Consider the following 51,973-nt stretch of genomic DNA (forward strand, 5'->3'; position numbering starts at 1 on the left):
TATGGAGGTGCCACAGGTCGGCACGGTCGCCATATGCGCCCGCATCTGCTCGATGGACTTGCTGTGGAAATAGGGGTCGCTGTGGGGCTGGATGTTCTCCTCCCCGCAGATGCCCGCATAGGCCATGATGGAGGTACCGCTGCCCGGCTCCCAGGCCTGCTCTGGCGTCCGGTTGTCGCCGCCACAGCTGTTGGTGGTGCCGTTGAAGGTGTGATCGGCGCCGAACTGGTGGCCGATCTCGTGGGCCACATAGTCGATAAAGAAGGCATCCCCCACCGGGGTGGCGGAACCTGTCATGCCGGCCGACTTGTCAGCCATACAGAGCACGCCGAGGCCGGCCAGACCACCGCCTCCGGTATTGACCACATGGCCAATGTCAAACGGTCCCAGCGGCGTGCTGGGCAGGGTCTGGGCATTGGCCTGCACCACGCTGTTGATATCGACGTCGGCGTCACTATTGGTGAAGGGATCGCTGGCCGGATCGGTAAAGATGATGTTGTCGTTGCCACTGGCCAACTGGAATTCGGCCCCCACGTCGCGCTGGTACACCTCGTTGACCCGGTTGAGCAGGGTGGCGATGGCCGCGGTGGCCAGCACCTTGGAGCCGCCGTGGAACTGGGTGTACTCCCCCGCCGCCGAGATGGCGATGACGTAGCGCTTGCGCACGTTGCCATCCACCTGCACCTTGTGCGCCAACGCCTTGCTGGTATCGCTGCCGATAACCTTGTCCGCTTCCTCCGCCAACCTGCTGTAGGCGTCTTGCTGGTAATAGACGGCATACCCTTCGGCATTGCTGAGGGGATCGACGAACACCGTCTTGCCCTGATGGCTGAACATGGCGTGGAAACCCAGCGGCCCCAGATCAAAGCGCCCCGTCTCTACCGGCGCCGCCGGATTGTGACCCTTGAAGGTCTTGATTTCGGGGAATTTGGCCGCCTGATCGGCCGGCAGCAGGTCATAGGCCTGCAGGGTGAAGGTCACCTCTCCCCCGTCGGGCAGAGGCAGGGTCAGCGAGCGCGCCCCGGCTTGCAGTCCGGCAAAATAATCGATGGGCACCTTGGCCACCCGAAACTGGTTGGCCCGCACTTCATAACCGTCGGCGGCGCTGGCGCGCGCCGCGACCGTATCCCACTCTTTGGCCGCAAGGCCGCCCGAACTCATCATGCTGGCAACCACCAGCGCCAAAGGAGAAAATTTCATCAACTGCATCTTTTTAGTCCTTTTAAAATGCACTCACCTGAACTACAACCGGCATCATTCGCCTGCTGGTCCGATTAGTCCAGCAGCATCCACCCTATCTTCCCCGAATGGGGAGTGTTGCACCAACCCTGTCTAGCCCCTATCATTGCGCGGATTTATCAGTTTTTGAGCCGCGTCACCATGGCGACGGTTCGTCTTTTTCTGACCAAGGTTAATCTCATGCTCAAATCCCCACTGTTACCCCGTCTCGGGGACCTGGTCGTTGCCATTGTTGACGATGTGCTGGGCCAGGGTCTCACCCTGGATCGCGCCTATGCCCGTCACTTCTCCGGCATCGAACTCAAACCGCAAGAACAGGCAAGGATTGCCCTGGTCACCGGCGATCTGCTGCGTCGCCTCAGCCTCTACTGCGCCCTGACCGGTATTCAGGTCCGCCAGGCCGAGAAGCACGTCTGGCCGCTGCTGCACAGCTGGCATGCTTTCCACAAGATAGCTCAACCCAACCACCCGACCCTGGATCGCTTCAATGAAGAAGCGTTTCGTCGCCGCCTGACCGAAGCCAAGAAAAACCCGGTGCTGATGGATGGCTGCCCGACCTGGCTGGAAAAGCTCGGCAGCGAACAGCTGGGCGATGCCTGGCCGGCCGAGCGTGCCGCCCTGACCGCCATGCCCAAGCGTTACCTGCGGGTCAACACCCTCAAGTGCACCCGTGACGAGCTGCAGGCGGCGCTGGCCAAAGAGCAGGTCACCACTGTACCGGTGGAAGGGGTCGAGAGCGCCCTGGAAGTGACCTCGGATGCCGCCCTGTTTCGCACCAACGCCTTTGCTGACGGCTGGTTCGAGCAGCAGGATGCCGGCTCCCAGCACATCGCGGCGGCGCTGGACGTAGCCCCCGGCATGCGGGTTATCGACGCCTGTGCCGGTGCCGGCGGCAAGACCCTGCATCTGGCCGCCATGATGAAGGGCAAGGGCCGCCTGCTGGCGATGGACGTGGAAGAGTGGAAGCTGGAGAACCTCAAGCAGCGCGCCCGCCGCGCCGGTGCCCACAACGTGGAGACCCGGGTCATCACCAGCAGCAAGACCGTCAAGCGCCTCAAAGAGAGTGCGGATCGCCTGCTGCTGGACGTGCCCTGCTCCGGCCTTGGCGTACTCAAACGCAATCCGGATGCCAAGTGGCGCGATACCGCCGAGCGGCTGCCGGTGCTGGTAGCTCTGCAGGAAGAGATCCTGCAGCGCTACAGCCAGATGGTGAAAGTGGGTGGAATGCTGGTCTACGCCACCTGCTCCATCCTGCCCGAGGAGAACCGCCAGCAGGTGGACAAATTCCTCGCCGCCAACGAAAACTTCCGCCTGCTCGGTGATCACACCGTGAGCCCGGCGGCCACCGGTTTCGACGGCTTCTATCTGGCGCGCATCGAGCGCATCGCCTGATACCGTCTTGCAGCATAAGAAAAGGGGAGCCGATGGCTCCCCTTTTTGCATGATACGATAGCGGCCTTATTCGGCGGCAACGTCATCCTGCTTGTGTTTGGCGGCAGTTTCCTTGATCAGGGTTTGCAGTTCGCCAGCCTGGAACATCTCGATCATGATGTCGCAGCCGCCGACCAGCTCGCCCTCGACCCACAGCTGCGGGAAGGTGGGCCAGTTGGCAAACTTCGGCAACTCGGCGCGGATGTCCGGGTTTTGCAGGATGTCGACGTAAGCAAACGGCTCGCCACAGGACATCAGGGCCTGGGAGGCCTGGGCAGAGAAACCGCAGCTGGGTAGCTTGGGGGAGCCCTTCATGTACAGGATGATGGGGTTTTCAGCCAGCTGCTGTTTGATCTTTTCAATAGTTTCCATAGGTGCCTCACTAGAGCGATTTCGGCGGCCATTCTACTGCAATCCGGGCAGACCACAAACTGGCAAACCGCGGCAACAGCAAGAAGTGACGAATCAATACGCCGCAGCTTGATCCGGATCATGGCGAGAATCAAGAGTTGTTAGGCCATCTTTGATGCTGGTACAATCGATGGGCTTTGGGCCAACTGGCCCCATCACTTCAAGAACAATTCTTTTCAAAATAGAAAAGAGTACGCAATGTCTTGCAACCGTCGCCTTCGCACGGCCAGCCAATGGAGAGTAGAAAATGGCATTCGAACTTCCCGCTCTGCCCTATGCAATCAATGCTCTGGAACCGCACATCTCCCAGGAAACTCTGGAATACCACCACGGCAAGCACCACAACACCTACGTGGTCAACCTGAACAACCTGGTGCCGGGTACCGAGTTTGAAGGCAAGTCTCTGGAAGAGATCATCAAGACCTCCACTGGTGGCATCTTCAACAACGCCGCCCAGATCTGGAACCACACCTTCTACTGGCACTGCCTCTCCCCGAACGGCGGTGGCGAGCCCACTGGCGCCCTGGCCGATGCCATCACCAAGGCGTTCGGCTCCTTCGCCGAGTTCAAGGATGCGTTCACCAAGTCTGCCATCGGCAACTTCGGCTCCAGCTGGACCTGGCTGGTGAAGAAGGCTGACGGCTCCCTGGCCATCGTCAACACCTCCAACGCCGGTTGCCCGCTGACCGAAGCCGGTACCACCCCGCTGCTGACCGTCGACCTGTGGGAGCACGCCTACTACATCGACTTCCGCAACCTGCGTCCGAAGTACATGGAAACCTTCTGGGCCCTGGTCAACTGGGAATTCGTGGCCAAGAACCTGGCTGCCTGATAACGCCACACTCTTGCCAAAACGCCCCGCTCTTGCGGGGCGTTTTTTATGGGCGCGAGGGCAGCCAGCCCAGTAAAAAGGCGCCCGCAGGCGCCTTTGTCATTCGAGCCGGGATGCACAGGCATCACTGGTCAATCTCGTCCAGATAGTCATCCAGATTGCTGTCGTCTTGCTTCTCCTGCTGCTCTTGCTTGAGCTCGGTCTGACGACCGGTCACCTTGTTCTGGTTGTACTGCAGATAGAAGTCCTTGGTCAGGGCGTAAGGATCGAGCGCGTTGTCGATGATCCGCTCCTGATCGATCAGCTTGGAACGGGTACCCAGACCATTCAGCGCCCAGTGCACCGCTTTCAGCGGGAAAGTCAGCAGCGAGTAAGGGAAGTAGAGCACGTCTATGGTATCCCCCACTATCTCGCGGGTGGTGGTGGGGCCATAGACAGGCACCATGACGTAGGCCCCCTCGCCTATGTCCATGCGCCCGAGCACGGTAGAGAGCTCCAGCTTGTTGCGCTCGAGGCCCGCATGCTTGGCCACGTCGAAGATACCCAGCAGACCCACAGTGGTGTTGAGGGTGAAGCGGCCCAGGTTGGTACCCGCCCCCTTCAAGTCGCCGGTCAGCAGGTGGTTGACCATGCTGCTCGGTTCGTTGAAGTTCTCCACCAGATTCTCGATGCCATCCTTCATTCCCTGCGGAACGTAGCGGGCGTAGCCGTGCACCACGGGGCGAGCCACGTAGGGCTCCAGCACATCGTAGTTGACGGCCCACATGGCCCGGTTGGCACCCTGAAACGGGTCGCGGCTGTCACTGGCCGTGCTGGTCGCTTCGGGCCGGCTCGGCGTCTCCTTGAGGTCAAGGCTCTCGGGGCCCGGCTTGGGCGGGCCGCCAGCACAGCCACCCAGCAACAAGGCCACCGTCAATGCCCCTACACGCACATGCATATGGAAGTCCTAGCTTTTTATTGTGATTAATCTGAATTATAGGCAGCCCGGCCCCATCGAGGGCCGGGCCAGAGGCGTATTAGAGGGCGTGATCGATGCGGATGTCAATCGGCGCTGAAGGAATTGAGCCGGTGGCGACCGGGACCGAGGCCCCTTCGAACGCCCCTTCCTTGTTCATGACGTTGCCGCCACGGGAGAGGCGCGCCTTGAACTGCAGCTCGGGATAGGCGGCCAGCTTGTTGCCCTCCATCATGGCATCGCCGTCACCCAGCGACAGCATCACCGGGAAGTGCGGGCCCGGGATGCGCTTGACCGCGATGGGCATGGGCGGCCCGTTGGGGATCACCGCAAACACGAACAGATGGGCATCTTCCGGCAGTTCAATGCCATCGGCCAGCGTCACCTTGAGCGGGAACTCGCCGGCCTTCACTTCCAGCACCTGGGCGGAGGCGGTGCCCTGTCCGCTCGCCTCTGCCGGCACGGCCGCACTGGCCATGCCGCGTTTCTTCAACTGCTGCTCGGCATAGTCGATGGAGCGCTCCACCATGGTGTAGCGGGTCGAGCCCTTCTCCATCAGCGGCAGCATCTCGCGCCAGCGTTGCAGGGCGGTCTTGAAGTCCTCTTTTTGCAGGGCCATGAAGGCGTAGACGGAGCGCGCCTCGATATTGGCCGGATCCTGGGCGATGGCTCCCCGCAGCAGCTGATCGGCCTGCGCGTCATTCCCTGTCATCATCAGCGCCTGGGCATAGGGCACCGCCACCATCCCCTTCTGCGGTGCCAGAGCGTAGGCCCGCTCCAGCGCCTCGCGGGCCATATCGGGATCATTGCCATCCAGCGACAGTCGGCCCAGCAGCAGCCAGCCGCGGTAATCGTTCGGTTCCTCTTTCAGGCGGGTACGCAGGGCCAGGGTGAAGTCCAGCAGATCCTGCTCGGTGACCTCGGCATTGCGCTCCACCAGGATGCGGTTGCTGAGCTCGCCCAACCGGCTGCTGGCGTCCTGCCAGCGGCTGACCTCCTGCCAGGCGCCGAGCTTGTAGTAGAGCCCCAGGCTCACCACCAGCAGCACCAGCACACCCGGGATCCAGATCAGACTCTTGCCGCCACGGGCGGTCTGCTCCACGTCGGGGATGTCGTCCAGCAGGCTGCGCTGCAACTCGACCAGGGTGTCCTGCTCTTCCGCCAGCACCCCCTGTTCGCGCTCTTCGCCGATCTCCAGCAGACGCTGACGATAGAGCTGTTTGTTGAGGGCCGAGCGGCTGATGCTCTGGCGGCCCTCTCCCCGCCACAGGGGCAACACCAGTGCCAGGCTCACCAGCACCAGCAGGGCCGCGATCACTATCCAAAATGCGGTCATTGTTTCTCTTCCTCTTTGAGCAGGGCAGCCAGACGACGCTGCTCCTCCGCGCTCAGGGCGCTATCCGCCGGCGTAGCTGCCGCGGGACGACGGCGACTGCGCACCACCACCAGGACTATGCCCACCACGATCACCAGCAGCGGCCCCAGCCAGAGGATCAGGGTGGAGGCCATCAGCGGCGGGTTGTACAGGATGAAGTTGCCGTAGCGGGCCACCATGTAGTCCACCACCTCCTGCTTCTCCTTGCCCTCGCGCACCATCTGGTAGGTCTTGTCACGCAGGTCCTTGGCCAGGCCCGCATTGGAGTCGGCGATGTCCTGGTTCTGGCACTTGGGGCAGCGCAGCTCCTTGGTCAGTTCACGAAAGGTCTGCTCCTGAGCGTCGTTGTCGAAGGTGTAGACATCGATGGCGGCCAGCGCCTGGCCCGCCCCGCCCAGTCCCGCCAGCAGCAGCAGGGATGCAATCAAGATTCTCATCGGGTTCTCCCTCACTTCATGGCGTCATAGATGGGTTTGAGGGTCGATGCCCACACCTCGGGGTTGACGTCACCCACGTGGCGATAGCGGATGATGCCCTGACTGTCGATGAAGAAGGTCTCCGGCGCGCCGTAAACCCCCAGATCCAGCCCCAGCATGCCGTCGGGATCATACAGATTGATCTGATAGGGATTGCCGAGCTCCGCCAGCCAGTTGATGGCCTTGGCCCGCTCATCCTTGTAGTTCATGCCGACAATATAGATCCCCTGCCCCGCCAGCTCCTTGAGGTAGGTGTGCTCCCCGTAGCAGGTCGGGCACCAGGTGGCCCAGACGTTGAGCAGCATGGGACGCCCCTTGAGGATGCTCCTGTCATGCTGCTTATTGAGGTCATAGATATCCTGCAGGGTGAACACGGGCACCTCCTTGCCCACCATCACGGACTCGAGCTTGGTGGGATCGGAATAGAGCCCCTTGAACAGAAACACGGCTCCCAGCAGAAAGACGATGAAGGGGATCAGAAACAACCAGGTCTTCTTGCTCATGCCTTGGCCTCCTCTTCACGACGACCGAAACGGTAGCGCTTGTCCAGCATCGCCAGCACGCCGCCAATGGCCATGAAGACGCCGCCGAACCAGATCCAGCGCACGAAGGGTTTGTAGTATATCCGCACCGCCCAGGCGCCGTTGTCGAGCTGCTCGCCAAGGGCCGCATAGAGGTCACGGGTAAAGCCGGCATCGATGGCCGCCTCGGTCATCGGCATCCGGGTCACCTTGTACATGCGCTTCTCCGGCTTGAGCAGAGCCACCTGCTTGCCATCCTTGTGCACTTCCAGCACGCCCTTGAAACCGTCGTAGTTGGGGCCGTTCTTCTCCTTGATACCGGTAAAGACGAACTCATAATCGGCAAAATGGACCCGATCGCCGGCCTGCATGCGCAAGTCCTTCTCGATGCTGTAGTTCTGGGTGCAGGCGATGCCGATGATGCTCACCGCGAGACCCACGTGGCCCAGGATCATGGCCCAGTGGCTGTTGCCAAGGCGCCGCACGCCGACGGCAAAGCTGTGCTTGTGGGTGGCGCGCGCCCAGGTCTCCTGCACGCTGGTGACGATGATCCAGGCGCCAAGCCCGATACCGAGCGCAGCCCAGGGCTTGAACTCCTCGGCCAGCAGCAGCGGCAGCAGGATGGCGGCGGCCAGGCTCAGCAGGAGCGCCAGGACCACCTTGCCCTTGAGCTCGCCCAGCTCCTGACGACGCCAGCGAAACAGCGGGCCAACCCCCAGCAACAGGGCAAAGGGGATGATCAGCCAGCTGTAGATGTGGTTGAAGAAGGGGGTGCCGATGGAGATGCTGCCAAGCCCCAGCTCCTTGTGCACCAGCGGCAGCAAGGTGCCGAGCAGCACGGTCAGCAGGCCCGCCACCAGCATGATGTTGTTGCCAAGCAGCAGGGTCTCGCGGCTCCACAGTTCGTGCTTGCCATGGCTTCTCACCTGGGAGCCCTTGAAGGCGAACAGCAGCAAGGATGAACCTATCACCGCCAGCAGGAAGCCCAGAATGAACAGGCCGCGGGTCGGGTCGGAGGCAAACGCATGCACCGAGACCAGCACGCCGGAGCGCACCAGAAAGGTACCCAGCAGGCTCAGGGAGAAGGCCGAGAGCGCCAGCAGCACGGTCCAGGCCTTGAAGGTGGCGCGTTTTTCACTGACTGCCAGCGAGTGCAGCAGGGCGGTGCCGGCCAGCCAGGGCATGAAGGAGGCGTTTTCCACCGGATCCCAGAACCACCAGCCGCCCCAGCCGAGCTCGTAATAGGCCCACCAGGAGCCCAGCACGATACCCAGAGTGAGGAAGACCCAGGCGGCCATGGTCCAGGGACGGGACCAGCGCGCCCAGGTGGCATCGAGCCGGCCGGTCATCAGGGACGCGATGGCGAAAGCAAACGCCACCGAGAAGCCCACATAGCCCATGTAGAGCATGGGCGGGTGGAAGATGAGACCCGGGTCCTGCAGCAGCGGGTTGAGATCGCGCCCATCCACCGGGAAGTAGGGCAAGGTGCGGGTGAAGGGGTCGGAGGTAAACAGCACGAAGGCGGTGAAACCGACCGAGATGAGGCCGAGCACCCCGAGCACCCGCGCCACCGCGTCGAGCGGCAGGCGGCGGCTGAACATGGCGACCGCCGCGGTCCAGCCCCCCAACGTCAGCACCCACAGCAGCAGGGAACCTTCATGGGCCCCCCATACCGCGGAGATGCGATAGGCCAGCGGCAGCAGACTGTTGGAGTTGGTGGCCACGTACTGCACGGTGAAGTCGTTGTCGATGAAGGCCCAGGTCAGGCAGAGGAACGACAGCAGCAACAGCAAAAACTGGGCATAGGCGAGCGGACGAGCCGCCGACATCATACCAAGGCGCCCCCATTTGGCCCCGAGCAGCGGATAGCTGCCCAGCAGCAGCGCGGTGGCAAACGCCAGGATCAGCGAGAACTGTCCTAATTCCGGGATCATTGCTTGCTCCCCTTCAACTGCGCGTCGGTATATTCCGGCTTGAAGTGCATGCCGTTGGTGGCATCGGCCACTTCCGGCGGCATGTAGTTCTCATCGTGCTTGGCCAGCACCTCGAAGGCGGCGACCGTGGTGGCATCCTTGAGGGTGCCCTGGGCGACGATGCCCTGCCCCTCGCGGAACAGATCCGGCAGGATGCCGTCAAACTCGACGGTCACCAGATGCCCGCCGTTGTCCACCAACTTGAAGGCCACCTTGAGGCTCTGGGGATCCCGCTGCACCGAACCCGGCACCACCAGACCCCCAATGCGCAGGCGCTGCCCCTCTTCCGGCTTGATCTTGTCCGGTCCCTTGCCCTCCACCAGCTCGCTCGGGGTATAGAAGAGATCGATGTTCTGGCTGAGGGCATAGAGCACCAGGCCGATCACGGCGGCGAGGCCGGCACTGATCGCCAGGATGATGGTGAGGCGTTTTTTGCGTCTCGGGTTCATAGGGTGTTCTCCATCTGCTGGGCCGCCTTGCGACGAGCCTCGCGCGCCTGCTTGCTGCGCAATTCGCCGAGCAGGCTGCGGGTTTTCATACGGGTGGAAATGACGATGCCGACCAGGCAGAGCAGGGTCAGACCGAAGGAGAGCCAGACGTAGAAGGCGTAACCGCCCATCGCCAGAAAGTCACTGAATGAGGCAAAGTGCATGCTTACTTCTCCTGTTCGGCTATCTCTTTGACCCAGGGGCGGTGCCACTCCCGCATCAAGAGCTCATTTCGAAAACGCATCAGGGAGAGAGCCCCGAGGAAGGCGGCAAAGGCCAGGATCATGATGAGCAGCGGCCACAGCATCTCGGGGGAGATGGAGGGCTTGTCAAACTTGGTGATGGTGGCGCCCTGATGCAGGGTGTTCCACCACTCCACCGAGTAGTGAATGATGGGCAGGTTGATCACCCCCACCAGTGCCAGGATGCCGGCGGCCCGGCCAGCCAGCACCTTGTCGCTGAAGGCGTTGTAGAGGGCGATGACCCCCAGGTAGAGGAACAGCAGGATCAGCTCCGAGGTGAGCCGCGCATCCCACACCCACCAGGTGCCCCACATGGGTTTGCCCCAGGCGGCGCCGGTAAACAGCGCGATGAAGGTAAACACGGCGCCGACCGGCGCGATGGCGGCCACCGTCATGTCGGCCATCCGCAGCTGCCACACCAGACCGATAAAGGCCGCGACCGCCATGGTGGAGTAGGCCCCCATGGAGAGAATGGCGGCGGGAACATGGATGTAGATGATCCGGAAGGAGTCACCCTGCTGGTAATCGGCAGGGGCGAACGCCAACCCCCAGAGGGTGCCGATGATGAATGCCAGCAGGCTGGTCACGGCAAACCAGGGCAGCAAGGTCCCTGCCAGCTGGTAAGCGCGCTCGGGTTTAGCGTAAGGGTGCAACCATTTCCACATAGCTCACAAAACCTTTCTGTTATTAATATCGTGGCGAGGCCTACCTTACCCACTGCCGGAAAACATCACATCCCCCGAAAGCAATAAGCAGCCATCCTCTTGATCTATCTCAATTATATTTTTTATAACGGCCCTTCCATGGCCACTTTTTCAGACGCTTTCATCAATTCACGCTGACCCGCAGCGCCGCCGAGACCGCCAACGGGGTCAGGGTGAGCGCACCGGCCAGCATGGCCCCCAGAATCGCCAGCTGCCCCGAATAGGGCAGCCCCATCCCCGCCGCATCGATGGCGGAGGTGGCAAAAATCAGTACCGGAATATAGAGCGGCAGGATCAGCAGACTGAGCAACACTCCCCCTTTGCGCAGACCCACGGTGAGGGCCACCCCGATCGCCCCGAGCAGGCTCAGCACGGGTGTGCCCAGCGCCAGGGTGGCGACCACCGCCAGATAGGTGTCCATGTCCAGCGACAGCAGGATGGCGAGCAGCGGGGAGATGAGCAACAGCGGCAAGCCGGTCAGCAACCAGTGAGCGATCACTTTGGCCAGCGCCAGCAAGCCCAGCGGATGGGGCATCAACATCATCTGCTCCAGCGCGCCATCGCCGAAGTCGTCGCGAAACAGCCGCTCCAGGGAGAGCATGGCCGCCAGCAGGGCCGCCACCCAGATGATGCCGGGGGCGATGCGGGCCAGCAGCTTGGGCTCGGGGCCGATCCCCAGCGGAAACAGGGTGATGACGATGAGAAAGAACCAGAGCGGGTTGAGGATGTCGGAGCGCTGGCGCAGGGCCATCAGCAGCTCACGGTGGATCAGGTGCATTACGGCGCGCAACATCAGAACTACTCCTGCAGCAAGGGCGTGAGAGAGAGGGTCTTCAGCCGTCCCTGCATCAGGGTCATGTCCTGATGGGTGGTGAGGATCACCATGCCCCCCCGCTCGGCATGGGTCAGGAACAGCCGCTCCAGCACCTTCACCCCCTGCTTGTCGATGGCGGTGAACGGCTCATCCAGGATCCAGAGTGCCGGCTTGTCGCTGAGCCACAGACGGGCCAGCGCGACGCGGCGTTGCTGACCGGCGGAGAGCTGACCGGTGGGGTTGTCTTCAAAGCCGGCCAGACCGACCTGGGCCAGCACCCGCCACAGGTCCACGCTGGTATCGGCCGCATGGTGCAGTTTCTGGTAGAAGGCGAGGTTTTCAAGCGGTGTCAGGGCAGCCTTGACGCCTGGCTGATGACCGAGATAGAGCAGATTGGCGTGATATTCGTCGCGGCAATGGCGAATATTCTCGCCATTCCAGCACACTTCACCGGCAAAAGGCTGAGACAGGCCGGTCAGCAGGCGCAGCAGGCTGGTCTTGCCCACGCCGTTGGGACCTTCAATTTGCACCAGATCACCGGGAGCCACCGCAAAGGAGAGATGTTCAAACAGAGTGCGATCTTCACGCACGCAGCTCAGGTTGTGAATTTGAAGCAGCATGAGGATGTAATCAGTGAAAAGAAGCGGCCTGCATATTAACACAGTATCGGGAAGCGTCTTTTCAAAGATGCCAATTATCAGCAGGATTTGTGGGGGAGATCCCGCCTTGGAGAGCCGCAAAGCGGGGCGGGAAAATCAGGAAGGCAGACGCCTTCCCGATCGATCATGAGCGGCCTTTTCGCAATGAAATCAACAATTCAGCCTCGGCCTTTGGCAATTCACACTCATTCATGACCTCATCGAGGTCGGCACCGAGCTCCACCATCTTGGCGGCCCGGCTGTACAGGCGGCGTTCCGGATCCTGCAGGGTCAGCTCCTGCTGGCGGTCATTGACCTGCTGCATGGCCCCTTCGACGGATTGCAGACGCTGGCCCATGCCGATGGCTCCGGTATGCAGCTCCATCATCTGCTTGCGCAGACTCTCGAGCTGACCCTGCAGCAGCTCCACCCTGGCCTCGGACTCTCGCTGGCCACGTCGGCTGCCTAACACCCCGTACAGGGCCAGCGCCAACGCCAGCAAGGACACCCCCAAGGCGGCAATTTCAATCATCAACACATCATCTTCCTATCAGAGGGAACCGATATCTTCCCACTCTTCATCGGAGAGCAGCTTGTTCAGATCGACCAGGATCAGCAGTTGGCCATCGCGATTGCTGACCCCCTGAATGAACTTGGCGCTCTCTTCGGTACCCACGGCCGGGGCCGCATCGATCTCGGACGAACGCAGATAGACCACCTCGGCCACGCTGTCGACCATGATGCCGATCACCTGCTTCTCCGCCTCGATGATGACGATGCGCGAGTTTTCACTCACATCGCCAGAAGGCAGACCGAAGCGGGAACGGGTGTCGATGACGGTCACCACGTTGCCGCGCAGGTTGATGATGCCCAGCACGTATTCGGGGGCACCCGGCACAGGGGCGATCTCGGTGTAGCGCAGCACCTCCTGCACCTGCATCACGTTGATGCCGTAGGTTTCATTTTCCAGCTGGAAGGTGACCCATTGCAGCACTTCGTCTTCGGCCAGATTCTGTGCAATATTGCGCTTTTCTGTCATGTTTTTATTCCTTTTATGAAAACGTCTACTGGTAAAACTAGCAATAAAACAGCCCGAGTGCAGAAGTTATCAGCGACCTTCTATGTTGACCCCGCGCTCCAGCAACAGGAGCAATTCCTTCACGTGCAGCAGGGCACACATCTTCTCCTTGACCATGCCGGCCAGCCAGGGACGTTTGCCCTCCTGATGGCGCCATTTGACCTGATCACGGTGCAATAACTCGGTTCCCTTCAGATGATGGCAGGCCAGTCCCCAGGGGGATTCACCCAACATGATCAGATACTTGTAGTCATCTATTTCCAGATGCTGGCCCGGCATGACCCACTGTGCCGTGTCCACCACGTTCATCTTCTGCTCGCGGGACGTCATGATCCCCTTGTACCAGCCGGGCTGGCCAAAAAGGGATGACACCTCTCCCAGCTGATGAATACCGCCAAGCTCGGTCAACGGCACCGCAAAGGTGACGCCGGCCACTTCAAAGAACAGGGCCTGAAACTCCTTGCCGGTATCGATGTTTTCCCAGGTGGAGGGGGCAACTTCCTCCTGTGGCGCCAGCGCCACCTCGGTCTCCGTCACCACCAGAGTCGCGGGATCCGCCGCCACCGGCTCGGGCATCTCCTCGGGCCAGACCGGCTCAACCGGCAGCAAGGCATCTTCGGCCTCGATCTGCAGCGGTTCAGTGATCATCTCTTCATGGCTCAGGGCGTCGATTTCATATTGTACCTGACCGACCTGGGCCAGCAGTTCACTCAACTGTTCCAGCCGCTGATCCGCCTCCAGATAGGGCTGGGCCACTTTCTCGGCAACCGGCTGGGGCTTGCGTTGCAGCTGGATGACGGGCGCGGAGTCAGACTCGTCGGCATCCAGCAGCAGGGCATCCTCCAGCAGCAGGGAGTGGAAGTAGTCATCCATGGCCCGGACTTGGGTGGTATCTCTCATGATGTCACCTCATGAGCACGCTGGCGCTCTTGCGCATCAAGATAGTTGAGCAGCGTCTCATAGGCGTAGGTGCCGCGGCTGCTCGGCGAATAGATGGAGGGGGGAATGTGAAGCAAACTGGCATCCCGAAACTTGGTATCTATGGGTATGACGGCATTCCAGACCGCGCTCCCGTGCTGCTCCTTGATGGACTGCAGGGTCATCAGCGAGGCGCGGGTTCGCTTGTCAAACATGGTGGGAATGACGGTATAGCGGAACTTCTCCCGCTTGGAGCGCTGCATGATCTCGAAAGTCTTCATCATCCGCTCCAACCCCTTGAGCGCCAGGAACTCGGTCTGCACCGGCACCAGGATCCGGTCACAGGCCGCCAGCGCATTCACCATCATGACCCCCAGCACGGGCGGGCAGTCGATCAGCACATAGTCGTATTGATCCTGGATGCGCAGCAGTGCCCGCTTGAGCACCAGCCCCATCCCTTCCCGATTGCCCATCACCCGATCCAGTGTGGCCAGGGTAATGGAAGCGGGCAGCAGGTGGATGTTTTCAAACTTGGTACGCAGCGTCAGTTTATTGACGAGCTCCGCCGTGGGCTTGACCGCCTGGAACAGCTCATAGAGGGTGCCATCCAGCCGATCGGAGTCAAAGTCGAGATATGAGGTCAGGGAAGCATGAGGGTCGGTGTCGATCAACAGCACCCGCTGACCACGCTGAGCCAGAATACCGGCCAACGAGACCACCGTGGTGGTTTTACCGACCCCACCTTTTTGGTTGGCAACCGTCCAAACAATCACTGTATCAATCCTGCCTCGTTGTTATGCGTATGCCACCACCTGGCAGCGAGATCACCTTGACCTCTCCTGCCTCGACTGCCTGCTGAACTGCCGGGACCGGCTCCTCCGTCACTGGCTGAACGGGAGGAGCCGGGTTCGGAGGTGGTACCCAGGCGAACTTGGAGATAGCGACCACCACCTTGCGATTCTGTAAACGCCCCTGCTCGGTACTGTTGTCCGAGAAGGGAGAGAACTCCCCGTACGCCTCGTAGGCAAGTCGCTGCGGGGCTATCCCCTTGGCGATCAGGGCAGTGAGTACGGCCTCCGCCCTTGCTGCCGACAACGTCCAGTTGGAGCGAAAAATTTCATTATTTATCTGCTGGTTATCCGTGTAACCCCGCACTCTCACATAGTTATCGACCGGTTTCAGGATACTTGAAAGAGTATTGAGCACCGGATCTGCATTGGAGCTCATAAACGCACTGCCACTGCCAAACAGCAAGCCGGAACTCAGCTCCACGGTCAGCCAGTTGTCATCCTGTGTCAACTTGACTACCCCTGCATCCACCAGAGACCCCATGTTCTCCTGCAGTTGCGAATCTATCTTCGCAAGAGTCATACCATCTTGCAGAATGGGAACACCAGAAATAGGAGCCTGCGAGGGTGAACGGGCCTTGGCACTTTCCAGCACAGAGGTTGCGGCGGACACTTCATTGTTCAGCAGCGACTTGCCCTGCCCCTCCAGCAAGCCATCGCTGCGGGGCTGCATCACATTGAATGCCTGGGTCATGCCGTCGATGACGGCGCGATACTTGTCCTTGTTGACCAGTGCCACCGAGTAGAGCACCACGAACAGGGCGAAGATCAGCGTCATGTAGTCGGCGTAGGAAACCAGCCAGCGATCGAGGTGTTCCCGACCTTGCAGATGCAAACGATAGCGCTTGCGCATGGCTACTCTCCCTTCAGATAAGCCTTCAACCGCCGTTCAACCTGAGGGCCATTCTCACCATGGGCGATGGCCATCAGGCCTTCCAGCGTCATCTCCTGAAACAGGGCGTAATGATAGTGAAAAGCACGCAGGCGATTGGCAATCGGCAGGTAGAGCAGGTTGGCAAAGCCGACCCCGTAAATGGTGGCAACGAAGGCGACGGCAATGCCGGCACCGAGAGCGGCGGGCTCCTCCAGATGAAACATCGCCTGGATCAGCCCGATGACGGCACCTATGATGCCGATGGTCGGACTGTACCCCCCCATGGCCTCGAAGACCCTGGCTGAGTGCTCGTTGCGCTCCTGCTCGATATCGATATCCGCTTCCAGCAACATGCGAATGTCGTCTACCGAAACCCCGTCCACTATCATGGTGAGGCCATGACGGGTAAATTCGTCACTCTCCTGCTCGGCCTGATTCTCCAGCGCCAGCAACCCTTGCTGGCGTGCAAAGATAGCCCAGGATTGCAATCTCTCGGCCTGAGCGACCAGATCCCAGTCTGGCGGCACCACCATCCAGCGGGTCTGCCTGAGCGCTTCCAGCAGGAACTTGCGCGGCGTCTGCAAAATGACCGCCCCCCAGGTTCCCCCCACCACGATGACAAACGCGGGTCCATCGAGCAGGGTCAACAGGTTGCCGCCATGCCACAATTGGGCAATGGCAATGGCTCCCAGTGCCAGGATCAGGCCAAACATGCCCATCGTTAGCGACCCAGCTCAACCAGGATACGTTGTGCGACTCGATCCAGCGGCAGCGATTCAGTGGCAATACCGGCTTTGGCAACCGCCTGCGGCATGCCATAAACCACGCAGGACGCTTCATCCTGAGCCCAGATGGTGGAGCCCTGCTCCTTGAGCAGACGCGCACCATCCCGACCGTCCGCCCCCATCCCGGTCAACACGATGGCAAGCACCTTGTCGGCATAGGTCTTGGCGGCAGAGGCGAAGGTAATGTCGACGCACGGCTTGTAGTTGACCTTGTCATTGCCATCGACAATGCGGATTCGGGCACCGGCACCACGGCCTTCCAGCAGCATCTGTTTGCCACCGGGGGCCAGGTAAGCGTGACCGGGCTTGAGCACATCGCCGTCTTCCGCTTCCTTGACACCTATCTGGCACAGGCCATTGAGGCGTGCGGCAAAGGCCGCGGTGAAGGTTGCCGGCATGTGCTGGATAAGCAGGATCGGATGCGGGAAATCGCCGGGCAGCTTGGTCAGCACATTCTGCAGGGCGACCGGGCCGCCGGTAGAAGTACCAATGGCCACCAGCTGATAACTCTTGCCGCTACGCTTGAATGCGGCCACCGGAGCAGCACGCTGCGGCTCGGCCTGACGCTCTGCCGGACGTGGCGCATTCAGAGGTGTCCTGGCCACAGGCTCGGGCGCCTTCGGGCGTGCCGGTGCAGACATCAGGAAGCGCTTGCGTGAAATCTCCTTGACCCGCTGCTGCAGCAGACGGACGGCTTCATCCTTGTCACGGGCAATGTCTTCGAATTTCTTGGGCAGAAAGTCGAGCGCCCCTGCATCGAGCGCATCGAGCGTGGCTTTGGCCCCTTCGTGGGTCAAAGAAGAGAACATCAGGATCGGCGTGGGGCACTTGGCCATGATCTCACGCACGGCGCTGATGCCATCCATCACTGGCATCTCTATGTCCATGGTGATCACGTCAGGACGCAACTGCTGTGCCTTTTCTACCGCTTCCCGCCCATTTTGGGCCGTGTCGATGACCGTCAGCATGGGATCCTGAGTGATGATCTCGCTGACCCGACGACGGAAGAAGCTTGAATCGTCGACAACTAATACCTTGATTGCCATTGTTATTCTTCTAACTCCTTGAGCCTGGGGTATCAATGTCTACGGGCGTACGCCTTGAGCAGACTCGGCACATCCAGAATGAGCGCAATACCGCCATCGCTGGTGATGGTCGCACCGGCCATGCCGGGAGTCCCCTGCAACAGGCTGTCCAGCGGCTTGATCACCACCTCTTCCTGACCGATCAGATTGTCCACGACAAAACCGATCTGCTGGGTACCAATCTGGACAATCACCACGTGGCCCGTGTCCTGACGCGATTTTCGGTTTTTGCCTCTGACCAGCCAGTTGTGCAGATAGAACAACGGGATGGCCTTCTCGCGCACTATGATGGTGAGCTGTCCATCCACCATGTTGGCCTTTTTCAGATCCAGATGGAATATCTCGTTCACACAGCCCAGCGGCAGCGCGAACGTCTGCTCGCCCACTTCCACCATCAGGGTCGGCAGGATCGCCAGGGTCAGCGGCACCTTGATCTCGAGACGGGTGCCCTTGCCCCAGGTCGAATCGATATGCACCGAGCCATTCAGGCTGACGATGCTGGTCTTCACCACATCCATCCCGACGCCACGGCCGGAGATATCGGAGATCTCTGACTTGGTCGAGAAGCCGGGAGCAAAGATCAGGTTGTAGGCATCGTTGTCGCTCATGCGGGCCGCAGTATCGGCATCCAGCACACCGCGGCTGATGGCGATGGACTTGAGCTTCTCGGGATCCATCCCCGCACCATCATCCTCGATACAGAGCAGGATATGATCGCCCTGCTGGGACGCGCTCAGGGTAATGGTGCCTTGCCGTGGCTTGCCCGCCTTCTCGCGAACATCCGGCATCTCGACGCCGTGGTCGCAAGAGTTGCGCACCAGGTGAACCAGCGGGTCGGCAAGGGCCTCCACCAGGTTCTTGTCGAGATCGGTCTCTTCACCGACCATTACCAGCTCGATCTCTTTCTTGAGGGTACGGGCCAGATCCCGTACCACCCGTGGGAAGCGACCAAATACTTTCTTGATAGGCTGCATGCGGGTCTTCATCACCGCGCCTTGCAGATCCGCCGTCACCACATCCAGGTTGGCAACGGCTTTTGACATGTCTTCATCGTTGCTGGCGATGCCGAGGCTCACCAGACGGTTTCGTACCAGCACCAGCTCACCCACCATGTTCATGATGACGTCCAGCGTCTTGGTATCCACCCGTACCGTAGTGTCGCTTTGCACCGCACTGTCGGCGGGCGCTGGCGCAGCCTGCTTGGATGGCGCCGGGGCAGGAGCCGGTTTTGCCGCTGCCGGCGCGGCGGCTGGCTTGGCCGCAACAGGCGCAGGAGCCGGTTTGGCTGCCGGCGCCGGAGTAACCGGTGCTGCTGGCGCTGGAGTCTGGGGCACCGCCGGGGCTGACATGCTGCTCTGCGGACTCTGACCTCGACCGTGCAGTTCATCCAGCAGACGTTCGAACTCATCGTCATCGATCAGCTCGTCCACCTCTTTCTGTACCGATTTCAGCGGATTGACTTCGGGAGCGCCACCGTGCTGACCCTGGCCATGGAGCTGGTCAAGCAAGGCTTCAAATTCGTCATCTGTGATGTCGCCGGAACTCGGCGCAGCAGGGCTGGCCGCTGCGGTAGGTGCGCCACCGACGCCATGCAACTCGTCAAGCAGGCGTTCAAACTCATCGGCCGAGATCTCATCGATGGAACCACCACCGCTGACCACGGAGGCCTCCTGCGCGGGTTCCGGCACGGCCGCAGGCTCCGGCTCGGCAATCACCGCCACCTCTTCAACCACGGGAGCGGCAGCCTCCACCGGAGCACTGCTGCCTGCAGAGGCAGTCAATAGCTGCTCTTCCCCTTCGGGTTTGCAGAGCTCGTGTAGATCATGAAGGATTTCGGCGGACGCAGGGCTAGGCGGTTCGCGATTCTGCACCTGGGCGAACATCACATTGATGGCATCCAGGGCCTGCAGGATCACGTCCATCAACTCGGCGGTCACGGTCCGCTTGCCGTTGCGCAAGATGTCGAACACGTTCTCGGCACCGTGGCAGACGTCCACCAGTTCGGTCAGCGAGAGAAAACCGGCGCCGCCCTTGACGGTATGGAAGCCGCGAAATATGGCATTCAACAGATTCTTGTCATCGGGTCGCTTTTCCAAGTCGACCAGTTGTTCAGACAACTGTTCCAATATTTCGGATGCTTCGACCAAAAAGTCTTGCAGTATGTCTTCATCAACTTCGAAGGCCATGCGTCACTCCATTAAAATCCCAGGCTAGACAGCAGATCGTCCACATCATCCTGACCATTGACCACATCGGAACGAGTCTCAGGGTTCATGATGGGGCCTTCGGCTTCAATCCCGCTTACAGGAAGGCTGCGAGAAGAATGCTCGGCAGATGCCTCACCAAACATAGTCAGCATTTCTATTAATTTAGTTTCAACTTCCTGGACCAACTTGATGACCTTGCGGATCATTTGGCCGGTCAAATCCTGAAAATCTTGCGCCATCAGGATTTCTGTCAGCAGTTGCCGTAATTTATCGGCATCAGATTCAGAAGCCTTAATAAAATCATCCAGTTGGTGACACAAAGACTTGAATTGCCCAACACTCATGTCTCTGCTCATCAGGGCATTCCAGTTGGGCAGAACGAGTTGAATGTTGTCATTTAACCGATCGGCAATGGGCAGACTGGCTTCCACCGCATCCATGGTGCGATTGGCAGCCTTGTCCGTCATGTCGATGACATAGCTGAGGCGCTCCCGCGCATCGGGAATTTCATGGGTGGCCAGATCGGGGATCCTGGGATCCAGCCGAAAATCTTGTAGGGAATCATGCAGTTGTCGGGTCAATTGACCCACTTTGTCAAACAGGGCCGCCGCATTGGGCGCACACGCATCGGCGATGAGAGTGTCGGCCTGTTCGAATTCACCTTGCTCAAGATGGGCAACAAGCATCCTTGCCTGATCGAGCGAAATCATTGCACTCGTTTTGGCCTTCATCCCTGCTGCTCCTTAGCCGATTCGTTCAAAGATTTTGTCGAGTTTCTCTTTGAGCGTTGCAGCAGTGAAAGGCTTGACGATATAACCATTGACGCCTGCCTGGGCGGCTTCAATGATCTGCTCGCGCTTGGCTTCGGCAGTCACCATCAGTACCGGCAGGTGTTTGAGCTTGTCATCGACGCGAATAGCCTTGAGCAAGTCGATGCCTTGCATGCCAGGCATGTTCCAGTCGGTCACGACAAATTGAAAATCGCCATTTTTCAACATTGGCAAGGCCGTGTTGCCATCGTCTGCTTCGTGGGTGTTGTTGAATCCCAAGTCACGCAGCAAGTTCTTGATAATCCGGCGCATCGTTGAAAAATCGTCAACAATGAGGATTTTCATGTTCTTGTCCAAAATTCCCTCCTAAATAGCCGCCAGAGCGGCTCACTTACATGATGCAGATCGCAGGTTTTGTTTTGCGGATTATGCCTTAGAGTTTTGTTTCAGTGTAGCCAGTACAAACACTTATACATGCCAATCTCTTAAACGCGCGCGTAATCTGTGCATCGCCTGACTGTGTATCTGGCTCACGCGAGACTCGCTGACGTTCAATACCTCGCCTATTTCACGCAAGTTCAGTTCTTCATCGTAGTAAAGGGAGAGCACCAGCGCTTCCCGTTCCGGCAGGCGGGCAATGTGTTCGGCCAGCGCCCCCTGGAAACGTTCAGCCGCCAGTTCATCAAAGCCGTTGCTGCCCGGCTCGTCATCGGGGTGACCGATGACATCCTCGCTGACACCAAGATCCTCGATGCCGATGATCTTGCCGCAGGACACATCCTGCAGCATGGTGTGATACTCGGCGAGGCTGACCCCCATCTGGGCGGCCACTTCGGTGTCGCGAGCATCACGACCGTGGGTTTGTTCAACATTTTCGATGGCTTCGGCTATGGTGCGGCTGTTGCGGTGCACCGAGCGCGGCACCCAGTCACCGCGCCGGATCTCATCCAGCATGGAGCCGCGGATGCGGATCCCGGCGTAGGTTTCAAAACTGGCCCCCTTGCTGCCATCAAAGTTGCGGGAGGCTTCGAGCAACCCAATCATACCTGCCTGGATCAGGTCATCCAGCAAGACACTGCTTGGCAGGCGAGCCAACAAATGCTGGGCGATCCGCTTCACCAGCGGAGCATGGCGCTCGACCAGCACGTAGGAATCCTGATGACGCAAGTACGCTTGGGCTTTATTCACGGGAACCTTCCTGTGCTATGACCGGCTTTTGCAGCAAATTTTCCAGGAAAAATTCGAGATGACCGCCGGGTTGGTTAGGAATGGGCCAGCTTGCCGCCTTGTTGGCCAGCGCTCTGAATGCCAGTGCGGCCGGAGACTTGGGGAAGGCTTCGACAATCAGCTTCTGCTTGCGCACGGCAGCCCGCAGATTGGTGTCATAAGGCACGCAGGCAACCAGCTCCAGCGAGGTATCCAGGAAGCGGTCGGTCACCCGGGTCAGCTTGGCGTAGAGCTCCTGCCCTTCGCGCAAGGAGCGCACCATGTTGGCCACCACCTTGAAGCGAAACACCCCGTGCTCCTTGGAGAGGATCTTGATGAGCGCGTAGGCATCCGTGATGGAGGTCGGTTCATCGCAGACCACCACCATGATGTCCTGGGCAGCGCGGGTGAAACTCAGCACCATGTCAGAGATGCCTGCCGCGGTATCCACCAGCAGGATGTCGACCTGGGTCTTCATCTCGCTGAAGGCGCGGATAAGCTCGGCGTGTTGCACCGGCGAGAGCTCGACCATGGACTGGGTGCCCGAGGTCGCCGGCACTATCATCATGCCGTAAGGGCCTTCGACTATGATGTCGTCGATGGTGCATTCACCCGCCAATACATGGGAGAGGTTGCGATGCACCCGCAGCCCCAGCATGACGTCCACGTTGGCGAGGCCAAGGTCGGCGTCCAGCACCATCACCCGTTTGCCTTGTGCGGCCATGGCTCCCGCCACGTTCAGGGTTACGTTGGTCTTGCCTACGCCCCCCTTGCCACCAGACACGGCGATCACTTTTACTCGATTGTTTTGACGCATTTTGCGCAGACCACTCGCCTGATCCATATACATGTTACTCATAAAACTCCGAATCTTCGGCCTCGCCAAAGCCTGTGCCCCAGAAATAGGGTTCTTCTGTTTCCCGCTCCAGCGAGCCCATGGCCGCTCCGACGAGCTGCGCCGCATTGGCAACCTGAATATCTTCCGGAACCCTTTGTCCATCAGTGATATAGCTGATGGGCAACGCATTCTGGATACACACGTTAATCACTTCGCCCAGATTCAGACTCTCATCCAATTTGGTAAGTATGCAGCCGCTCAATGGAATACGCCGGAAATGGTCCACCGCCTCCTGCATCACCCGACGCTGGGAGGTGGCTGACATCACCAGGTAGCTGCGGATGCGCACCTTGGCATTCTTGACCAGGGTATCGAGCTGCTCGGTCAGCCGGATATCCCGCTGCCCGACCCCCGCCGTGTCGATCAGCACCAGCCGGCGGTGGCGGAACTGATAGAGGGCATTGGCCAGCTCTTCGGCATCACGCACCTGGCGCACCGGGCAGCCCATGATGCGACCATAGGTCTGCAGCTGTTCATGGGCTCCGATCCGGTAGTTGTCGGTGGTGATGAGGGCCACCTGCTCGGCACCGTACTTCATGGCAAACCGCGCCGCCAGTTTGGCGATGGTGGTGGTCTTGCCCACCCCGGTCGGCCCGAGCAGGGCAACCGCCCCGCCCTGGCGCAGAATCTCGTCTTCGCTGATCTTGAGCTGGGCCGTCAGCACCTCGGCCAGCTGGGCCATGGCCTGATGGATCGGCATATCCTCGGGGATCATGCCGGCCAGCTGATCGGCGAAGGCATCGTCGAAGCCCATCTTCTTGAGCTCCTTGATAAGCAGGGCGCGCATCGGCTCGCGGCGCTCCACCTCCTGCCACATCAGGCCGGAGATCTGGTGCTCCAGCAGCTTGCGGATGCTGGCCATCTCCTTGCGCATCCCCTCCATCTCCTGATCCCGCTGAGGGGATTGGGGAGCACGACCGGGCGCGGCAGCCCTCGCCTTCGGCTTGGCCGGTTCGGGAGCATTTCCCCACTGTCCCTGTTCGGCCAGAGTACGGGGAGCACCGCTGGCAGCTGCTGGCGCGGCGCCGTTGAGCCCCTGACCTGCCGGGTTCAGCTTCTGTTGGCGGGCCAGCAGGGCGGCCAGGGTATCGGCATAGTGTTCATTCTGCTCTTTGGCCGGGCTCGGCGCGGAGCGCGTCATCTGCCGGCCGGCAGACGAGATATTGACGCTCTCATCGTTCAACTGACGGCGAACCGGCGCGTCCTTGGGTCCCGGCACCTGGGACTGATAATCGACAGCGGCGACTATCTCTACCCCACCGGTGACCTTCTTGTTGGACATGATGACGGCATCGGGCCCGAGAGTCTCCTTGACCTCGGCCAGAGCCGTTCGCATGTCCTTGGCAAAAAACCGCTTAATCTTCACCCGTCATCTCCGCTAACTAGTTCTGTCCTACCGCACTGACGATGCGGATTTGCTTGTCATCAGGCACTTCCTGATAAGACAGAACGCGCAATCCAGGAATGGCATTCTTGACAAATTTCGCCAGGGTATTGCGCAGTATCCCTGATGTCAGAAGCACGGCCGGCTGGCCTTCCAGTTCTTGTCGTTGTGTGGCTTCCACCAGCGAGCGCTGCATCCGCTCCGCCAGTCCCGGCTCGATGCCGGCACCATCACCACCCCCTGCCTGCAGGGATTGATGCAATATACGTTCCAATTCAGGTGCCAAGGTGATCACCGGCAGTTCTGGATCCGGTCCGGCAATCTCCTGCACGATCAGGCGCCGCAGGGCGATACGGCAGGCGGCCGTCAGCACTTCCGGATCCTGGCTGCGCGGGGCATATTCCACCAGGGTCTGCAGGATAGTGCGCATATCGCGGATTGGCACGCCTTCATTGAGCAAATTCTGCAATACCTTCACCAGGTTACCCATGGAGATGACCTCAGGAACCAGCCCTTCCACCAGCTTGTTCTGATGCTTCCCTATCATGTCGAGCAGTTGCTGCACTTCATCGTGACCCAGCAGCAGAGCGGCATGGTTGGAGAGGATCTGGCTCAGGTGAGTGGCCACCACGGTCGCGGTATCCACCACGGTATAGCCCAGGGTCTGCGCCTGGGAGACCTGCTCCTTGGCAACCCAGACCGCCTCCAGTCCAAAGGCAGGGTCCCGGGTTGCAATCCCCTGGATCTGGCCGAACACCTGACCCGGATTGATGGCCATTTCCTTATCATGGTAAACATTGGCCTCGCCGGTACTGACCCCCATCAAGGTGATGCGATACTGGTTCGGGGCGAGATCCAGATTGTCACGAATATGCACCGCAGGCACCAGAAAACCCAGCTCCTGGGAGAGCTTCTTGCGCACCCCCTTGATCCGGTTGAGCAGCTCGCCGCCCTGATTGCGGTCCACCAGCGGGATGAGCTGATAACCCACCTCCAGTCCGATGATGTCCACCGGCATCACGTCGTCCCAGCTCAAGTCTTTCTGCTCGTGAGGCTGCTCCGCGTTCGCCGGCATCAGCTCGCCCTTGGCGGCCTTGGCGGCCAGCTGTTTCTCGCGGCGCAGCAGCCACCAGGCACCGGCGGCGGCGACGCCACCCAGGCTCAGAAACGCCAGATGGGGCATGCCGGGCACGCTGCCCATCATCAGCAGGATACCGGCCGAGATGATGAGGGCTCTGGGGTTGTCGAACAGTTGACCCAGCACCGCGGTACCCATGTCCTGATCGGTATTCTGACGGGTGACGATGATGGCGGCGGCGATGGAGAGCAAGAGCGACGGGATCTGGGCGACCAGACCATCACCTATCGCCAGCAGGGTGTAGATCTGGGCCGCTTCGCCGAAGCTCAGCTGGTGTTGCACCATGCCGATGATGAAACCGCCCAGGATGTTGATGAAGAGGATCATGATGCCCGCCACCGCATCCCCTTTCACGAATTTCGAGGCACCGTCCATGGAGCCGTAGAAGTCAGCTTCCTGGGTCACATCCTGGCGACGCTTCTTGGCCTCTTCCTGATTGATGAGGCCAGCGTTCAAGTCCGCATCTATGGCCATCTGTTTGCCGGGCATGGCATCCAGGGTGAAGCGTGCGCTCACCTCGGAGATCCGGCCCGCACCCTTGGTGACCACCACGAAGTTGATGATCATCAGGATCATGAAGACGATGATGCCGACCGTGTAGTTGCCGCCGATCACCACGTTGCCGAAGGCCTCGATCACGTGGCCGGCCGCCGCACTGCCGTTGTGGCCTTCCAGCAGCACCACCCGGGTGGAGGCGACGTTGAGGGCAAGACGCAGTAGGGTAGCTATCAGCAATACAGTCGGAAAGGCGGCAAATTCCAGCGGCCGGCGGGTGTAGACCGCCACCAGCAGCACCACGATGGAGAGGGCGATGTTGAAGGAGAAGAGGATATCCAGCATCAGCGGCGGGATGGGCAGCACCACCATGCCAAGGGAGGCCAGCACCAGCAGCGGCGTCCCCACGCCCTTGGTCAACAGCCACTTGTACTCTTTGATACGGCCCAATGATGCCTGGAGTTTCATCGTTTTTCTCAATCTCAAACCGCTGATGCCAGATTAAAGCAAACATCAAGCCAATAATGCAACACATTGAAATACAATGATTTTATTTTGACTGTGTCAGAAGTTTGTCATTTGCGAAATTCGGGCGGGATGGGCAGATCCTTGGCCAGCGGGTTGGGGCGACGACCACGGCCACGGCGGAACTTCCTGAGCTGATAGACATAGGCCAGCACCTGGGCCACGGCGGCAAACAGCCCCTCCGGGATCTCGTGGCCTATCTCGGTAGCGTGGTAGATGGCGCGGGTCAGTGCCGGGGACGGCATCACAGGGATCTCGTACTCCCGGGCTATCTCCCTGATCTTCATTGCGATTTCATCGGTACCCTTGGCTACCACCTTGGGCGCGCTACCAGGTTTGGCGGAATCGTACTTGAGCGCCACCGAGTAGTGGGTCGGGTTGGTGATCACCACGTCCGCCTTGGGCACATCCCCCATCATGCGGCGCATCGCCATCTCCATCTGCAGGCGACGGATCCGCCCTTTCACCTCAGGTTTGCCCTCGCTGTCCTTGAACTCGTCCTTGACCTCCTGCTTGGTCATCTTGAGCTGGCGCATGTGGTTCCACTGCTGGAACGGCACGTCGATGGCCACGATGGGGATGAGGGCACAGCAGAGGATGATCAGCATCCACAGCAGCAGATCCAGCGCGTCTATGATGCCGCCCGGGTAGCCCTCGAGGGAGAGGTTGAGCAGGTGGTTGAACTGGCTGGAGAGCATCCACCAGGCGAACAGGGTGATGAACACCACCTTGGCGATGGACTTGATCAGCTCGACCAGGGACTGCACCCCGAACATCCGCTTGATGCCGTTGAGGGGGCTCAGTTTGCTCCACTTGGGCAGCATGGCCTCGGAGGAGAAGTTCATCCCCCCCATCAGCACGTTGCCGACGAAGGCCGCAATGGCCACCAGCATGAACAGCAGACCAAGAGGCTGCAGCAGTTCGTGCAGCAGGGCTGGCAGCATGGTCATCATGGCGTTGGGATCGAACGCCTGCTCCCTGTCCAGGGTAAAGCCCATGGTGAGCACTTTGACCATGGCGCCGGCCAGGCTCTCCTTGACCATCAGCAGGCCGAATACGGCCGCCAGCAGGACGCTGGCGGTGCCCAGCTCCTTGGATCGTGCAATCTGCCCTTTTTCCCGGGCTTGTTGCAGTCGTTTGCCCGTGGGTTGTTCGGTACGTTCCTGATCGGTATCAGCCATGCTGACCCCCGCACAGGTTGAGTGGGCGAGCCGGAACGCGCGCCCGCTCGCCGCCGTTCAGCAGAGCGAATGCAAGGGCGCAGGCCAGCGCGGCCTGCGGCAGGTAACGGCGCCCCGCAGCCATCTTACTGGCCCCCCAGACACTGGGTGCCGATGAGGGTGCAGCTGGTCTCCTGCACCCGCTCCCACATGCTGTCGAAGTGACCGAGGAAGCCACCTATGGTGAGCCAGAGGATCAGCAGGCCCGACATCATGCTGACCGCAAAGCCGATGCTGAAGATGTTGAGCTGGGGGGCGGCGCGGGTCATGACGCCGAAGGCAAAGTTGATGAGCAGCAGGGCGACGATGGCGGAGAGCGCCATCACCAGCGAGGCCTGATACATGACCCCGAGAAAACCGATCAGATCGCGGATGGAGGGCAGGCTGAGGCCGCTGTCCGACACCGGCAGAGTCTCGAAGCTCAACACCACCATGCGCAGCATGATGAGGTGGCCATCCACCGCCAGAAATACCAGGGTCGCCAGCATCAGATAGAACTGACCCACCACAGGGGCCGACTGGCCGTTCATGGGATCCACCAGGGTAGCGAACCCCAGGCTGGTCTGCATGGCGATGATCTGGCCGGCCATCACGAAGCTCTCCATCAGAAACTGGGTCATCAGGCCGAGGGCGATGCCGATGAGCAGTTGCTGCCCCAGCACCAGAAAACTGCCGACGGAGAAGAGCTCAATCCTGGGCATGGCGGGTAAGAGAGGGGCGATCATCAGGGTGAGCGCCAGCGCCAGGCTGATGCGAATGCGGGCCGGGGTCAGCCGGCTGCCGAATACTGCCATCACCATCAGCAGCCCGCTCACTCGCGCCAACGGCCAGACGATGGAAGACAACCACTCCATGATGAGAGCGGTTGTATAGGTCATGCGGGCACCTTGCCGGCCTGCGGCAGCGGCAGGCGCACGGCCTGGCTACTCATCCCACCACCTCGGGAATTTGACTCACCATCAGCATGAAGAAGTCCATCAGACTCTGCAGCCCCCAGTGCGCCCCCGCCCCCAGTGCAAACAGGGTGACGATGAGACGGGGCAGAAAGCTCAGGGTCTGTTCGTTGATGGAGGTGGCGGCCTGGAAGATGGCCACCAGCAGACCGACGCAGAGGCTCGGCAGGATCACGGCACACACCATGATGGTGACCAGCCAGAGCGCCTCGCGAAACACGTCGATAAAGGTTTCAGGACTCATGCCATTCGCTCCTTGCGTCGTTCACCCTTAACCACCGGCACCCAGACCAAAACTGTTGGCCAGGGACCCCAGAATGAGGTTCCAGCCATCCACCATGACAAACAGCATCAGCTTGAACGGCAGCGACACCAGCATGGGCGACAGCATCATCATCCCCATCGCCATCAGGATACTGGCCACCACCAGGTCTATCACCAGGAAGGGCAGAAACAGCATGAAGCCTATCTGGAAGGCGGTCTTGAGCTCGCTGGTAACGAACGCCGGGATCAGCACCCGCAGCGGCACGTCGGCGGGCTTGTCCACCTGCACGTTCGCTATCTCCATGAAGGTGTTGAGATCCTTGATCCGGGTCTGGGCCAACATGAACTGGTGGATAGGCAGCTCGGCCCGCTCCAGCGCCTCCTTGGCCTGAATGGTCTCCGCCAGATAGGGTTGCAGCGCCTCGTTGTTGATGCGATCCAGCACCGGCGACATGATGAAGAACGACATGAACAGGGCGATGCCGATCAACACCTGGTTGGAGGGGCTCTGCTGCAGGCCGATGGCCTGACGCAGGATGCCGAGCACTATGATGATGCGGGTGAAGGAGGTCATCATGATGACCATGGCCGGCAGGAAGGAGAGCGCCGTCATCAGCGCCAGCACCTGCAGGGTCAGGCTGTATTCCTGGCTGCCGTCCGCCATGGTCTTGATGGTGACCGCCGACATGCCGTCCTGGGCCAGCGCCAGCGGCGAGCAGAGGAGCAGGAGGGATAACAGGCCGACCAGCAGCCCACCGTGCGGCCGTGAGCCGTTAGCTTTTTTCATGCTTGCCCATCAATTTGCCAAGCTGCTGGGAAAATGCCTGGGGCTGGCTCTCGTCCAGCGGCTCTTCCAGGCGATAGAGAAAGTTGACCTGCTGCGGCGTCACCCCGAGCAGCAGTTGCTGCTCGCCCACCTTGACCACCAGCAGCTTCTCCTTGTAGCCCACCGGCAGGCTGGCGATGACGCGCATCTGGCCGCCGCCCATGGCGGTGGCAATCTTGCTTTTCTTGAGCAGGAAACCGAGCACCAGGATGAGGCCAATCACCATCAGACTGGAGAGCAGCCAGGAGGTGAGGCTGGGCGGATTGGCGCCCGCACCGGGTTCGGCCAGTGCGGGAAGGGATAGCAGCCACAGCGACAAGAGACGGATCATTTGAGTTTCTTGATCCTTTCAATCTGGCTGATGACGTCGGTCAATCGGATACCGAACTTGTCGTTCACCACCACCACCTCGCCGTGGGCGATCAGGGTGCCGTTGACCAGCACGTCGAGCGGCTCGCCCGCCACCCGATCCAGCTCCACCACCGAGCCCTGGTTGAGCTGCAGCAGGTTGCGGATGCTGATCTGGCTGCGGCCCACCTCCATGGCGATGGTGACCGGGATATCCAGAATGGTATCCAGCTTGCGCCGCTCCTCGGCACTGATGGGGGCATCGTCCTTGAGCTCCTCGAGAGGAGCGGGCTTGGCTTCGGCAGTCACCTGCTCTTCCAGCGCGGCAGCCCAGGCGTCCGCCATCAGATCCTCTTCCTCAGTTCCGCTCATCTTGAATTCCTTATGCTGTTTTCGTGACGGTCTGCCCAGGCAGGCCGTCGTTTATTGCTGTTGGTCTCCGATGCTGCGCTCGAGCTCTTCCAGCTCGGCCTCGCCATCGATGCGTACGCCGCCCCGGGTCACCAGATGCATCTCTGTCTTGACCCCTTCCGGGCGTTTGAGTTTGTCGGTGATCTTGAGCGCCACATTGTCCTTGGTGCGGCCCATCTTGGCGTGGAAGGTGGGCAAGTCCTCCACGAACACCAGCAGGTTCTCCGGCATCTCCACCGGGATGATGTCGCCAGGCTGCAGTTCCATCAGCTCGCGCAGGGTGAGCTCGGTCTCCAGCAACTTGGCCCGCAGCTCCACCTTGACGTCCATGATCTCGTCGCGCAGCGCCTTGCTCCAGCGCACGTCGGTGTCGCCCTTGTCGCTCTGCACGCCGGCATCCAGCAGCTCGCGGATCGGCTCCAGCATGGAGTAGGGCATGGCCACGTGGAAGTCGCCACCGCCGCCATCCAGCTCGATGTGGAACGAACTCACCACGATCACCTCGGTGGGGCTGACGATGTTGGCCATGGCGGGGTTCACCTCGGAGTCGAGGTACTCGAAGCCCACGTCCATCACCGGCGCCCAGGCGTCCTTGTAATCCTCGAACACCAGCTTGAGCAGCATCTGGATGATACGCCGCTCGGTGGGGGTGAACTCGCGCCCCTCGATCTTGGCGTGGTAGCGGCCGTCGCCACCGAAGAAGTTCTCCACCAGGATGAAGACCAGCCGCGCCTCCATGGTGATGAGCGCCGTCCCCTTGAGGGGGCGGAAACGTACCATGTTGAGACTGGTCGGCACGAACAGGGTGTGGACGTATTCACCGAATTTCAGCATCTGCACGCCGTTGATGGAGACCTCGGCGGTGCGGCGCATCATGTTGAACAGGCTGATCCGCATGTGGCGGGCGAAACGCTCGTTCACCAGCTCCAGGGTCGGCATGCGACCACGGACGATGCGGTCCTGGGAGGAGAAATCAAACTGGGCGACACCGGGATCCCCCGCCGCGCCTATCTCCTCCTCTTCGACATCATCGACCCCGTGCAAGAGGGCATCAATTTCGTCCTGACTTAACAGATCGCTCACGCTTCACCCTTATTGCATGACAAAGCCGGTAAACAGCACTTGTTCGATAACGGGGGAAGAGACCAGGTCATTGAGCACCCGACGGCACTCTTCCAGTGAATCCTTGCGCAGCTTCTCCTTGCCCTCGAAGGTCATCAGCTGCTCGCTGGTGGCCGCACTGAAGACCCGCAGCAGGGTGCCTTCGATGAGGGGGATATTCTGCTTGGCCAGCGTCTCGTCGGCGGTACCGCGTACCATCAGCTGGATCTTGATCTGCACCAGCCGGTCGCGCTGACCGCCGGAGACGTTGAACACGAAGGGGCGCGGCATGCCCACGTAGAGCGAGGGCTGAGGCGCCGCCTCCTTGGGCTTGGCATCCTTGCCCTCCCCCGCGGCTTCGGCCGCCGGCTTGTCGCCGCCAGCCAGCATGAACCAGGCGCCGGCGCCACCGCCGCCCAGCACAATCACGGCCAGGGCGATAATCATGATCAGCTTCTTTTTCTTGCCTGCCGCCGGATCTTTCAGCGTCAGTTCGTTATCGTCTGCCATCCCTTGTCCACCCTAGTCTCAAACTTGTTCGATATCATAAACTTACTCGGGCTGGCATCAAGCATAGAAATCAATTCCGCGGTCGTTTGTCGATTCCCTCGACAAACTCATGCCGGCGCCCGTGACCTCTGCCTCAGTTTGGCCTGTTTCGGCAAAAGATCCGCTGCCTTTTTGTCCCTGCTGGCCCTGACCGGAGAAGCCCGACTGCCCCTGTGACTGCTGTTGCGGCTGTTGCTGCACCTGGGTCTGGCCAAGCTGGATGCCCTGCCCTGCCAGCATATCACGCAGCCGGGGCATGGCCTGCTCCAGCATTTCCCGGGTCTGGCCGTGCTGGACCACGAAATGCACGTTGGCCTGGTTGGACGAGTCTATCTGGATCTGGATCTTCATCTTGCCAAGCCCGAGCGGGTCGAGCTGGATCTCCGCCTGCTGCAGCTTGTCCGCCAGCATCAGGTTCACCTTCTGGTGCAGCTGGGCCGGCGCCTCCGGGTCGGCCAGCTTGAGGTGGGGCAGATTGGCGGGATCCCGCCGCGCGGCCAGTTCGGCGGTGGCAGGCCGGTTGTCATGGCCAACCGCCTGGGGCTGGCTGTTCTGTTGTACCTGCTGGCTGTGGCTGCTCTCCGGGGTGGCGGTCGTCTCACTGCTGCCCTGGCTGGTGCCGCGAGCCAGCTCTGCCGCCTTCTGTTTCAGGTCAACCTTGACCTCGCTTCTGCCTCTGGCGCTGTCGCTGCGCTCGGTGGCTTCCATCTGCTTGAGTCCGGCCGACAGGCTGGCCAGGGAGGCTTGCGGGCCCTGGGGTTCACTGCTGGCCAGCACTTGCTGCGGCGCCACCAGCACGGGTTCGTTCGGGGTGGCGGCCGGCGCCGGCGTGCTGCCGGCTGCAGGCGCGGGCTGACTCTCCGTCTTGGCCGCCGTGGCGGGTCTGGAGTGGCCATCCCCCTCGACAACGCTCTGCGGCTGCGCCTTTTCAGAGGTCAGGTTCGCCTCGCCATCGGCCCGGCTCATCCCCTCGGCAAACGCCCTGGCGGCTCCCGGCTGAGCGGCCACTGTGCTGTGGGTGGTCTGCAGCGGGGAAGGCTTGGCAGGCTCATCCTTGCCGACCATGGGCGGCACCACAGGCTTGGCCCCCTTGTCGGCGCCCTCCACCTGGATTTGGACGTTCTCCTTATCCTGCCCGCTTACCGTGGCAGCGGCTGGCACCTTGCTCTGCAAGGCCGCCCGCTCGGCGGCGGAGAGCTCGCTTTTGCTCCCCTTGGCATCCTTGCCATTTTTATCGGCATGCTGGTCGGCATTGGCGCCACCGGCGCCGCTCTCCTTGCCACTGCCCTCTTTCCCGGCTTCCTGCAACTGAGCCGCCAGGGCGGCGTCATCCGTCATGACGGCATCCGGCTGTGCGGCTTTCGCATCAACCGGTGCACTGGTTTCGCCCGTGAGCAAGCTGGCAGCCTGACGGGCCAGCGCGGCAGCAGCGGTCGTCGTCCCCTGCTTGTCACCGCTGCCGGCGAGCGGCTGGGTGAGGGTGGCCGATGCCTCGGCCGACGCAGCCTGCGCGTCATCCGGCGGCAACATCTTGCCGTCCGTCTCGACCACGGGTGTGCTGGCGACCAGAGTGATGGCCGCCGGGGCGACCAGGGAGGTGTCCTGTTTGAGGGCATCCTGCAGACGCTGCAGGAAGTCGTTGGGGGCGAGGGCGGGGTCGGGATCGCTCCCCTTCTGTGGCTTGTCGTCGGCACCAGCCGCCTCTTCGGCTTCATTCGCCAAAGATTTGGCAGCCTCGCCCTTGGCGTTCTGCAGCGGCTTGTCGCTCTCCACTGCACCGGCACGCTCCTGCCCGGTGCCGGGCCGCGACGCGGCCTTGCCATCAGCGTTGGCAACATGGCCATCGGCTTTGGCATTGCCCTTGCCGGCCTGCTGCACCCGGTTCATCACCTCGGAAAAGCCGCCCTTGCCGTCGCTCTGCAGGGCTCCTTCGCTACCATCCTGGCTCGCCGTCAGCACCGCACTCTTGTCGGCAGCGGCGGCTGTCGGTGCGGCGGAAGAATTGGTTAACAGTGTCTGCATCATGGTGAAGATTCCTGACGGCATTCGGCTTCGGGTTTCTCCTCAGCTCCCCGCAGGGAGTGAGGCGCACACGGGATGGCAAGAAGAAAGCAAGTTACAGGCCAGAATGGTGGAAACGGCGCAGCGTGGCGTACTCATCCAGCATCTTCTGCTCCTGGCGCTGGGCTTTAAGCTGCTCGCGCCCCGCCTGCTTGGCCAGCAGCAGCTCCACCGCCTTGCGCCTCTGCTGGGCGGCCAGCCACTCTTCACGGCGCAGCTCCAGCGCCTGGCGCACCTGCAGTACCCCTTCGTACTGCTGGGTCGCCGCCTGCTCGAGCTTGTTGATGAAGGCGTGATACTGGCTGTTCTGCTGGGCACCGATCCCCTGCAGACCGCGGTCGGTCCACTGCTGGTGGTAGATCTGGCGGTACTGGTTGAGCGCATCCTGCTGCTCCAGGAAGATTTTCAGATCCTGCTGGGCCTTGGCCAGCGCCAGCGCGGCCTGCTGCTCGGCCTCCACCAGCCGCTCCGACAACATCATCAAGCCTTTACTCATGGTCACGCCTCCCCTTCATCTTCTCGTCAACGCATCAGCGGCATGGCCACCAGCTGCAGAGCCTGCAGGCCGGCATCGTAGTGAATGACCTCGCGCATTCCCTGCTGCAAGAACTGATCCAGATAGGGTTTCTGGATGATGGCCCGGTCGATGCGGGGATCGGAGCCCTGGCTGTAGGCACCGATGGTGATGAGATCCCGGTTCTGCTGGTAGAGGGAGTAGAACTGCTTGAGGGTGCGCGCCAGCTCCATGTGCTCCGGCGAGGTCACCATGGGCATGACCCGGCTGATGGACTTCTCGATGTCGATGGCCGGGTAGTGGCCGGAGTCGGCCAGCTCGCGCGACAGCACTATGTGACCATCGAGGATGGCCCGCGCCGCGTCGGCGATGGGATCCTGCAGATCGTCCCCTTCCGTCAGCACGGTGAAAAACGCCGTGATGGAGCCCTGGCCGTCACTGCCGTTGCCGGCCCGCTCCACCAGCGCCGGCAATTTGGCGAACACCGAGGGGGGATAGCCCTTGGTGGCCGGCGGCTCGCCCACCGCCAGGGCGATCTCGCGCTGGGCCTGGGCGTAACGGGTGAGCGAATCCATCAGCAGCAGCACGTTGAGCCCCTGATCGCGGAAGTACTCGGCGATGGCCAGCGCCGTTTCACACCCCTTGAGCCGCATCAGCGGCGAGGCATCGGCCGGCGCCGCCACCACCACGGCGCGCTCGCGCCCCTCCTCTCCCAGGATCTCCTCGATGAACTCCTTCACCTCGCGGCCCCGTTCGCCGATGAGCCCCACCACCACCACGTCTGCCACCGAGCCGCGGGTCATCATGCCGAGCAGCACGGATTTGCCGACGCCGGAGCCGGCAAACAGCCCCATCCGCTGGCCCTGCCCCACGGTCAGCACGGCGTTGATGGCACGCACCCCCACGTCCATCGGTTGATGGATCGGGCGGCGAGAGAGCGGGTTGATGCGGTGCTGGGCAAACTGCACCGTCTGGGAAGAGAGGATGGGACCGAGCCCGTCCAGCGGCTGGCCGATGCCGTCGATGACCCGGCCCAGCAGGTTCATGCCGACCGGAATGCCGTGCTCCTCGGTGATGGGCACCACCCGGGCGCCGGGAATGACCCCCTTGAGCTGTTCGCTCGGCATCAGAAACAGGCGATCGCCGGAGAAGCCGACCACTTCGGCCTCAAGCGAACCGTCCTGGGTGTCGATGCGACAGAGTGCCCCGATGGCGGCGCGACAGCCGATGGCCTCCAGGGTCAAGCCCACCACCCGGGTGAGCTTGCCGGCCACCGGAGGTTTGGGGGCGATATCGCGTACCCGATACCCCTGCAACCGATTGAGTAACGAGCCGCTCATCCGGCCTCCTGAAAGCTGGTGTTGAATGCGTTGAAAAATAGGCGGGGCAAGCAGGCAGGGCCGCTAGCCGCGGCCATCCTGCGATGCATTGTCCCGCAGAAAGTTGCGCAGCAGCTGGTCGATGCGCCCCGCGAGGGTCAGATCGATGCTGGAGAGCTCGGTGGCCAGTTGCAGATCGCCGGGGGAGAGGGTGGGATCGCTTTGCAGTCGCCAGTGGCGCTTGGCACACTCCTCGGCGCCAAATGCCTGCTCGACCCGGGCCAGATCGTCCGGATGCAGCATCAGGGTGACCCCCAGCTCGGCGGCGGGCAGCAGCGCCAGCCCCTGCTTGAGCGCTTCGAGCAGCAGCCTGGGCGAGGTCTCGGCTTCGTGACGGATGAGGGCGCGGGCCAGTTGCATCACCAGCGCGATGAGCTGCTGCTCCACCGCGCTGTCCAGCTCCTTGAGCGGGTTGGCGAGGCGATCGATCAGCCCCTGCCAGTGGTTCATCTGCTGCTCCACCAGCTCGCGGCCGAGGGCCAGCCCCTCCTCCTTGCCCTGCTCCAGTCCGGCGGCATGGCCCTGCTGCAAGCCTTCCAGCTTGCCCTCCTCGAGCCCCTTGGCGTAACCGGCTTCACGCCCCTCGGCCATCCCCTCTTCCCAGGCAGCCTGGCGAATGGCTTCCAGCTCCTCGGCGGTGATGCTGGGGGCCGGCTCCTCGGCCGGCTCTTCGACCGGCACCTCTTCCTCCTGCCGATACCAGTCCGGGCTCAGCCCGAGGGCATTGGTCTCGACCTCGGCCTCGACCTCCATCTCAGGCCAACCCCAGGTCTGAACCTGGCTCTCGTCCCCGTCGGGTCTGACATAGCCGCGCAGTTTATTGTTGTTCATCAGGCTGCCGCACTCCTCATCATCACGCTGCCGGGAGTGCTATGCACGTCGATGCGAGCGTTCATCAGAGGAACTCCTCGCCGCCACCGGCACCCAGCATGATCTCGCCGGCATCCGCCAGACGGCGGGCGATGGAGAGGATCTCCTTCTGGGCGGCCTCCACTTCGGAGACCCGGATCGGCCCCATGGCCTCCAGATCGTCTGCCAGCATCTCGGCGGCCCGCTTGGACATGTTCTTGAAGATCTTCTCGCGCATCTGATCGTCGGAGCCCTTGAGGGCCCGCTGCAGCAGATCGCCAGGCACTTCCCGCAGCATGGTCTGGATGCCGCGATCGTCCACGTCGATGAGGTTCTCGAACACGAACATCAAGTCCTGGATCTGCTGGCTCATCTCCTCGTCCGACTCGCGGATGGAGTCCATCAGCTGACCCTCGATGTTGGTGTCGAGGTAGTTCATGATGTTGGCCGCCGCCTTCAGGCCGCCCATCTTGGCTGCCTGGGCACCCGCCGCACCGGCAAACTGTTTCTCCATGATGTCGTTGAGCTCTTGCAGCGCCGCCGGTTGCACCTCTTCCAGGTTGGCGATACGCATCACCAGATCCAGGCGCACCTGTTCCGGGAACTGGCTCAGGATCTCGGCGGACTGCTCCGGCTCCAGATAAGAGAGGACGATGGTCTGGATCTGAGGGTGTTCGTTCTGGATGATGCTGGCCACCTGGCGGGCATCCATCCACTTGAGGGAATCGAGACCGCGGGCGCCGGACCCAAGGATGATCTGATCCACCAGGTTGCTGGCCTTGTCTTCGCCAAGAGCGGCCACCAAGGCCTTGCGCACGAAGTCTTCGCTGCCGATACCGATGTTGGTGTACTTCTGGATGTCGTCGATGAATTGACGGTGGACCGCCGCCACCCGGTCGTGACTGAAATCCGACATGGAGGCCATCGACATGCCGAGCCGCTGCACCTGCTTGGGCTCGAGATGGCGGAAGATCTGGGCGGCGTCCTCTTCGTTGAGGCTCAGCATCAATACCGCCGCCATCTCCATGCCGCTCATCTGATCCAGGATCTGGCGCTGACTGTCGGTGATGTCATTGCCGGTGACCTGTGTCTTGTTTTCGTCAGCCATCTTTGTTCGCTACCCATTCTTTAATGACCTGTGCGGCCAGATCCGGTTCGTTCGCCACCAGGGCACGTACCGCCTTGAGCAAGTCTTCGTCACGGTGCAGATCCGGCAGTTTCAGATGGCCGTCACGTACCCCGAACACCGGCTCGGCTTCGGCCTGAGCCGCCAGCAGACTGAGCTCGTCATCCCCACCCAGCACGGTGTGGTTGTCGAAATCCAGTTCCCCTTCCGGCTTGGCATCCGGATAGAGCAGGCGCTTGAGCATGGGGCGCACCACGGTGACGATCAGCACTATGATGACCAGCACGGAGGCGGCGATGCGCACCGCGCGCCAGAACCAGGGCTGCTCGTAGAGCGGCGCCTCGGCCACGTTTTCGAGCTCGGGCCGGTTGAACGGGATGGCGACCACCTCCAGAGTATCACCACGGGTCACATCAAAGCCAAGGCCGCCGCTCAGCAGACGACGCAGGGTATCGAGTTCGGCCTGGGTGCGCGGCTCGCGGCTCACCTTGCCATCGGCGGCAGTGGCCGACTTGTAGTCCACCGCCACCGAGACGGTCATGCGACGAATGCCACCCATCTGGCGCCGGATATGGCTGACGGTGGTATCCAGTTCGAAGTTGCGGGTCGCCTCCTTGCGGGAGCGGCCGGAAGAGGACGCGGTCGTTTCGGCGTTGGGGCCGGTCGCCTGCTGCGGAATGTTGGAAGCGGCGGGCGGCTGGTTGGAGAGCGCGCCGGGCACGCCACCGTTGCTGCCGTTGGCGCTGTTCTCTTCCATGGTCATTTCGGAGCGCACCGCCGGCAGGTCCGGGTTGTAGGTCTTGCGGGTCTGCTCCTGCTGGGAGAAGTCGAGGGAGAGGTCGACCTCCGCCGTATAATTGTCGGCGCCGAGCACCGGGATCAGGATGGCGTCAATTTTTTGTTTGTATTCCAGCTCCTGCTTCTGCTGCATCGCAAACTCCTTGCGAGTCTGGGCAGAGACGGGATCCTGGGAGCCGGAGTTGAGCAGGCGGCCGTTCTGGTCGGTCACGGTGACGCGGGTCGGCTCCAGACCGTGCACGGCAGAGGCCACCATGTCGACGATGGAGTCCACTTCCCCCTGACCGAGGGCATTGCCCTTGAGGCTCAGCACCACGGTGGCGCTGGGCTTGCGTTCGTTGCGGGCAAACACGTTGTCTTTCGGGATGGCCAGCAGCACCTGGGCCTTGGCTACGTTCTGGAACTGTTCGATGGCGCTGGCCAGCTGGCGCTCGCGGCTCAGCTTGAGGCGTTCGCTCTCCATCCGCTGGCTGACCCCGAAGCTGGAGTCCTTGAGCAGGATGTCTTCCCCGTCGGTGCTGGCGTCAGTGGCGTTGGCCAGACCGGCACGGGTCAGCGCCAGCCGGATGTTGGAGAAGTTTTCGGCATTGACCAGCACGCTCTTGCCATCCACCTGATAGGGGATCTTCTGCTGATCGAGGAAGTCGAGGGTCTTGACCAGCTCCTGGGTGGTGTAGGTGCCAAGGGGACGCATGTCCGGCTCCTTACCCCACAACAGGATGAAAACGGCGATGGCCAGACAGATGGCCAGCCCCAGGATCAGGGTGATCTGGCGCAGCACGTCCGTGTTGGAGAGAAAGCCGAGTGCCGAACTCTTCTGCTCATTCTCATCGAGGGCGGCGGTGCCCTCATCGTTCATCAGCAGTTCGCCGTTTTGATCAGTAGCCACGATTTATGTCCTTATTGCTGACATGTTCATGATGCTCAGTCGCCATGGGCCTGAGTTACACCGGCATGTTCATGATGGTCTTGTAGGCATCGACCATCTTGTTGCGCACCTGCACCGTCGCTTCGAAGGCGATGGAGGATTTTTGTCCGGCGATCATCACTTCAGACAGGTCGACCGAGTTGTCGCCCATGTCGAAACGGGTGCGCAGATCGTTGGCGGCCCCTTGCAGCTCGTTGACGTTGCCAAGGGCCTGCTGCAGCAGTTGACCAAAATCGGAGCTGACCTGACGGCCAGGCTGGGTGAGCGGCGTGGCGCCGGCTTCCACCTTGAGGGCCTGCATCTCTTGCATCAGGCTGCTTGCACTGATTTCCATATTTCATCCCCAGACAAATCATTGACACTGACAGGCTCCAAGCAATAAGAGTGCCAATTAGGGAGAAGTGCCCTCGAAGCTGGGGTTCTTATGGTCGCCGGGATGATGAGCCGGCCCCTCAGGGGCGTGGCACGGCCCCCTCCCCCAGCAGCAGCCTCAGATAGCTCAGGTGGAGATCGTAGTGCTCCCCGGCGGGCAGCTTGACCAGCACCTCGTCATGCAGGTAGCCCGCGCGGCTCGCTGCCAGCTCGGGGGGAACCAGTCCTACCGCCACCAGCCTGGCGACGATGGCCTGCGCCAGAGCCATGGTCGCCTCGTCGGCACGCCCCCAGCCGAAGTGGCCCTGGTATGCCGACCCCTCGGCGCCGGGCTCGAGGGGGGAGACCAGATCCCCGCTGACCCAGAAGGCCGTGGGGATCCCCTCCTGCAGGCGCAGATAGATGCTCTGCTTGTCCCACTCCCGACGCAGGGCTCCGTCCGCCCCGTCCTGTGCTGATGCTTGTGTCATGCCACTCTCCTTGTCTTGCTGACGAACCTGGCTGCGCCCATGAAAAAGAGGGCCGAAGGCCCTCTTTTTACTGTAATTCGCACCAATTAAACAGACGGCAATCCGCGCCGTGTGAAGAAAAACTGGCGGTTGCTCACCCTCTGCTCAATCAGCGGGTCAGCTCCTTGTCCACCCAGTACTTGGAGCCCGAGATATTGGCGTCCAGCAGCAGCCCCTTCTCGCCGATCTGGTAGATGGCCATGCCGCCGTTGTACTTGGCGGTCAACTCGGCGCTCTCCTTGCCCGCCACGGCACCCACCTCGGAGGTGGCCTCCCAGCCCTGGCTGACGAAGGCATCGAACCTGGCCTTGTCCTCAAACAGGATCACCTGCTGATAGAACTTGCCACCCAGCCCGGCCGCCAGCCCGGCGCCGAACATCTTCATGTAGGTGTGCTTGCCGGTGGCACGGTTGACGGCCACCCCGGCCCCCTGGTTGGTGTGCAGCATCAGGGAGAACTTGCGCGAGTCGAACACCGCATAGCCGTATGCCTTGTCAAACAACAGCTTGGCCGAGGGCTGTTCGTTGAACAGCCGCACCAGGGCGGTGTCGGCCATGGTATTGAGGGCAAGGCGCGCCTCGTCCGCCGTCTTGGGCTCCAGCATCTCGTCGAGCTTCTTGTCGGCCACCGCCAGCCACTCCTTGCCGGTGGCCACGCTCTTGTCGGTCCAGGCGCCAGCGGTATTGAACGCTTCCGAGCCCCACTGGGAGACCGAGGCCCAGGTCGCCTTGGAGAAATCGGTGACGCTCTGCCACGCCTCCTTGCTGGTATCGCTCACCGCGTTGCCAAGCTCGGTCGCGGCCGCCTTCACCTTGGCCCAGTCGGCCAGGCCAGGGGCCGAGGTCAGCGCCAGTGCCGTGGCTATCACCAGGAATCGAATCTTCATGCTGTTTCCCCCGCTGTGATGAGTCGAGGGTCACAGTAGCAGATCCGGCGCCCACCCGGTAAGTGCATCTGCACCGTCCGGGTCAGCCGGTGACGCTCGGCCCCGCACCCTGTCAACGCAGCCGCTTGCCGTGCTCGTCCACCACCTGCTCGCCATCTTCCTTGGCGAAGGCCCCTTTTTGCTGATCGGGCAATATATCGAGCACCAACTCCGACGGGCGGCACAGTCGGGTGCCAAGGGGGGTGACCACTATGGGGCGGTTGATGAGGATCGGGTGGGCCAGCATGGCGTCGATCAGTTCGTCATCGCTGAAGCGATCTTCTGCCAGAGCGAGCGCCTCGTAGGGGGGCACGTTCTTGCGCAGCAGCTCGCGCACCGGCATCCCCATGGCGGCGATCAGCGCCACCAGCTCATCGCGGGAGGGGGGCGTCTCCAGATAGTGGATGACGGTCGGCTCGACGCCGCTGTTGCGAATAAGCTCGAGGGTGTTGCGGGAGGTGCCGCACTCTGGATTGTGATAGATGGTGATTGCACTCATTGGCATGTCTCTCATGGCTTAAGTGAATAAAAAAATTGGATAAAAAGGGTTAGCGGCCATCTGTTAACGGCTTAGCCCCGCTTCGTACCAGGGTTTGCTGGCGTTGACGATGCGCACCACCAGCAGCATGACCGGCACCTCGATCAGCACGCCGACCACGGTGGCGAGCGCCGCGCCGGAGTGGAAGCCGAACAGGCTGATGGCGGCGGCCACCGCCAGCTCGAAGAAGTTGGAGGCGCCGATAAGGGCGGAGGGACAGGCCACCGAGTGCTTCTCCCCCACCTTGCGGTTGAGCCAGTAAGCCAATCCCGAGTTGAACAACACCTGGATCAGGATCGGCACCGCCAACAGGGCGATGACCAGCGGTTGCTCAATGATGGCGTTGCCCTGGAAGGCGAACAGCAGCACCAGGGTGAGCAATAGGGCCGCCACCGACCAGGGCTGGATGCGGGTCATGACGCTGTCAAAATGGGCCTGCCCCTTTTGCAACAAGGCCTTGCGCAGCAGCTGGGCGATGATGACCGGGATGACGATATAGAGCACCACGGAGGTGAGCAGGGTATCCCAGGGCACCACTATGCTGGAGACCCCGAGCAGCAGCGCCACCAGCGGAGCGAAGGCAAACACCATGATGAGGTCGTTCACCGCCACCTGCGACAGGGTGAAGTAGGGATCGCCGTTGGTGAGGCGACTCCAGACAAAGACCATGGCGGTGCAGGGGGCCGCCGCCAGCAGGATCAGCCCCGCCACGTAACTGTCGAGCTGATCCGCCGGCAGCCAGTCGGCGAACAGCACCCGAATGAAGAGCCAGCCGAGGAAGGCCATGGAGAAGGGCTTGACCAGCCAGTTGATGAAGAGAGTGACCCCAATCCCCTTGAGGTGCCCCTTCACCTGATGCAGGGCACCGAAGTCGATCTTGAGCAGCATGGGGATGATCATCACCCAGATAAGCAGTCCCACCGGCAGGTTGACCTTGGCCACCTCCATGGCGCCGATGGCCTTGAAGAGTTCCGGCAGGCCCTGCCCGAGCCCAATCCCCACCAGAATGCAGAGGGCCACCCAGGCGGTGAGGTAACGTTCAAAAAAGCCAATCGCCGGTTGGCTCTTGGCATCACAGGTTGCAGGCATGAGGGCTCCCGATGCGGTCATCCCGCATCTCTTTCGTTAACGACAAATGTTCATCAGCCCCGACCACGCGGCCGGGGCCCTTGTTCAGTGATGCTGACTGTTCAGTGGTGCTGGCAGAGGCGGCGCAGGGCATCCGCCCCCACCGGCTCCTCGGCGAGCAGCGGCACCACGGCGTAGCGGCTGGCGTGTTGCTGCTCGACCGCTTCGACATGGGGCAACTGGCGCTCGGCCCGCAGTTGCAACAGCGGCGAGCTGACCGCGGCTTGCTGCAGACTGTGGTTGATGAGCCAGGCCCAGGGCTCGATGCCGGCACGGCGCAGATCGGCCTGCAGATTGGCTGCCTCCTGCACCGGGGTGGGCTCGGGCAGGGTGACGATCAGCACCTTGGTCTGCTTGGAGTCCTGCAGTTGCATCATGGGGGTGGTGAAGTGCAGCCCCTTGCTTCCCATCTGGCGGGCGATCTCCCTGTGGTAGGCGCCGGTGGCATCGAGCAGCAGCAGGGTGTGGCCGGTGGGGGCGGTATCCATCACCACGAAGCGCTTGCCCGCCTCGCGGATGATGCGCGAGAAGGCCTGAAACACGGCGATCTCCTCGGTACAGGGGGAGCGCAAGTCCTCCTCCAGCAGCGCCCGCCCCTGCTCGTCCAGTGCCGCCCCCTTGCTGGCCAGCACCTGGGCGCGGTAACGCTCGGTCTCGGCGTGGGGGTCGATGCGGCTCACCTCCAGATGGGGCAGGCTGCCTGCCAGCGTCTCGCCGAGGTGCGCAGCGGGATCCGAGGTGGTGAGGTGCACCGGCAGGCCGCGGCTTGCCAGCTCCACCGCCACGGCGGCCGCCAGGGTAGTCTTGCCCACCCCGCCCTTGCCCATCAGCATGATGAGGCCGTGACCGTCGGCGGCCAGCTCGTCCACCAGCGAACTCAACTCGGGCTGGACTGGCAGATGGGCTGACGTTGCCAGTGGTGCCTGCTCACCAGCATCCTGTGGTTGCAGCAGCTGGCGCAAACTGTCGAGCCCCACCAGGTTGGTGGCCAGCAGCGGCACCAGATCCCGGGCCAGTCCCTTTATCCCCTGCGGCATATCGGCAAGCGCCTGCTGTTCGCGCTGCCAGAGAGCCTGCGCCAGCGCGTCACCAACAATGGCCGCCTCGGGGAAGAGGCCGTTGATCACCAGCTGCTGGTTCGCCAGGCCGATGACGGCCAGCTCCTCGTGAGTGCGGGATACTTCCCGCAAGGTCGAACCCTGGGCCCGCGCCACCAGCACCAGCCGGGTTTGTGCTCCGTCACAGAGCGCGGCGACAGCCTCGGCATACTGGCTGCGCTGCTTCTCCAGTCCCGCCAACGGGCCCAGGCAGGAGGCATCCCCCTTGCCCTGCTCCAGAAATTCGCTCCAGGCCCCCGGCAGTTGCAACAGGCGGATGGTATGGCCGGTGGGGGCGGTGTCGAAGAGGATGTGGTCATACTCCGAGCGCAGCGCCTGGTCGGTGAGCAGGGCAGTGAATTCGTCAAAGGCGGCGATCTCTGTGGTACAGGCGCCGGAGAGCTGCTCCTCTATGCTGCGCACCACGCGCTCGGGCAGCTTGCCGCGCACCGGCCCGACGATCCGCTCCCGATAGGCCTTGGCCGCCGCGGGGGGATCTATCTCCAGCGCCGACAAACCGGGCACAGCGGCGATGGCGGTAATGCGATTGCCGATGTCGGTGGCAAACACCTGCCCCACGTTGGAGGCGGGATCCGTGCTCACCAGCAGCACCCGTTTGCCGGCATCGCACAGGGCCACCGCGCTGGCGCAGGCCAGCGAGGTCTTGCCCACCCCGCCCTTGCCGGTGAAGAAGAGAAACGGCGGTGGATTGGTCAGAAAGTGATACATAGCCTCTCCCGTTACGACATGGTTTCGAATATCAATCTCTTAGCAGCAACCACTGCCAGGACGGCAGGCCGCTTTCACTATGCCCTTGATGGTGGCCTGCGGCGCGGGCAGTCCGGTATAGCGGGCCAGCTCGCCGCGGCTCGGATAGCGGCCGGTCAGCACTACCTGACCCTCCACCAGCACCAGCGGCAGCCCCTCCTCCCCGGCGTGGGTGAGAAAGGCGCTGACCGCAGGTGTTTCGGCAAACTGCAGCGGCTGCTGGGCCAGATTGAAACGCTCGATGGCAACGCCCTGCTCCCTGGCCCAGGCCAGATCGGCGGCAAAGGTGACCAGCGCCTGATCGACCTCGGTGCCGCAGACGCCGCTGGCGCAGCAGAGGGCGGGGTCGAAAATCTGAATGACTGACATGGCATTACTCCTTGTGGCAGCAGGGCTGCGCAGGCAGCACATGGGGTGAGCAAGTGGACTCGGCGCGCATCATGCCGCACGCCTCCGGATGGCCGGCGCAGCACTCCTCGGTGAGATAGCCGATAAGGTCCAGCATCAAGGGGATATTGGCGCGGTAGCGCAGGAAGCGCCCCTCCTGCTCCACCGACAAGAGGCCGGCATTGAGCATCGCCTTGAGATGAAACGACAGGGTGTTGGGGGCGATGTCGAGCTCGCCGGCCAGCTCGCCCGCGACCCGCCCATCCAGCCCCGCCTTGACCAGCAGCCGCCACACATCGAGCCGGATCCCGGATGCCAGCGATTCAAAGACCTTGGTGGCCGTCTCTTTGTTCATGTTTGTCTCTCGTTGGATACGCCTTCATTTCAACTATACAAGAATCATTGAAGTGATCAAGTTGCCGCCAACTCTGCTCGTGAAGCCGCAAGCTCCCTCTCAACAAGATCATGCCTTTCAATTACATTTTTCTTTAATTTGCATATGCCATTTATGCGGCGTATATGTGGCATATGCAAATTAGGAGTCGTTATGCCGAGACCAAAAATAGCCCGTCGTATCTGCGGGCGCCCCGCCAACAGCTACTTTAAGCCCAATGGTGTCCCCATGCATGAACTGGAGCAGGTGGCCCTCGCCGCCGATGAGTTTGAGGCGCTGCGCCTGGTGGATCTGGAGGGCATGCAGCAACAGGAGGCCGCCCGACTCATGGGCGTTTCTCGCCAGACCTTGGCCAATACCCTCAAGCGCGCCCGCTACAAGGTGGTGGAGTGCCTGAGTTTAGGTAAGGCCCTGTTGATGCAACCCGACGTCCCGCAACCCGGTGGAGAAATCGCGCAATGAACCAGAACGTGAATACAGCAGCAGCCGTGCCAGGCAACCATGCCATCCTGTTGAGCCGGGGCCGGCCATCCGCCCACGTCAGCCGGGCTGAGCAGCTGCAGATTGTCAGTCCAGCCGGCGAGGTGCTCGCGACCATGTCCAACCCGGCCAACGGCGAGGGTTGCCGTGGCAAACAGGCCCTGCTGGCGACGCTACAGGCCCATGCCGTCACTCAGGTGCTGGTGCGAAACATCGGTGAGCACATGCTGGGCCGACTGCTCGATGCCGGGATATCGGTATGGCAGTACCGCTCGGCGCACCTTGATCTGTCTGCTGCCCACTTTCAGCCGCTGACCGACGCCAGCCAGGGCAGTCCGTCACGCCGCAAGGCCAGCAAGGCCGGGGGTCTTATCAAGGGGATCCGGCCATCCTGCAACGGCCGCAAGGGGGAACAGATCGGTAGGGAAAGTGGTTGTCACCAGGCGGAGCAGTGCGGCTGCAATCATCAACAGGGGGACAAATCATGTCACACCTGCTGCTGAGCATGCTGGCCTCCTTCGCATTGATCCTGGCCATGAGCGCCCTGCTCTGGTGGCGCCAAACCCGGCTAGCGGCAGAGCGCCAGGGCACTAGCGACCGGCCTTGTGGCTGCGCAAGCGCTTGCTCCGAGCATCTCTATCAAATTGCAGAGCCCGCCCCCAGGCATTCACCCCGGTAGGTAAGCCGACCCTAGCACCGAGAGCGTGAACGAGAGGTCAAGTTATGGCCGGATCCCGATACTGCTGATGGATGGCGCGAAACGCCTCCTTGCTGCGCAGCGCCGCCGCGACGCAGACGGGGTCGAACTGGCTGCCTGCATGGGTTTCGAGGTAGGCAAAGGCCGTTTCGAACGGCCAGGCCTGTTTGTAGGGGCGCTCGCTGGTGAGCGCGTCGAACACATCCGCCACCGTGACGATGCGGGCCTCCAGCGGGATCGCCTGCCCCGCCAGCCCCTCCGGGTAGCCCTGGCCGTCGAAACGTTCATGATGGTAGGCAATGATGTTCTTGAGCATGTCGGTGTGATGGATGCCGTCCAGACCAAACTCCTTGATCATCAGGGCGATCATCTCTCGTCCCTTGAGCGGGTGGATCTTCATCACCGCGTACTCCTCCGGGGTCAGCTTGCCCGGTTTGAGCAGGATGGCGTCCGGCACCGCAATCTTGCCGATGTCGTGCAGCTCGGAGAAGAGATGGATGAACTCCACCTCCTCATCGTTGAGGGGGTAATGGGCTGCCACCTCGCAGGCGATGAGCCGTGAATAGGCTGACATGCGGTGCAGATGGTTGGCGGTCTCCTCGTCCCGGTAGCGGCTGAACTCCCGCGCCGTGGTCAGCGCCCCGTTCAGGGTCTGGATGGAGAAGAACTCAACAGCAATGATGGCCGCCAGGATCTGGGCATATGCCGCCAGTTCACCGCGAATGGCCGCATCGAAGTAGCCGGGCTCCCTGGCATCGCAAAACAGAAAACCGAACAGCCGGCTGTTGAACAGCAGCGGCTCGGTGTAACTCGACTCATAACCGGCCGCCAGCAGCTTGCGGCTGTGCTCGGCGGGGGACCCTTGCAGCGAGCCCAAGGTATCGAGCACCCTGGATTGCTGGCGCTCGGCCAGATAGCGCAGGGAGGGCACCTCGCTCAGCTTCACCTCGTACTGCAACAGCGGCGAGCCCCCCTCCGTGCTGTGGGCAAAGGTCTTGAGCTTGTCCGTCTGCTGGTCATAGATGGCGACCGCAACCCGGCTCAACTTGTCAAACCGCTGCCTGAGCGTGGCGTGCACGTTCTGCACTTTTTCGCCAAATGAACTCTCCATCCCGCACGTCCTTCTGCTATTCCTGCAGGGAGTATAGTGACCCCTGTTTTTACTCTCCTGCCAAATTGACTCAAGCGTCAGCAACAAACATCAGGGCCCCGCTGGCCGGCCAGCAAGGCCTGTTGCCACCATGGTTTTCTCCTTTGACGGCCCATTGTGGCCCGGGCAAAGAGATTGTTCGCTTCCGGCGTGCCGGCTGTATAGTTTTTGGTTAGCCATTCCGGTAAAATCCGCGCCCTAAAACTAGAGCCACCTAAGAGTGATTGAGCGATGTCCAACACAAAACAGGCCCCCAAAGTAGGATTCGTCTCCTTGGGTTGCCCCAAAAACCTGGTCGATTCCGAGCGCATCCTGACCCAGCTGCGTACCGAAGGGTACGACGTGGTGCCCAGCTATGACGATGCGGAGCTGGTGGTGGTCAACACCTGCGGCTTTATCGACAGCGCGGTACAGGAGTCGCTGGAAGCGATCGGCGAGGCCCTGGCCGAAAACGGCAAGGTAATCGTCACCGGTTGCCTCGGCGCCAAAGAGAACCAGATCCGCGAGATCCACCCCAAGGTGCTCGAGATCACCGGCCCCCACGCCTATGAAGAGGTGCTCGGCCACGTCCACAAATACGTGGAGAAGCCGACCCACAACCCCTTCACCAGCCTGGTGCCGGCCCAGGGCGTCAAGCTGACCCCCCGTCATTACGCCTATCTGAAGATTTCCGAAGGCTGCAACCACCGCTGCACCTTCTGCATCATCCCCTCCATGCGCGGGGATCTGGTGAGCCGCCCCATCGGCGAGGTACTGGCCGAGGCCAAGCGCCTGAAAGAGGCCGGCGTGAAGGAGATCCTGGTCATCTCCCAGGACACCTCCGCCTACGGCGTCGACGTCAAGCACCGTACCGGCTTCTACGACGGCATGCCGGTCAAGACCAGCATGGTGGCCCTGTGCGAAGAGCTGGCCAAGCTCGGCATGTGGGTGCGCCTGCACTACGTCTACCCCTACCCGCACGTGGATGACGTCATCCCGCTGATGCGCGATGGCAAGGTACTACCCTACCTCGACATCCCGCTGCAGCACGCCAGCCCGCGCATCCTGAAACTGATGAAGCGCCCGGGCACCGTCGAGCGCACCCTGGAGCGGATCCAGAAGTGGCGCGAGATCTGCCCCGAGATCACCCTGCGCTCCACCTTCATCGTCGGCTTCCCCGGCGAGACCGAAGAAGAGTTCCAGATGCTGCTGGACTTCATCGACAAGGCGGAACTGGATCGGGTCGGCTGCTTCAAGTACAGCCCGGTCGAGGGCGCCAAGGCCAACGAGCTGCCGGATCCGGTGCCGGCCGAGGTGCAGGAAGAGCGCTTCCAGCGCTTCATGGAGCTGCAGCAGCAGGTCTCCATCCGCAAGCTGGCCCGCAAGGTGGGCAAAGAGATGCTGGTGCTGATCGACGAGGTGGACGAAGAGGGAGCCACCGGCCGCTCCGCCGCCGATGCCCCCGAGATCGACGGCCTGGTCTACCTGAACGGTGAAACCGGCCTCAAGCCCGGCGACATGGTCAAGGTCCGCATCGACGAAGCGGACGAGTACGACCTGTGGGCCAGTCTCATCGACTGATCCCCGATAAGCACCAATAAAAAGCCAGTCAGCCCCTGACTGGCTTTTTTGTTGGTGCAATGCAAGGAAAAAGTGTTCAACCATGATTGCTCGAAGCGTCTGCGCATGGTCTGGAGGCATATAACCAATGGCGGGCTGATTCAGTCCCGATACAGGCGGGGCTGTTAGGATCCGGATTGACTCTCCCCGTCATAAGCCCTCTAATTGACAGCCTGGATCCCCATGATCGCGCACCTTATGAAAATTTTGTTGGTCGAAGACGACAAGCTGCTCAATCACCACCTCACCACCCTGCTGACCGAAGCCCAGAATCAGGTGCACAGTACCGAGAGCGCCCAGGTGGCGCTCCATTACGCCGCCGACTACCCCATCGACGTGGCCATCATCGATCTGGGCCTGCCGGACATGGACGGTCTGCAGCTCATCCGCCAGCTGCGCGAGCAGCAGATCCCCTTTCCCATCATCGTATTGACCGCGCGCGGCAACTGGCAGGACAAGGTGGAGGGGCTGGAAGCAGGGGCGGACGACTACCTGGTCAAGCCGTTCCAGAAGGACGAACTGCTGGCCCGCCTCAATGCCCTGGTGCGCCGCAGCGCCGGTTTCATCTCTCCCAGGGTCAAGGCTGGCGACTACGAGCTGGACCTTTCCCGCAAGGAGCTGACCATCGCCGGTACGCCGGTGGTGCTCACCAGCTTTGAGTACCTGATCCTCGAATACCTGATGCGCAACGCCCGCCAGGTGGTCTCCAAGCAGCAGCTGCTGGATCAGCTCTACGGCGACGGCGAGGGGGACCCCAACACCATCGAGGTGATGGTGAGCCGGCTGCGCAAGAAGCTGGATCCGGAGGGGCTCATCCAGCCCATCTCCACCATCCGCCGCCAGGGCTACATCTTCAACCTGTCGTGCAGCTGATGGGTTTTCGTCTGCCGCGCCCCATGCGCTTCATCCGCCGCTCGCTGCACATCAAGCTGATGCTGAGCGCCATGCTGGTCATCGCGCTCATCATGTCCTTCTCGGTCTACATCCTCTATCTGGGCCACACCGATGAGCAGGCCCAGAAGGCCAGCACCCGCATGCAGGAGAACCTCTCCAAGCTGTTCTCCTCCAAGATGCCGGACGCCCAGGCCAGCACGGATCTGGGCCGGCTCACTCCGGATGCCATCGACCCCAACCTGGACACCCTGATCTGCCGGGCCGATGGCCAGCTGAGCTGGTCCAGCCTGCACATGCCGGAGGTGATCCAGGTCAAGGACTCCATCTGCGACGATCTGATGAAGTACTTGGGCGGGCTGGATCAGGACTACTTCTTCAAGCGCCTCACCATCAAGAACGGCGAGAGCTACTTCATCTACAGCCTGCGCTTCTTGCGCAACCACGGTGACGGCCCCACCACCTATTACGTGGTGATGGTCGATTCCGCCAAGCGCTACCTGCTGCAGACCCGCGACTACCTCTACCAGTGCATCCGCCAGGCCCTGCTCGCCTACGCCCTGCTCGGCGCCCTGCTGCTGCTCACCAGCTTCTGGAGCCTGGGCTCCCTGCGCACCATGGCGCGCCAGATCGACGAGATCCGGGCCGGCAAGCGGGAGGCGCTCTCCAACGACTATGAGCGGGAGCTGACGCCGCTGACCGAGTCGGTCAACCAGCTGCTGGAGAACGAGCGCCAGCAGACCCAGCGCTACCAGCATGCCCTCAACGACCTGGCCCACAGTCTGAAAACCCGGCTGGCGCTGATCCAGATGACGGCCCAGGAGGTCAAGCTGGGGCGCGACATTCACGACAACATCAATGAGCAGATCCTGACCATGGATCAGATCATCCAGTACCAGCTGCGCCGCGCCGTCACCGGCCGCAAGCGCCTCGCCAGCAAGGGGACCGAGCCGGTGCCCCTCATCGAGAAGCTGCTGGCCAGCCTCGCCAAGGTCTATCGCCACAAGAAGCTGCAAACCCGCTTCAAGTTCGACGACGACGTCTTCTTCGCCGGTGAGCAGGGGGATCTGATGGAGCTGATGGGCAACCTGCTCGACAACGCCTTCAAGTTCGCCATCAGCGAGATCAAGGTGACGGTGAGCCGCCGGCTCGACCGGCTGCGGATCGAGATCGAGGACGACGGCCCCGGCATAGACCCGGGCAAGTCGCAGCAGATCTTCCAGCGCGGGGTGCGCGCCGACAGCTCCCCCGGTCAGGGGATCGGGCTGGCGGTGGTCACCGAAATCGTGCACAGCTACGGCGGCCAGATCATGGTGGACGAGTCCCCGCTCGGCGGCGCCCGCTTCACCCTCGACCTGCCCTGAGGCCATCTCTGCCCACCCAGTGCGCCTGCCAGCTGGC

At 61.7% G+C, this 51,973-nt stretch carries 56 protein-coding genes (1 of these 56 running past the window's edge); 7 read left to right on the forward strand and 49 right to left on the reverse strand.

The features are described from left to right. Positions 1–1,209, reverse strand: partial view of a reprolysin-like metallopeptidase gene (locus AB5Y98_RS04965; protein WP_368231454.1) — the 5' portion only. Its footprint begins 771 nt before the window's first position; only the first 1,209 of its 1,980 coding nucleotides appear in the window; it begins with the start codon at positions 1,207–1,209; its stop codon lies off the left edge, out of view. A 210-nt stretch (positions 1,210–1,419) separates the two neighbouring features. Between AB5Y98_RS04965 and AB5Y98_RS04970 the strand changes: the two genes are divergently transcribed. Then, positions 1,420–2,631, forward strand: coding sequence for an RsmB/NOP family class I SAM-dependent RNA methyltransferase (locus AB5Y98_RS04970; RefSeq protein ID WP_026140853.1), 1,212 nt, complete (start codon positions 1,420–1,422; stop codon positions 2,629–2,631). A 66-nt stretch (positions 2,632–2,697) separates the two neighbouring features. Here AB5Y98_RS04970 and AB5Y98_RS04975 read toward each other — a convergent pair whose 3' ends face one another. Next, the gene (locus tag AB5Y98_RS04975; RefSeq protein ID WP_005298863.1) at positions 2,698–3,042 is read right to left on the reverse strand and encodes a Grx4 family monothiol glutaredoxin; all 345 of its coding nucleotides are present in this window, start codon (positions 3,040–3,042) and stop codon (positions 2,698–2,700) included. A 286-nt stretch (positions 3,043–3,328) separates the two neighbouring features. Here AB5Y98_RS04975 and sodB point away from each other — a divergent pair, with 286 nt between their 5' ends. Next, on the forward strand, positions 3,329–3,913 hold the full coding sequence (gene sodB / locus AB5Y98_RS04980) for a superoxide dismutase [Fe] (RefSeq protein WP_005298860.1): 585 nt from the start codon (positions 3,329–3,331) through the stop codon (positions 3,911–3,913). Positions 3,914–4,037: 124 nt separating this feature from the next. Here sodB and AB5Y98_RS04985 read toward each other — a convergent pair whose 3' ends face one another. The 46 genes from AB5Y98_RS04985 to AB5Y98_RS05210 form a co-directional block, all read right to left on the reverse strand. Beyond that, positions 4,038–4,850 carry a VacJ family lipoprotein gene (locus tag AB5Y98_RS04985; RefSeq protein ID WP_005298859.1) on the reverse strand — a complete coding sequence of 271 codons (813 nt, stop codon included), beginning with the start codon at positions 4,848–4,850 and terminating at the stop codon, positions 4,038–4,040. A 79-nt stretch (positions 4,851–4,929) separates the two neighbouring features. Continuing rightward, on the reverse strand, positions 4,930–6,204 hold the full coding sequence (gene ccmI / locus AB5Y98_RS04990; RefSeq protein ID WP_368231455.1) for a c-type cytochrome biogenesis protein CcmI: 1,275 nt from the start codon (positions 6,202–6,204) through the stop codon (positions 4,930–4,932). After that, positions 6,201–6,680, reverse strand: coding sequence for a cytochrome c-type biogenesis protein (locus AB5Y98_RS04995; protein ID WP_005298856.1), 480 nt, complete (start codon positions 6,678–6,680; stop codon positions 6,201–6,203). The genes ccmI and AB5Y98_RS04995 overlap by 4 nt, the downstream gene beginning before the upstream one ends. Positions 6,681–6,691: 11 nt before the next feature. Next, positions 6,692–7,222, reverse strand: a complete 531-nt coding sequence (locus AB5Y98_RS05000) for a DsbE family thiol:disulfide interchange protein (RefSeq protein ID WP_010634605.1) — start codon at positions 7,220–7,222, stop codon at positions 6,692–6,694. Continuing rightward, a complete protein-coding gene (locus AB5Y98_RS05005) occupies positions 7,219–9,174 on the reverse strand; it encodes a heme lyase CcmF/NrfE family subunit (protein WP_005298849.1) in 1,956 nt (651 codons plus the stop codon). Before AB5Y98_RS05005 ends, AB5Y98_RS05000 begins: the two co-directional genes overlap by 4 nt. Next, entirely contained in the window at positions 9,171–9,662 is a 492-nt protein-coding gene (gene ccmE / locus AB5Y98_RS05010; protein WP_005298847.1) for a cytochrome c maturation protein CcmE, read from the reverse strand. Before ccmE ends, AB5Y98_RS05005 begins: the two co-directional genes overlap by 4 nt. After that, a complete protein-coding gene (ccmD, locus tag AB5Y98_RS05015; RefSeq protein ID WP_005298845.1) occupies positions 9,659–9,865 on the reverse strand; it encodes a heme exporter protein CcmD in 207 nt (68 codons plus the stop codon). Before ccmD ends, ccmE begins: the two co-directional genes overlap by 4 nt. 2 nt (positions 9,866–9,867) lie before the next feature. Continuing rightward, positions 9,868–10,608 (reverse strand): heme ABC transporter permease, encoded by a 741-nt coding sequence (locus tag AB5Y98_RS05020; protein ID WP_005298843.1) that lies wholly within the window; start codon positions 10,606–10,608, stop codon positions 9,868–9,870. 163 nt (positions 10,609–10,771) lie between these two features. Then, positions 10,772–11,440: a heme exporter protein CcmB gene (gene ccmB, locus AB5Y98_RS05025; RefSeq protein WP_010634609.1), complete on the reverse strand. Its 669-nt coding sequence runs from the start codon at positions 11,438–11,440 to the stop codon at positions 10,772–10,774. Positions 11,441–11,445: 5 nt separating this feature from the next. Beyond that, positions 11,446–12,081: a cytochrome c biogenesis heme-transporting ATPase CcmA gene (gene ccmA / locus AB5Y98_RS05030; RefSeq protein WP_042050384.1), complete on the reverse strand. Its 636-nt coding sequence runs from the start codon at positions 12,079–12,081 to the stop codon at positions 11,446–11,448. 163 nt (positions 12,082–12,244) lie between these two features. After that, a complete protein-coding gene (locus tag AB5Y98_RS05035; protein ID WP_010634610.1) occupies positions 12,245–12,631 on the reverse strand; it encodes a DUF2802 domain-containing protein in 387 nt (128 codons plus the stop codon). Positions 12,632–12,649: 18 nt separating this feature from the next. Then, entirely contained in the window at positions 12,650–13,138 is a 489-nt protein-coding gene (locus tag AB5Y98_RS05040; protein ID WP_005298836.1) for a chemotaxis protein CheW, read from the reverse strand. 69 nt (positions 13,139–13,207) lie between these two features. After that, complete coding sequence (locus AB5Y98_RS05045; protein ID WP_368231456.1) at positions 13,208–14,077, reverse strand: chemotaxis protein CheW; 870 nt, start codon at positions 14,075–14,077, stop codon at positions 13,208–13,210. Next, entirely contained in the window at positions 14,074–14,868 is a 795-nt protein-coding gene (locus tag AB5Y98_RS05050; RefSeq protein ID WP_005298826.1) for a ParA family protein, read from the reverse strand. Before AB5Y98_RS05050 ends, AB5Y98_RS05045 begins: the two co-directional genes overlap by 4 nt. 4 nt (positions 14,869–14,872) lie before the next feature. Further along, positions 14,873–15,796: a flagellar motor protein MotB gene (locus tag AB5Y98_RS05055; RefSeq protein WP_017785780.1), complete on the reverse strand. Its 924-nt coding sequence runs from the start codon at positions 15,794–15,796 to the stop codon at positions 14,873–14,875. A gap of 2 nt (positions 15,797–15,798) precedes the next feature. Next, positions 15,799–16,536: a flagellar motor protein gene (locus AB5Y98_RS05060; protein ID WP_211051345.1), complete on the reverse strand. Its 738-nt coding sequence runs from the start codon at positions 16,534–16,536 to the stop codon at positions 15,799–15,801. Between the two features lie 2 nt (positions 16,537–16,538). Beyond that, a complete protein-coding gene (locus tag AB5Y98_RS05065) occupies positions 16,539–17,648 on the reverse strand; it encodes a chemotaxis response regulator protein-glutamate methylesterase (RefSeq protein WP_017766599.1) in 1,110 nt (369 codons plus the stop codon). A 32-nt stretch (positions 17,649–17,680) separates the two neighbouring features. Beyond that, positions 17,681–19,873 (reverse strand): chemotaxis protein CheA, encoded by a 2,193-nt coding sequence (locus tag AB5Y98_RS05070; RefSeq protein ID WP_368231457.1) that lies wholly within the window; start codon positions 19,871–19,873, stop codon positions 17,681–17,683. 11 nt (positions 19,874–19,884) lie between these two features. Continuing rightward, positions 19,885–20,625, reverse strand: coding sequence for a protein phosphatase CheZ (locus AB5Y98_RS05075; RefSeq protein ID WP_005298816.1), 741 nt, complete (start codon positions 20,623–20,625; stop codon positions 19,885–19,887). A gap of 12 nt (positions 20,626–20,637) precedes the next feature. Beyond that, positions 20,638–21,021: a chemotaxis response regulator CheY gene (gene cheY / locus AB5Y98_RS05080; RefSeq protein WP_010634617.1), complete on the reverse strand. Its 384-nt coding sequence runs from the start codon at positions 21,019–21,021 to the stop codon at positions 20,638–20,640. 111 nt (positions 21,022–21,132) lie between these two features. Next, positions 21,133–21,852: an RNA polymerase sigma factor FliA gene (locus AB5Y98_RS05085; protein ID WP_005298811.1), complete on the reverse strand. Its 720-nt coding sequence runs from the start codon at positions 21,850–21,852 to the stop codon at positions 21,133–21,135. Beyond that, positions 21,845–22,720 (reverse strand): MinD/ParA family protein, encoded by an 876-nt coding sequence (locus tag AB5Y98_RS05090; RefSeq protein ID WP_010634619.1) that lies wholly within the window; start codon positions 22,718–22,720, stop codon positions 21,845–21,847. Before AB5Y98_RS05090 ends, AB5Y98_RS05085 begins: the two co-directional genes overlap by 8 nt. 1 nt (position 22,721) lies before the next feature. Beyond that, positions 22,722–24,134: a flagellar biosynthesis protein FlhF gene (flhF, locus tag AB5Y98_RS05095; RefSeq protein WP_005298808.1), complete on the reverse strand. Its 1,413-nt coding sequence runs from the start codon at positions 24,132–24,134 to the stop codon at positions 22,722–22,724. 16 nt (positions 24,135–24,150) lie between these two features. Next, on the reverse strand, positions 24,151–26,253 hold the full coding sequence (gene flhA, locus AB5Y98_RS05100; RefSeq protein WP_005298806.1) for a flagellar biosynthesis protein FlhA: 2,103 nt from the start codon (positions 26,251–26,253) through the stop codon (positions 24,151–24,153). 107 nt (positions 26,254–26,360) lie between these two features. Further along, positions 26,361–27,491 (reverse strand): flagellar biosynthesis protein FlhB, encoded by a 1,131-nt coding sequence (flhB, locus tag AB5Y98_RS05105; protein ID WP_368231458.1) that lies wholly within the window; start codon positions 27,489–27,491, stop codon positions 26,361–26,363. A 125-nt stretch (positions 27,492–27,616) separates the two neighbouring features. Next, positions 27,617–28,408 (reverse strand): flagellar biosynthetic protein FliR, encoded by a 792-nt coding sequence (gene fliR / locus AB5Y98_RS05110; RefSeq protein WP_017766596.1) that lies wholly within the window; start codon positions 28,406–28,408, stop codon positions 27,617–27,619. Positions 28,409–28,457: 49 nt separating this feature from the next. Beyond that, on the reverse strand, positions 28,458–28,727 hold the full coding sequence (fliQ, locus tag AB5Y98_RS05115) for a flagellar biosynthesis protein FliQ (RefSeq protein WP_005298799.1): 270 nt from the start codon (positions 28,725–28,727) through the stop codon (positions 28,458–28,460). A 27-nt stretch (positions 28,728–28,754) separates the two neighbouring features. Beyond that, positions 28,755–29,534, reverse strand: a complete 780-nt coding sequence (gene fliP / locus AB5Y98_RS05120) for a flagellar type III secretion system pore protein FliP (RefSeq protein ID WP_099358567.1) — start codon at positions 29,532–29,534, stop codon at positions 28,755–28,757. Continuing rightward, positions 29,521–29,904, reverse strand: coding sequence for a flagellar biosynthetic protein FliO (gene fliO / locus AB5Y98_RS05125; RefSeq protein ID WP_010634624.1), 384 nt, complete (start codon positions 29,902–29,904; stop codon positions 29,521–29,523). Before fliO ends, fliP begins: the two co-directional genes overlap by 14 nt. After that, positions 29,901–30,293 (reverse strand): flagellar motor switch protein FliN, encoded by a 393-nt coding sequence (gene fliN, locus AB5Y98_RS05130; protein ID WP_005298791.1) that lies wholly within the window; start codon positions 30,291–30,293, stop codon positions 29,901–29,903. The genes fliO and fliN overlap by 4 nt, the downstream gene beginning before the upstream one ends. A 51-nt stretch (positions 30,294–30,344) precedes the next feature. Continuing rightward, positions 30,345–31,415 carry a flagellar motor switch protein FliM gene (gene fliM, locus AB5Y98_RS05135; protein WP_005298775.1) on the reverse strand — a complete coding sequence of 357 codons (1,071 nt, stop codon included), beginning with the start codon at positions 31,413–31,415 and terminating at the stop codon, positions 30,345–30,347. 9 nt (positions 31,416–31,424) lie between these two features. Continuing rightward, the gene (fliL, locus tag AB5Y98_RS05140) at positions 31,425–31,943 is read right to left on the reverse strand and encodes a flagellar basal body-associated protein FliL (RefSeq protein ID WP_005298773.1); all 519 of its coding nucleotides are present in this window, start codon (positions 31,941–31,943) and stop codon (positions 31,425–31,427) included. Positions 31,944–32,000: 57 nt separating this feature from the next. Continuing rightward, positions 32,001–34,007: a flagellar hook-length control protein FliK gene (locus tag AB5Y98_RS05145; protein ID WP_368231459.1), complete on the reverse strand. Its 2,007-nt coding sequence runs from the start codon at positions 34,005–34,007 to the stop codon at positions 32,001–32,003. A 91-nt stretch (positions 34,008–34,098) separates the two neighbouring features. Next, positions 34,099–34,539, reverse strand: coding sequence for a flagellar export protein FliJ (gene fliJ, locus AB5Y98_RS05150; protein ID WP_005298769.1), 441 nt, complete (start codon positions 34,537–34,539; stop codon positions 34,099–34,101). Positions 34,540–34,565: 26 nt separating this feature from the next. Further along, positions 34,566–35,897 (reverse strand): flagellar protein export ATPase FliI, encoded by a 1,332-nt coding sequence (gene fliI / locus AB5Y98_RS05155; protein ID WP_005298767.1) that lies wholly within the window; start codon positions 35,895–35,897, stop codon positions 34,566–34,568. Positions 35,898–35,960: 63 nt separating this feature from the next. Beyond that, positions 35,961–36,767 (reverse strand): flagellar assembly protein FliH, encoded by an 807-nt coding sequence (gene fliH, locus AB5Y98_RS05160; RefSeq protein WP_368231460.1) that lies wholly within the window; start codon positions 36,765–36,767, stop codon positions 35,961–35,963. A 64-nt stretch (positions 36,768–36,831) separates the two neighbouring features. After that, on the reverse strand, positions 36,832–37,893 hold the full coding sequence (fliG, locus tag AB5Y98_RS05165; protein ID WP_005298762.1) for a flagellar motor switch protein FliG: 1,062 nt from the start codon (positions 37,891–37,893) through the stop codon (positions 36,832–36,834). Next, complete coding sequence (gene fliF, locus AB5Y98_RS05170) at positions 37,886–39,598, reverse strand: flagellar basal-body MS-ring/collar protein FliF (protein WP_005298761.1); 1,713 nt, start codon at positions 39,596–39,598, stop codon at positions 37,886–37,888. Before fliF ends, fliG begins: the two co-directional genes overlap by 8 nt. Positions 39,599–39,653: 55 nt before the next feature. After that, positions 39,654–39,971 carry a flagellar hook-basal body complex protein FliE gene (fliE, locus tag AB5Y98_RS05175; protein ID WP_005298759.1) on the reverse strand — a complete coding sequence of 106 codons (318 nt, stop codon included), beginning with the start codon at positions 39,969–39,971 and terminating at the stop codon, positions 39,654–39,656. A 118-nt stretch (positions 39,972–40,089) separates the two neighbouring features. Then, positions 40,090–40,479, reverse strand: coding sequence for a hypothetical protein (locus AB5Y98_RS05180; RefSeq protein ID WP_054545275.1), 390 nt, complete (start codon positions 40,477–40,479; stop codon positions 40,090–40,092). Between the two features lie 148 nt (positions 40,480–40,627). Continuing rightward, positions 40,628–41,404 carry a hypothetical protein gene (locus tag AB5Y98_RS05185; protein ID WP_324044254.1) on the reverse strand — a complete coding sequence of 259 codons (777 nt, stop codon included), beginning with the start codon at positions 41,402–41,404 and terminating at the stop codon, positions 40,628–40,630. 112 nt (positions 41,405–41,516) lie between these two features. Then, on the reverse strand, positions 41,517–41,942 hold the full coding sequence (arsC, locus tag AB5Y98_RS05190) for a glutaredoxin-dependent arsenate reductase (RefSeq protein ID WP_026141739.1): 426 nt from the start codon (positions 41,940–41,942) through the stop codon (positions 41,517–41,519). 63 nt (positions 41,943–42,005) lie between these two features. After that, positions 42,006–43,070, reverse strand: coding sequence for an ACR3 family arsenite efflux transporter (gene arsB, locus AB5Y98_RS05195; protein WP_368231461.1), 1,065 nt, complete (start codon positions 43,068–43,070; stop codon positions 42,006–42,008). Between the two features lie 101 nt (positions 43,071–43,171). Then, positions 43,172–44,935 carry an arsenical pump-driving ATPase gene (gene arsA, locus AB5Y98_RS05200; protein WP_368231462.1) on the reverse strand — a complete coding sequence of 588 codons (1,764 nt, stop codon included), beginning with the start codon at positions 44,933–44,935 and terminating at the stop codon, positions 43,172–43,174. 39 nt (positions 44,936–44,974) lie between these two features. Next, positions 44,975–45,343, reverse strand: coding sequence for an arsenite efflux transporter metallochaperone ArsD (gene arsD, locus AB5Y98_RS05205; protein WP_368231463.1), 369 nt, complete (start codon positions 45,341–45,343; stop codon positions 44,975–44,977). Between the two features lie 4 nt (positions 45,344–45,347). Beyond that, entirely contained in the window at positions 45,348–45,716 is a 369-nt protein-coding gene (locus tag AB5Y98_RS05210) for a helix-turn-helix transcriptional regulator (protein WP_005298747.1), read from the reverse strand. A gap of 192 nt (positions 45,717–45,908) precedes the next feature. Here AB5Y98_RS05210 and AB5Y98_RS05215 point away from each other — a divergent pair, with 192 nt between their 5' ends. Then, positions 45,909–46,217, forward strand: a complete 309-nt coding sequence (locus AB5Y98_RS05215) for a DUF134 domain-containing protein (protein ID WP_368231464.1) — start codon at positions 45,909–45,911, stop codon at positions 46,215–46,217. Beyond that, positions 46,214–46,738, forward strand: a complete 525-nt coding sequence (locus AB5Y98_RS05220; protein WP_017781132.1) for a NifB/NifX family molybdenum-iron cluster-binding protein — start codon at positions 46,214–46,216, stop codon at positions 46,736–46,738. Before AB5Y98_RS05215 ends, AB5Y98_RS05220 begins: the two co-directional genes overlap by 4 nt. A gap of 213 nt (positions 46,739–46,951) precedes the next feature. On the opposite strand, the gene AB5Y98_RS05225 is transcribed toward AB5Y98_RS05220, so the two are convergent. Further along, the gene (locus tag AB5Y98_RS05225; RefSeq protein WP_368231465.1) at positions 46,952–48,043 is read right to left on the reverse strand and encodes an HD domain-containing phosphohydrolase; all 1,092 of its coding nucleotides are present in this window, start codon (positions 48,041–48,043) and stop codon (positions 46,952–46,954) included. Positions 48,044–48,313: 270 nt separating this feature from the next. Between AB5Y98_RS05225 and rimO the strand changes: the two genes are divergently transcribed. The 3 genes from rimO to AB5Y98_RS05240 all read left to right on the forward strand — a co-directional run bounded on the left by rimO (position 48,314) and on the right by AB5Y98_RS05240 (position 51,936). Continuing rightward, positions 48,314–49,642: a 30S ribosomal protein S12 methylthiotransferase RimO gene (gene rimO, locus AB5Y98_RS05230; protein WP_010634637.1), complete on the forward strand. Its 1,329-nt coding sequence runs from the start codon at positions 48,314–48,316 to the stop codon at positions 49,640–49,642. A gap of 237 nt (positions 49,643–49,879) precedes the next feature. Further along, positions 49,880–50,554, forward strand: coding sequence for a response regulator transcription factor (locus AB5Y98_RS05235; RefSeq protein WP_010634645.1), 675 nt, complete (start codon positions 49,880–49,882; stop codon positions 50,552–50,554). Continuing rightward, positions 50,554–51,936, forward strand: coding sequence for an ATP-binding protein (locus tag AB5Y98_RS05240; protein WP_005298736.1), 1,383 nt, complete (start codon positions 50,554–50,556; stop codon positions 51,934–51,936). Before AB5Y98_RS05235 ends, AB5Y98_RS05240 begins: the two co-directional genes overlap by 1 nt. Positions 51,937–51,973: the final 37 nt, after the last annotated feature.

The sequence above is a fragment of the Aeromonas sp. s3 genome (assembly GCF_040907805.1).
Taxonomy (GTDB): Bacteria; Pseudomonadota; Gammaproteobacteria; order Enterobacterales; family Aeromonadaceae; genus Aeromonas; species Aeromonas dhakensis.

Coding starts and splice junctions, on each gene's coding strand:
- fliL (WP_005298773.1), bottom strand. CDS start 31,943: ATGGCAGACGATAACGAACTGACGCTGAAAGATCCGGCGGCAGGCAAG.
- AB5Y98_RS05090 (WP_010634619.1), bottom strand. CDS start 22,720: ATGTATATGGATCAGGCGAGTGGTCTGCGCAAAATGCGTCAAAACAAT.
- fliH (WP_368231460.1), bottom strand. CDS start 36,767: ATGAACAACAATAAACTGCGCGGCTATGTCAGACCCGACGGGGACGAG.
- fliG (WP_005298762.1), bottom strand. CDS start 37,893: ATGGCTGACGAAAACAAGACACAGGTCACCGGCAATGACATCACCGAC.
- fliI (WP_005298767.1), bottom strand. CDS start 35,897: ATGAGCGGCTCGTTACTCAATCGGTTGCAGGGGTATCGGGTACGCGAT.
- AB5Y98_RS05220 (WP_017781132.1), top strand. CDS start 46,214: ATGAACCAGAACGTGAATACAGCAGCAGCCGTGCCAGGCAACCATGCC.
- ccmE (WP_005298847.1), bottom strand. CDS start 9,662: ATGAACCCGAGACGCAAAAAACGCCTCACCATCATCCTGGCGATCAGT.
- AB5Y98_RS05055 (WP_017785780.1), bottom strand. CDS start 15,796: ATGCGCAAGCGCTATCGTTTGCATCTGCAAGGTCGGGAACACCTCGAT.
- AB5Y98_RS05075 (WP_005298816.1), bottom strand. CDS start 20,625: ATGAAGGCCAAAACGAGTGCAATGATTTCGCTCGATCAGGCAAGGATG.
- AB5Y98_RS05240 (WP_005298736.1), top strand. CDS start 50,554: ATGGGTTTTCGTCTGCCGCGCCCCATGCGCTTCATCCGCCGCTCGCTG.
- AB5Y98_RS05045 (WP_368231456.1), bottom strand. CDS start 14,077: ATGAGAGATACCACCCAAGTCCGGGCCATGGATGACTACTTCCACTCC.
- fliR (WP_017766596.1), bottom strand. CDS start 28,408: ATGACCTATACAACCGCTCTCATCATGGAGTGGTTGTCTTCCATCGTC.
- sodB (WP_005298860.1), top strand. CDS start 3,329: ATGGCATTCGAACTTCCCGCTCTGCCCTATGCAATCAATGCTCTGGAA.
- AB5Y98_RS05210 (WP_005298747.1), bottom strand. CDS start 45,716: ATGAACAAAGAGACGGCCACCAAGGTCTTTGAATCGCTGGCATCCGGG.
- AB5Y98_RS04985 (WP_005298859.1), bottom strand. CDS start 4,850: ATGCATGTGCGTGTAGGGGCATTGACGGTGGCCTTGTTGCTGGGTGGC.
- rimO (WP_010634637.1), top strand. CDS start 48,314: ATGTCCAACACAAAACAGGCCCCCAAAGTAGGATTCGTCTCCTTGGGT.
- arsC (WP_026141739.1), bottom strand. CDS start 41,942: ATGAGTGCAATCACCATCTATCACAATCCAGAGTGCGGCACCTCCCGC.
- fliP (WP_099358567.1), bottom strand. CDS start 29,534: ATGAAAAAAGCTAACGGCTCACGGCCGCACGGTGGGCTGCTGGTCGGC.
- AB5Y98_RS05040 (WP_005298836.1), bottom strand. CDS start 13,138: ATGACAGAAAAGCGCAATATTGCACAGAATCTGGCCGAAGACGAAGTG.
- AB5Y98_RS05035 (WP_010634610.1), bottom strand. CDS start 12,631: ATGATTGAAATTGCCGCCTTGGGGGTGTCCTTGCTGGCGTTGGCGCTG.
- ccmA (WP_042050384.1), bottom strand. CDS start 12,081: ATGCTGCTTCAAATTCACAACCTGAGCTGCGTGCGTGAAGATCGCACT.
- AB5Y98_RS05020 (WP_005298843.1), bottom strand. CDS start 10,608: ATGTGGAAATGGTTGCACCCTTACGCTAAACCCGAGCGCGCTTACCAG.
- AB5Y98_RS05065 (WP_017766599.1), bottom strand. CDS start 17,648: ATGGCAATCAAGGTATTAGTTGTCGACGATTCAAGCTTCTTCCGTCGT.
- AB5Y98_RS05060 (WP_211051345.1), bottom strand. CDS start 16,536: ATGGGCATGTTTGGCCTGATCCTGGCACTGGGAGCCATTGCCATTGCC.
- AB5Y98_RS05145 (WP_368231459.1), bottom strand. CDS start 34,007: ATGATGCAGACACTGTTAACCAATTCTTCCGCCGCACCGACAGCCGCC.
- fliQ (WP_005298799.1), bottom strand. CDS start 28,727: ATGAGTCCTGAAACCTTTATCGACGTGTTTCGCGAGGCGCTCTGGCTG.
- arsA (WP_368231462.1), bottom strand. CDS start 44,935: ATGTATCACTTTCTGACCAATCCACCGCCGTTTCTCTTCTTCACCGGC.
- ccmB (WP_010634609.1), bottom strand. CDS start 11,440: ATGTTGCGCGCCGTAATGCACCTGATCCACCGTGAGCTGCTGATGGCC.
- flhA (WP_005298806.1), bottom strand. CDS start 26,253: ATGAAACTCCAGGCATCATTGGGCCGTATCAAAGAGTACAAGTGGCTG.
- AB5Y98_RS05180 (WP_054545275.1), bottom strand. CDS start 40,479: ATGACACAAGCATCAGCACAGGACGGGGCGGACGGAGCCCTGCGTCGG.
- arsD (WP_368231463.1), bottom strand. CDS start 45,343: ATGTCAGTCATTCAGATTTTCGACCCCGCCCTCTGCTGCGCCAGCGGC.
- AB5Y98_RS05070 (WP_368231457.1), bottom strand. CDS start 19,873: ATGGCCTTCGAAGTTGATGAAGACATACTGCAAGACTTTTTGGTCGAA.
- AB5Y98_RS05185 (WP_324044254.1), bottom strand. CDS start 41,404: ATGAAGATTCGATTCCTGGTGATAGCCACGGCACTGGCGCTGACCTCG.
- fliO (WP_010634624.1), bottom strand. CDS start 29,904: ATGATCCGTCTCTTGTCGCTGTGGCTGCTATCCCTTCCCGCACTGGCC.
- arsB (WP_368231461.1), bottom strand. CDS start 43,070: ATGCCTGCAACCTGTGATGCCAAGAGCCAACCGGCGATTGGCTTTTTT.
- ccmD (WP_005298845.1), bottom strand. CDS start 9,865: ATGCACTTTGCCTCATTCAGTGACTTTCTGGCGATGGGCGGTTACGCC.
- ccmI (WP_368231455.1), bottom strand. CDS start 6,204: ATGACCGCATTTTGGATAGTGATCGCGGCCCTGCTGGTGCTGGTGAGC.
- AB5Y98_RS05005 (WP_005298849.1), bottom strand. CDS start 9,174: ATGATCCCGGAATTAGGACAGTTCTCGCTGATCCTGGCGTTTGCCACC.
- AB5Y98_RS05225 (WP_368231465.1), bottom strand. CDS start 48,043: ATGGAGAGTTCATTTGGCGAAAAAGTGCAGAACGTGCACGCCACGCTC.
- AB5Y98_RS05000 (WP_010634605.1), bottom strand. CDS start 7,222: ATGAGCAAGAAGACCTGGTTGTTTCTGATCCCCTTCATCGTCTTTCTG.
- AB5Y98_RS04975 (WP_005298863.1), bottom strand. CDS start 3,042: ATGGAAACTATTGAAAAGATCAAACAGCAGCTGGCTGAAAACCCCATC.
- fliE (WP_005298759.1), bottom strand. CDS start 39,971: ATGGAAATCAGTGCAAGCAGCCTGATGCAAGAGATGCAGGCCCTCAAG.
- fliN (WP_005298791.1), bottom strand. CDS start 30,293: ATGAGCGGAACTGAGGAAGAGGATCTGATGGCGGACGCCTGGGCTGCC.
- flhB (WP_368231458.1), bottom strand. CDS start 27,491: ATGGCTGATACCGATCAGGAACGTACCGAACAACCCACGGGCAAACGA.
- AB5Y98_RS05235 (WP_010634645.1), top strand. CDS start 49,880: ATGAAAATTTTGTTGGTCGAAGACGACAAGCTGCTCAATCACCACCTC.
- fliJ (WP_005298769.1), bottom strand. CDS start 34,539: ATGAGTAAAGGCTTGATGATGTTGTCGGAGCGGCTGGTGGAGGCCGAG.
- AB5Y98_RS05215 (WP_368231464.1), top strand. CDS start 45,909: ATGCCGAGACCAAAAATAGCCCGTCGTATCTGCGGGCGCCCCGCCAAC.
- AB5Y98_RS04970 (WP_026140853.1), top strand. CDS start 1,420: ATGCTCAAATCCCCACTGTTACCCCGTCTCGGGGACCTGGTCGTTGCC.
- AB5Y98_RS04995 (WP_005298856.1), bottom strand. CDS start 6,680: ATGAGAATCTTGATTGCATCCCTGCTGCTGCTGGCGGGACTGGGCGGG.